Raw genomic sequence first — 55,632 nt, forward strand, 5'->3', positions numbered from 1 at the left:
ATCTGCAGGCCCACGCCGAGCTGGTGGACGCGATCGACATCACCGGGCTCGCCGAAGCGCAGGACATCGACACACCGGAGGACCTCACCGTCTGGGCCGACTCTCCGCCGACGGGCTGAGGAAAGAACCCGTCCGGCGCTGTCAGCTTGACGCCGCCTGCTCGGCGCTGCCTGCCGCGCTGGGTGCTCGGCGCTGCCTGCCCCGCGTCGCCCGCCGGCCTCAGCGATCCAGTGCCAGGGAATCGGCCGGCGCGGCGTTCAGTGCCTGGGCGATCCGGTCCTTGCGGAACGGAGTGCGGGTCATCCGCAGCCCGGTGGCGTCCCGGATCGCGTTGCCCAGAGCCGGGGCGACCGGGTTGAACGGAGCTTCGGACATCGACTTCGCGCCCAGCGGGCCGATCGCATCGTGGGTCTTCGCGAAGTGCACCTCGGTCCGGGGCACATCGGCCATCTGCGGCACGTGGTAGTTGCGCAGGATATCCGTGGTGACGCGTCCGGCGTCGTCGATCTCGAGCTCCTCGAACATCGCCGCCCCCAGCGCCTGGGCGACCCCGCCTTCGATCTGACCCCGGCACTGGGCCTCATTGAGCACCACTCCGGCGTCGGCGGCGTGGACCGACTGCAGGATCGCCAGAGTGCCGCTGCGGCGGTCCACCGCGATCCGAAACCCCTGGACGTTGAAGGAGACCGAGCGGGGCGTCCCGGCCCAGCTGCCCTCCCCGGTCACCCCGACCGGGTCCGCCTCCGGGTCGGCGGAGAGCTTCTGCAGGAGATCCTGCGCCGCGGCGTGGGCGGCCTTCACCCCAACGGTGATGCCGGTGGATCCGAAGGCCCCGGTGTCATAGCGCACCGCGTCGGTGTCTGCCTGCATCAGCTGGATCTTCTCCGCGGTGGTGCCCAGCACCTCGGCCACCACCTGGCGGTGCACCGTGGAGGTGCCATTGCCGAACTCTGCGGTGCCGACCTTGAGCAGATACCGCCCCTCACCCTGGGCGGTGACCGTGACATGGGAGTGGTGTCCATTGGGCGGCACGGTGTCGATCATGGCCACCGCGCTGCCGGTGCCCACCACCCAGTCGCCACGAGGCAGACCCCAGGAGGAGGCCTCGTGGGCAGGAGTCCCGCCGTGGCGCTCCTCGCTGAGCAGCCGTTCGCACTGGGCGAGCTCGGCAGCGGTGAGCTCCCCGGTGCGCAGCTGCTCGCCGATGATCTGCAGACACTGCTGCAGCCCGCCGACGTCGGCGGTCACATCATCATGTTCCGCGCCGAAGAGCGCCTCCCCTTCGCCGACGATGTTCGCGGCCTTGAAGCGCAGCGGGTCCTCGCCGAGCCGGCAGGCGAGCTCGTCCATGGCGGAGTCCACCGCGAAGGTGGTCTGGCTCAGCCCGTAGCCGCGGAACGCCCCGGCGGGCGGATTGTTCGTGTAGACCACCTCGGCGTGGACCTGCTTATGCGGAGCCGAATAGAGCTGCATGGACTCGGTGATGCTGTGGAACATCACTCCGGGCCCGTGATTGCCATAGGCCCCGGTGTCGGAGAGCACGTTCAGCTGCATCGCCTGGAGTCTGCCCTCGGCCGAGGCGCCCAGTGCGACCTCCATCTGGAACGGGTGGCGGGTGGTGGTCGCCGCCAGCGCCTCGGAGCGGGTGAGCTCCAGCTGCACCGGCCGGCTGATGCCGCGAGACTTCAGCACTTGCAGCGCCAGCAGCACCAGGTCCTCGGTGAGCACCTCCTGCTTGGAGCCGAATCCGCCGCCCACGCGCGGGGCGAAGACCCGCACCGCCTCCGGCGCCAGTCCGAAGACCCGACAGAGCGTGCGCCGGACCAGGAACGGCACCTGGGTGGAGGAGCGCACGGTATACCGGCCCAGCTCATCGATCCAGCCCAGGGCGCCGTGGGTCTCCAGCGCCACATGGGAGGTGCGGTGGCTCTGGAAGCTCGCCGAGTAGGTGGCCCCGGAGTCTGAGCTGCTGAGATGCGCCCTTGGGGCTTGCGAGCCGGCTGGCTCCTGGGCCTGGTGCAGGCGAGTGAGCTCCTGGGCGGGCTGCCCCTGTGAGCTGGAGGCCACCGCGATCAGGTTCTTCTGCGGGAGGAGGATCCGGTGCGTGGCGGTGTCCTTGTCCCCGTGGATCGCCGGCGCCGAGTCCTCCTGCGCCCGGCGTGGATCCAGCACCGCCGGGAGCAGCTCATAGTCGATCTGCACCAGCTTCGCGGCGCGCTCCGCCTGCCGCCGGGACTCCGCGACGACGACGGCGACCCGCTGTCCCACGTGCCGGAGCACCTGATCCAGGACCCGGGTGTCGGCCGGATCGTCCTCCACGAGCTCGTGCTGCGCGGAGGAATAGTGCTCCGTGGGGGCGTCCTGATGGGTGAGCACGGTGACCACGCCCTCCGCCGCCAGCGCCGCGGCGGCATCGATGCCCCGGATCCGCGCGTGGGCATGCGGGGAGCGGATCACCACCAGGTGCAGCGGTGACTCCTCAGGGCGCTCGCCGGCCTCATCGAAGGTATAGGCCGCGGTCCCGGTGACCACGCCGGGGCCGGCGGGAGGCATCGGGCTCTTCCCGGGAGACGACTCGGCACTGACCCGCGGGGTCTGGCTGAGGGCGTCCTTGATCGAGCAGTAGCCGCTGCACCGGCAGAGGTTCCCCTTGAACCGGCGCAGCGTGGCGGGATCCTCCGGGTCGGTGCTGGTTCCGGCCGCGGGGGAGTAGGGGCTCTGCGCCGTGGCGGTCATCAGGAAGCCCGGCGTGCAGTAGCCGCATTGGAAGCCGTGCGCGTCCAGGAAGTCCCGTTGGGTGGGGTGCAGCGCGGCTCGCAGCGACTCGGGGTCCTGGCTGTTCTGGGTTTCTTGGCTGGTCGTCGCGCGGGCCGTGGCCTCAGGACTCAAACCGCTTACGGTCGTGACCTCCGCTCCGGCCACACGTTCTGCCGGGACGATGCAGCTGTGCACGGCGGTGGGCGTCTCGCCGGGTCGGCCCAGGTGTACGGTGCAGGCCCCGCAGTCCCCGGCGTCGCAGCCGCGCTTGACTCCTGCCGATCCGGCGTCGCGCAAGAAGGTGCGCAGGCACTGGCCTGGAGCTGGGTTCAGGGCGAGCTGCCTGCCGTCCACGGAGACCTGGCGTGGGCTGGTGTCAGTAGTGTCAGTGGTTTCAGCAGTGTCGGCGGCGGAGCCGGCGTGCCGAGTCCAGGTGGGCTCGGGCAGTCTCGCGGTGCCGGACCCGCCGAACGCGGGGGAGCTGCCCGCGCCGGGGAGGTCGCGCAGCCCCTCGCGCAGCTCTTCGGCCAGCCGGATGGTGGACTCGATCCGCCAGTCGCGATCACCGTGGACATCGTCGTTCCACAGCGACTCGTCGATCTGCGTGCGGATCACCTCGGCCACGTCATCGCTAGGGCGCAGGAGCAGGATCACCGGACGCACTGTGCTGGCAGTGACGGTCAGCCGGACGCTGCCGGGTTCAGAGTCGTCGGGATCGGCCGGCACCGGGGAGGCCAGCAGCAGCGTCGCGGAACGCCCGTATCGGGTGAGCGACTCGCGCACCATCAGCGTGGGTCGGGCCAGGGTGTGCGCCGGGATGAAGAACGCCCGGATCAGCTCGCCCGGGGCCAGGAAGGTGTGCCCGGTGCTGCGCAGCAGATCGGAGACCTCCGCGGTGCGCCGGGTGCCGCCGGGGCAGAGGATCAGCGCAGTGGCCTCCATTCCGCTCAGCCACGAGGTCATCGGGCCCGCGGGCAGGGCGGTGGCCACATTGCCTCCAACCGTGGAGGTGTTCCAGACCTTCCAGGACGCCACGAAGCACTCCGCGGCCGGAGCCATCAGCTGCACCCCGGGCAGCTCCGCGAGCTGGACCCCTCCCGCGGTGCTGGAGGGATGCGCGGCCAGCTCCGCGGCTGCGGCATGGAACTCAGCGATCGTGCAGGTCGCGGCGATCTCCAGCCCGGTCCACCCGGTTGTCCCGTCGTGCCAGGTCAGCGGGGCCCACCCGGCCTGGGTGATGTCCAGCAGCCTCCTCGGTGCCGGGTTGGAGAAGTCATAGCCGTAGGAGTAGAGCACGGTGCCCCCGGCCAGCCAGGAGTCCCCCGGTGCGAAGGCGTCCGGGCCCGTGGTGTGCAGGGTCTGCTCGACGCTGGTGATGTCCACGGGTCACACTGCCATTTCTTCGATGAGGCTCAGGCTGCGTGGCCGTGAGGTGTTGATCGGGCCGCTGGTCTGGTTCAGGGGCGTTCCGCCGGCGTGGGTGTTCTTCGCCGCGATGAGCTGGGCCATCATGGACACCGCTGCCTCCGCGGGGGTCTGCGCGCCCAGGTCCAGCCCCAGCGGGGAGACCACCCGGTCTCGGGCGGCCTGGCTGTGGCCCAGCTCGTTCAGTGCGGCGTCCCGGCGTGCGGCTGAGCTGCGCGAGCCCATCGCTCCGAGGAAGCAGCGGGCGGCGTCGTCGTCGGAGCCCAGGCTCTGCCAGCGCAGGGCCGCGTCCAGCACCGGCACGTCGAGGTCGGGGTGATGGGTCATCACGCAGATCCCGGTCCAGGTGCTCTGTTGCGGGTCGTGGTCCTGACCCAGCAGCTCGGTGATCACACTGGCGGGGTGGCCCACGTGCAGTAGGGCCCCGGCGGGCACGCGCTCCTGGGTGGCGAAGACGGGGCGGAGGTCCACCAGTTCCACGCGCCAGCCGGCCTGGACGCCCAGCTGGGCCAGGTGGAAGGAGAAGTCATGGACCCCGCTGAGGATCATTCGAGGCGCCGCAGGCCGGTGCTCGGTCACGGTGAACCGTGCGCCGTCCTGGTCCTGGAGCTCCCGGGTGAGTGCGGCGCGGGTGCGGGGGTCCTGCCGGGCCAGCTCCCGCAGCGCGTCGAGATCTGCGCTGATCAGCGGCTGGATCAGCACCTCGATCTCCCCGCCGCAGGTCAGTGCGACGCCGAGGCCCGCCGCGCCGAACGGGGTGCCGTCGGGACCATAGGACTCGCGCCGGATGCCGCCCGCGGCGATCGCGTCCTGGGCCGAGGCCGCCACTGAGGACTCCACGCAGCCCCCGGAGAGTGACCCGATGATCCGCAGGTCCGCGGAGACCGCCATGGAGGTGCCCACCGGGCTCGGCGCGGAGCCGCGGACCGAAACAATCGTTGCCACCGCCCAGTTCTCGGGCTCGTCGAAGCAGTCCAGATAGGAGCCGATGCGATCCAGCACGGGGCCTCCTCCTCTAGCGGTCAGGGTGCAGGGAAATGCGGTGATTCGGCCTCCAGCATAGGCAGGCGCGGGTTACGGCGCCGTTACAGGATCGGCATTTACATGTCTGTAACCGGGCGGGATGAATGAAGAAACATCCGTTTCATAGGTTGGGGTCAATCTACTTTCAGGAGGACCGATGCCCCCCGCCCAGACCCGCGTCGACACGCTGATCCGCAACGCCTACCTCGTGCTGGAGGCCTCCGGGACAGGTGCCCAGGCCCAGCAGCAGGCGCTGGAAGCGGGCCGGGAGATCGACGGCGGCTGGATCGCGCTGCACGCCGGGCGGGTGCACAGCACCGGGTCCTCCACACAGCCAGCGCCCCCGGCCGAGCGGGTCATCGAGGCAGGAGGCCGACTGGTGACCCCGGGCCTGGTGAACACGCACCACCACATGTACCAGAACCTGACCCGAGCCTTCGCGCCGGCGATCAACGGCACGCTCTTCCAGTGGCTGACCACGCTCTACCCCCGCTGGGCAGCCCTGGATGAGGAGTCCACCTACCTCTCCACCTATGTGGCCTGCGCCGAGCTGCTGCTCAGCGGCTGCACCACCTCCTCGGACCACATGTACGTCCACCCCAAGCCGAACCTCATCGACGCCCAGATCAAGGCCACCACCGAGATCGGGTTCCGGTTCATGGCCAACCGCGGCTCGATGACCCGTTCAGTCAAGGACGGCGGGCTGCCACCGGCATCGGTGGTCCAGGACGAGGACACCATCCTGAGCGACTCGGAACGGCTGATCCGCACCTTCCACGACCCGACGCCGGGGGCGATGACCCGCGTGGCGCTGGCGCCGTGTTCGATGTTCTCGGTCAGCGAGTCGATCATGCGCGCCACCGCCGAGCTCGCCGAGCAGCACGATGTGCGCCTGCACACCCACCTGGCCGAGGACAAGGACGAGGACAGCTACGCGCTTGAGGTCTACGGACGGCGCCCGGTGGAGTACTTCGAGGACGTCGGCTGGGCCACCCCGCGCTCTTGGGTGGCGCACTACGTCTACGGCAGCCCGGAGGAGAATCAGCGGCTCGTCGCGGCCGGGGTCAGCGCGACCCAGTGCCCCAGCTCCAACATGATCCTCGCCGGAGACACCGCGGACGCCCAGGCGCTGCGCTCCATGGGCATGCCGGTGGGGATCGGCTGTGACGGCTCGGACTCCGCCAACCTCTGGATGGAGACCCGGGGGGCGATGCTGTTGGCCCGCTACCGCAGCGGCCCCTCGGCGATGTCCGCCCGGGAGGCGCTGTCCATGGCCACGGCAGGATCCGCCGCGAACCTCGGTTGGTCCGATGAGATCGGACACCTGAACCCCGGCGCCTGCGCCGACCTGGTCATCTGGGAGTCCTCCCAGCTGTCCCAGACCGGGGCGCTCACCGACCCGGTGGAGGGCTGGCTGCGCTCCGGACCTGCCAGCGGCTGGTACGTCCTGGTGGCCGGGAACCCGCTCGTCGAGGCCGGGGAGCTCAGGCTCGGCGAGCTCGACGAGGTGCTCCCGCGGCACGCCGCCGCGGCCGCCTCGATGCAGGGCCTGAACTGACCACCCGCACCCACAACCCGCACCCACCACTTGCTGCACCCAGCAGACGTATCCAGCAATCGCACCGACTGCCCACCGCACCCCTTGATGAAGGAGACCCCCATGAAGAATCCCGTCCACAGCCGCGGGTTGAAGCTGACCACCTTCTCCGCCGTCGCCCTGCTGGCCCTGACCTCCTGCGGCGGCGATGACAGCGCCTCCGCCGACTCGGGCGAGGACGCCAGCTACGGCGATATCAACATCGCGCTGTCCTGGGTCGAGAACGCCGAGTTCGCCGGGGAGTTCTTCGCGCAGGAGAACGGCTACTACGAGGAGGCCGGCTTCGAGACGGTGGAGTTCATCCCCGGCCCCGGCCCCATCGAGAACATGGTGGCCTCAGGTGAGGCCACCTTCGGGACCTCCAACGCGGTGGCCACCGGGGAGATCATCGCCGAAGAGGACGCCCCGCTGAAGATCGTGGGCGCGAAGTACCAGCGCAACCCGTTCACCATCCTCTCGCTCGCCGACGAGGGCAACATCGCCTCCCCGGAAGACCTCGAGGGCAAGACCATCGGGGTGCAGGCAGGCGGGAATGAGGCGCTCTTCGAGGCGCTGCTGGAGGTCAACGACATCGACCCGGACTCCGTGGAGATGGTCCCGGTGGAATATGACCCGGCACCGCTGCTCGACGGCGAAGTGGACGGCTTCTTCGCCTATGTGATCAACGAATCGATCACTGTGGAGCTGATGGGTCACGAGGTCACCGACCTGATGCTCAGCGAGAACGGACTCCCGTTCGTGGCGGAGGCCCTCATCACCTCCGAGGAGATGATCGAGGAAGAGCCAGAGCTGATCAAGTCCTTCCTGGAAGCCGAGCTGCAGGGCTGGCAGGACGCGGTGAGCGACCCCGAGGAGGGCGCCCGCCTGGCCGTGGAGGAATACGGGGCACACCTGGATCTGGAGATGGACAAGGAGCTGCGCCAGGCAGAGGTCCAGGTGGACCTGGTGGTGACCGACGAGGTGCGGGAGAACGGGCTGCTGACCATCTCCGAGGATCTCCAGGCCGAGAGCGTGGACAGCCTGGAACGGGCCGGGGTGGATGTCACCGCCGAGGAGCTCTTCGACCTCTCGCTGCTCAGCGAGCTGCTCGAGGAGAAGCCTGAGCTCGCCGAGATCCCCGACGGAGTGTGAGCGCAGACCATGATGACGGCACCGCAGCGGCAGGCCGCTCTGGCCGACCAGTCCAGCCCTGACCAGACACGCACCGAACACTCCGGCGTCGAACACTCCGGCACTCGCCAGACCAGCGCCGCGCCTTCAGGCTCCGGCCTGCGGATCGAGGGGCTGAGCAAGTCCTTCAAGCTCCGCGGCGGGGAGACGCTGACCGCGTTGGATGACGTGTCCCTGCACACCGACCGTGGCAGCTTCCTGTCCCTGCTGGGACCCTCCGGCTGCGGGAAGTCCACGGTGCTGCGGGTGCTCGCCGGCCTGGAGGAGCCCACCTCCGGGACCGCGCTGGTGGACGGGAAGACCCCGGCCCAGCTGCGCAGCGAGTCCGAACTGGGCATCGCGTTCCAGGACGCCGCGCTGCTGCCCTGGCGCAGCGTGGCCGCGAACATCCGGCTGCCCTTCGAAGTCTCCGGGCAGAAGCCCGACGATGCCCTGGTCTCGGAGCTGATCGATCTGGTCGGGCTGAAGGGGTTCGAGAAGGCCAAACCGGGCCAGCTCTCCGGGGGCATGCGTCAACGGGTCTCGATCGCCCGGGCCCTGGTCGTCCAACCCTCGGTGCTGCTGCTCGATGAGCCATTCGGCGCTTTGGATGACATGACTCGGCAGCGGCTGAACGATGAGCTGCTGCGGATCTGGACCGAGAAGCCGGCCACCACCTTGATGGTCACCCACGGCATCGCCGAGGCGATCTACCTCTCGGACAAGGTGGCCGTGATGAGCGCCCGTCCGGGACGGATCGCGGAGGTGATCGACGTGGATCTGCCGCGTCCGCGCACGCCGTCGATGATGCGCACCGCGGAGTTCCACGCCTTGCATGACCGGGCCTCCGAACTGCTCTTCGGTTCCCAGGAGACCGGGACCGGGGGAGAGGACGGATGAACACCGCGATCGACAGGCGCCGTTCCGCGCTCTACAGCGCCGCCGGTCTGGGTGCGGTGATCCTGCTGTGGTGGGTGGGGTCGGTGACGGTGCTCGCCGAGGCGCGCATCCCCACACCCGGTGGGGTCATCGGGGCGCTTCTCCGGGATGGGTTCGGGTTCTACTGGCAGCACTTCTCGGTGACCATCCAGGAGGCCGCGATCGGCTTCTTCTGGGGGAACCTGATCGCGATCCTGCTGGCCTCGGTGGTGCTGGTGCTGCCCTGGACCGAGCGGCTGATCACCCAGATCGCGGTGATCAGCTACTGCATCCCCATCGTGGCGGTCGCTCCGGTGCTCTACATCGTGATCGGTGCCCCCTCCACGGGGGAGCCCTCGGGCACAGCGGTGGCGCTGGCGGTGCTCGCGGTGTTCTTCACCACCGTGGTGGGCACGCTGCTGGGCCTGAAATCTGCGGATCCGGCGAGTCTTGACGCGGTCAGCGTCTACGGCGGGTCCCGGCTCACCCAGCTGCGCAAGGTGCGGCTGATCGCCGCGCTGCCGGCGATCCTCAACGCGCTGCAGATCGCCGCCCCGGCGGCCCTGCTCGGGGCGATCCTCGGCGAGTACGTGGGCGGTGTCCGCCAAGGGGTGGGGCTGGCGCTGATCATCGCCCAGCAGAACCTCGATGTGGAGCGCGCCTGGGCCATCGGTCTGCTGTGTGCGGCCGTGGCGGGAGGCGCCTACGCGCTCTTCGGCCTGATCGGGAAGGTGGCAGCACCGTGGTCGAAGGGAGTCGCGTGATGAGTGCAGCACCAGTGATGGAGGTCAGCCGTGGCGACCGCGCCGGAACCTTCACCCGCACCGCCCTGAGCACGCTGGGCAACACCGCGATAATGCTCACCGTGATCCTGGTGCTCTGGGTGGGCCTGCTGCGCGCCTTCGACGTCTCGGACTTCGTCGGGAAGGGCCCTCTGGACGTCTACGAGCACCTCTTCCTCGACGACGACGCCGCCGCGATCCGCGCAGAGATGTGGGGGCTCACGGCGGTGACCCTCCGCGACGCCGCGATCGGCTTCACCGCCGGGATGATCGCCGCCGTGGTGATCGCGGTGGGGATCGTGATGAGCCGGGTGGTGGAGTCCGCGGTGATGCCGCTGGCGATGATCGTGCGCTCGGTGCCGCTGGTGGCGCTGGCTCCACTGATCATCCTCGCGCTGGGCCGCGGCACCGCCGTGGTCGCGGCGATGGGCGGGATCGTGGTGCTCTTCCCGGCGCTGGTCACGCTGGTCTTCGGCCTGCGCTCGGTGACCCCGCAGATCCGCGACGTCGTCACGGTCTACGGCGGGTCCACCTGGGACATCCTGCGCAAGGTCGCGGCGCCCTCGGCGCTGCCGGCGTTCTTCTCCGCGGTGCGGATCTCGGTGCCCGGCGCCTTCACCGGCGCGCTGCTGGCGCAGTGGCTGGCCACCGGGGAGGGCATCGGCTACGCCGTCGTCTCCGCGGTCAGCCGCTCCCAGAACACCCGGGTCTGGGCGCTGGTGGTGGTGATCACGCTGGTCTCCCTGGTGCTCTACATGCTCGCCCAGCTGGTGGAGAACCTGGTCCTGCAGCACTACGACATGGCCAAGAAGGCCTGAGTCGCGGCGCCCGAATCCCGGAACCGGGGGGTGGGCACTGTGACCGCCGATCTCAGCCGTCCAGCCGGCGGGGCTCAGCTCAGTCGGCTCAGCCCCGCCGCTCAGCTCAGCGAGGCGGGCTGCGGCAGTGCGGCGCGGACCGGCAGGTCCTGTCCCTCCAGGATGACCTGGGCGCCCTGGGAGCTGGCCACGTCCAGCAGGACCGGGGCCAGCAGGTTCACGTGCGGGACGCCGTCGGAGGTGTTCACGATGACCAGCACGCGCACATCCGCGGGCTCCGGGTCCCCGAGCGCATGCAGCTGCCCCGAGGTGCGCGGCGCGTAGTCGGGCAGGTGGACCGCCGGGTCCAGCAGGAACAGCCGCACTTCGGCGAGCTCCACGGAGTCCAGCGAGTAGAGCCCGGTGGAGCCCGACACCTCGGTCAGCACGAAGTCTTTCAGGGGCTCAAGCCCGGGGAGCGAGGCGGGGAACCGCAGCGCGCTCATCGCAGGTAGTCCATCAGGGAGGGCTGGATGACCTTCGCCGAGGCGGCCAGCGCGGCGCGGTAGGCGAGCTCCTGGGTCTGCAGCTCCAGGGCGACGGTGGCCAGATCGGCGTCCTCCAGCCCGCTGCGTGCGGCCTCCAGGTTCACCCGCTGATCTGCCAGGGCATCGGCGGCCTTGAGCACCGTGGCGTGGGTGGCGCCGATGCTGGCCTGGGCGGCGAGGATGCTGCCCAGCCGCTGGTCCACCTCGGCGAGCCGGGGCCCGACCAGCTCACCGGCCCGCAGATCCTCCGCCAGGCTCGCCACCAGCGCGAAGACGCTTGTGGCGCCCGAGCCGAAGGCGGCCTCGCCGTCGGCGTCGACACGGACCGTGGAGTTCTCCCCGACCCGCCGGTGCACCGCCGCGTCGGGGACCCCGGTGAAGCTGCCCTCGGCGGTGAAGGCGGCGCCGGCGTCGGAGGTGCCGGCGAAGACGCTGCGTCCCAGGTAGCTGGCGTTGGCGGTCCTGAGCAGCTCGGCCTGCAGGTTCTCCAGCTGCAGGGCCAACGCGTCCCGGCTGGACTGCGGGAGGGCTCCCTGGCTGGCTCCGGTGAGCACCAGGTCACGGACCTGGTGCAGCAGGTTCGTGGCTGTGCTCAGTGCGGTATCCGCAGTGCTGAGCCATCCCTGAGCATTGTCCACATTGCGCCCGTGCTGATCGGCGGCGCGCTGGGCGGCACGGATCTGCAGTGCCTCGGCGATGGCGGCCGGGTTGTCGCTGGGCCGGGAGATCTCCTTCAGTGAGGAGGCCTTGTCCTGGGCGGAGGCGAGCCGGTGCATCGCCGATTGCAGGTTGCGCTGCGCGGCGGCGACCGTGGAGCCCTGGGTCACGCGGGTGATTGACATCGATTCAGCCTCTCTAGCGTCCGACCACGCCGGTGCGGTTGATCAGGGTGTCGAGCATCTGGTCCACGGCGGTGAGCACTCGGGCCGCTCCTTGGTAGGCGTGCTGGTGAGTCAGCAGCGCGATGTTCTCCTCATCCAGCGAGACCCCGGCCTGGGCCTGCTGCTGCTCCAGGGCTGCGACATGGGCCAGAGAGGTGTTCACCGCAGACTGCGCGGCGTGCCGCACAGCAGTGCCGGTGGTGACGACCAGACCCGCCCAGATCGCATCGGGGCCAGCGGCAAGCTCGCCCAGCTGCGCCAGCCGAGCCGCGTTGGAGCCGTCCAGAGCGCCCTGGCCCGGGGTAGCCGCGGCGAGGTCCTCGGCGCCGCGCGCACGCACCGTCAGGCTCGCGGCCGCCCGGGCCGGGTCGAGGCTGAAGAAGGGCCCACCAGGGGTGCCCGCGGTGCTCACACCTGCGGCCTGCACGGCGTTGACCTGGGTGGCCAGTTCCACGGCGATGGCATCCAAGGTGCTGCTGGCCTGAGCCAGCGCCCCTCCGGTGCCGTCCGGCTCGGCCGGGGCCAGCAGCGCCAGCCGGGCGCCCAGGGCGCCGGATTCCAGACTGAGCGTGCTCCCGGCGTCGTCTGCTGCCCGGTGACTCCAGCGCAGCTGAGGTGCCGCTGCGTCCTGCAGTCGGGAGCCACCGGCGAGCTCGAGGGTGCGCGCGCTCGTCCCCGCCACCAGCGGGGTGCCGGAGAGCAGGACGTCGGTGGTGCCGTCGGGCTGCGCGCGCACGGTGGCGCCGGTGAGCTCCGCGAGCCGAGCGGTGAGCTGGGTGCGCTGATCCAGCATGGCACCGGAGTCGGCGCCGCTGGCGGTGGCGGAGCGGATCTGGGCGTTCAGGGTGCCCACGCGTTCTGCGAGTGCGTTGACCTCCGCGACCTCTGCGCGCAGCCCCTGATGCTGGGTGTCCCACTGCTGGGTGAACTCACCGTGCAGCGCCCCCAGCTGCTGGGCCAGGGCCGTGCCGCGAGCGATGACCACAGCCGCGGGCGCGGGCTCACCGGGCTGATTCGCCACATCCTGCCAGCCTGCCCAGAAGTCGTTCAGCGCAGCGGACAGGCCCGCGGAGCCGGGTTCGCGCAGACTGGACTCCAGGGTGGAGAGCCCCGCGGAGATCGCGCCGGTCTGCGCGCTGATCGCCGCCGTGCCGCGGGCCCGCTCATCGAGCTGGGCATCGGCGAGCCGGGCGATTCCGGTGACGCTCACTCCGTGCCCGGCGCTGCTGGGACCCGAGAGGCGTCCGATCGTGGAGACCCCGGCGGCCGAGGCCGTCTCCACCCGTTGCCGGGTGTAGCCCTCGACTCCGACGTTGGCGATGTTCTGCCCTGCCGTCTCCAATGAGCGGCGGGCGGCGCTCATGCCGGTCCATGCGGTGTTCAGTCCGCTGAAGGTGCTCACGGGGTGTCCTTTTCTCGGGTCAGAGGTCGGTGTCGATCAGCCGCGGCCCGGTGTCTGTCGAAGACGCAGAGCCGGCAGGGTCCAACGCCGCCAGTGATTCCTGGGCTGCCCGCTGGGCGGCGCGCAGGTAGCTGGAGTTCGTATCACGCAGCGCGGTGATGGTGCTCGCCGAATCACGCAGCGCTCGCAGATGCTGCTCGAGGACCTCGCGCCACGCCGGGTCTTCCACAGCGGCCGCGAGCTGGGTGAGCGTGACATCTCCGGCCAGGCCGAGGGAGGAAGCCAGGTGAGCTGACTCCACGGCCCGGGACAGGGAGGCGCCCTGGAGCTTGTCCACCACGGATTCGATCTCGCGAGTGGCGTGATCGATCCACTGTGACTTTCCGGAGAGCAGCAGCAGCTGCTGTTCCTCGAGCTTGAACTGGAGCAGGTCGAGAAGCTCACGTTCCCGCCATAGCCGTGTGGACAGCGCATTGGCTGACATGTCTGACCCCCGATTCAAGTTCATGACGGGTGACCGGCGGTGCACCGGGCCGGGTGCTCGGCTGCCCGTCAGGGAAGTCTATCGGCGGGATCCTGCGGGAAGTTAGGGCGCAGAGGGATTCTCCGCACATCCTTCGGCGAAGTATTAATCCTCAGGACATGTTCAACGTATAGACCGGTCATCAACCTTCCGCTACTATCTCTTTTCAGGTGACACTAAGGTTCTGTTTACGGGGCGTCCAGGCGGCGGTCTTGAGGCATTCCTTATACCGCGCCGGGCCGCGGTTTAGCGAGATCTTGAGGACTGTCTGTGAAGCAAAGTGCACGCAACGCGTTGGTGGTGGAGAACCTGCCCCTGGTGGGGTACCTGGTGTCCGAGATGTGCGCCAAGGCCACTCATCTCTCCCGCGAGGATCTGACCTCTGTGGGATCAATCGCCCTGGTCACGGCGGCAGACGCCTTCGATCCGAACTTGGGCGTCCCCTTCGGCGCCTATGCCCGACGCCGGATCGTGGGAGCCTTCGCCGATGACATGCGCTCCGCGGACTGGGCCGGTCGCGGATCACGCCGCAGGATCCGGGAGCTGAAGTCGGTGGAGGAGACGCTCACCGCTGCGCTCGGGCGCGCCCCAGACGTGAAAGAACTCGCCGAGGCCCTGGGAATGGATGAGAAATCCGTCTCCGCAGCCCGGCAGGACGCCGCCCGGAGTGTGGTCGCCCTGGACGCGGACATGTCCGACTACCTGATCACCGAAGGTCGCAATCCTGAACAGGAGCTGCTCGAGGTTGAACAGACCACGATGCTGCGCACCGCCGTGGAGGCCCTGCCGGAACGGATGCGGATGATCGTCTCGCGGCTCTTCTTCGACGGGGCCACGGTCAAGGAGATCGCAGCGGACCTGGGGATCACCCATTCCGCCGTCTCGCAGCAGCGCTCCGAGGCGATGAAGCTGCTGCGCGAGGGTATGCAGACCCACTACAGCTCGACGCCCACGGTCCCTGCCGCGGCGCAGGGGAGCAGCCGGCGTCGTGAGCTGTATCTGCAGGAACTCGGGGAGCGGACCATGGGAGGCGCGCTGCACCGGCCGCGGGGCCCTCGGCGCGCTCCGGCGACCGAACCGGGTCACTCACTAACGGCGTCCTCCTGACCTGCCGATAGAGGGGTGTGGAGTCCATGGATGGACCCGCAACAGATACACACCCACTTTCACGGAGGAAATCTCATGGGTATGCAGATCAACACCAACGTCGCGGCGCTCAACGCTCACCGCAACCTCTCCAACACTCAGAACGACCTCTCCAAGTCCCTGGAGAAGCTCTCCTCGGGCCTGCGGATCAACCGAGCAGCCGACGACGCCGCCGGCCTGGCCATCTCAGAGGGGCTTCGCTCCCAGGTCAACGGCATGGGCGTGGCAGCCCGGAACGCCCAGGACGGAATCTCGGTGATCCAGACCGCAGAAGGTGCCCTCACCGAGGTGCATTCCATCCTGCAGCGCGCACGTGACCTGACGGTCCAGTCGGGCAACGACTCGAACAACCCGGAGGCCCGCGCGGCGATCCAGACTGAGCTCACGGCGCTCGGCGAGGAACTTGGCCGCATCGCGGAAGTGACGAACTTCAACAAGATCTCACTGCTGAACGGGACGAACGAGTCGTTGACCTTCCAGATCGGCGCCGGCGCGACCAGCAACGATCAGCTCTCCGTCTCGCTGATGGATGTCAGCGCAGTAGCGACAGCCATTCAGGGGCTGACCATCACCGGCGAAGATGATGCCGCCGCTACTGCCCGTCTTGATGCCATCGGAACGATCGATGACCAGATCTCGGCTGTCTCCTCGGCACGTTCGGACCTGGGTGCTTCGCAGAACCGGTTCGAATCCGCGATCAACTCGCTCAACGTGTCGCGGGAGAACCTCTCCGCGGCAGAGTCCCGGATCCGCGACGTTGACATGGCCGCGGAGATGGCCAACTTCACCCGCTCGAACATCCTGTCCCAGGCCGGCACCGCCATGCTGGCGCAGGCCAACCAGGCCAACCAGGGCGTCCTGCAGCTGCTGGGCTGATCGACTCCTCCACCGTGAGGATGAAGTGATCGGCACATCGCCGATCTGATGTGGCCGGGTCGCCCGCGTCGGGGATAACGCCTCGGCGGCACCCCGGGACGGAACGCCCCGGCCACATCGACTCCCAGCCACACCGCCTCTTCCCAGCCTTGCCAGCCCTCACCGGCTGCCCCGCTGCCCCGCCACCTGCCCACCTTGATCTTCAGGAGTCCTCCCGTGTCTCTAGCGCTCCCCGGTCTGGCCAGTGGGCTGGACTCTGCAGCCCTGATCGACAGCCTCATGCAGGTCGAGGCCATCCCGCAGCAGCTTCTGCAGCGGCAGGCCACCAAGACCAACAGCGTGGTCTCGGCCCTGCAGGGACTGAACACCCGCATCGCCGCCACGGCGGAACGCTCCGCGGAGCTGGCCAAGCCGGCGGCGCTCCGGGCCTTCAGCGCCCAGTCCAGCGATCCCTCGGTCTCCGCAACAGTCAGCTCTGCCGGCTCCGCCGGAACCTTGAGCTTCACCGTGGAGAACACCGCCGTGCGCCACACCGTGGTCACCGCACCGATCCAGGCGTGGGACAGCCCAGAATTCAGCATCCTGGCCGCGGACGGAACCAGCACCGCCATCACCGCGGACTCCTCGAGCCTCGATGACATCGTCCGAGCGATCAACAGCGCAGGTGCCGGAGTGAGCGCCGTGAAGGTCCCCGCCGGCGACGGCGCACACCGGCTTCAGCTCTCCGCGGCCTCCACCGGTGCCGCCGGGGTGTTCAGCCTCCAAGGAACCACGCTTGAGAGCACGGTGACCTGCACGGGAGAAGACGCCAGGATCACGCTCTGGAAGGGCACCGGAGCCGAGCAGCAGGTGCGCTCCGCGACCAACTCCTTCCAGGACCTGATGCCCGGTGTCCAGGTGCGCGTCACCGCAGCCACCACCGCCGAGGTCACGCTCAGCGTGGAACGCGACGCGGCCAGCGCGGCGGCGGCCGCCGAGTCCCTGATCGGCTCGGTCAACGCGGTGCTGGGTCATATTCGCACCACCACCCGGGTGACCAGCGCCAATGACGGCAGCACCACTTCCAGCGTGCTCACCGGAGACAGCGCGGTGCGCAGCGCCGGGCAGCGCATGACCGACGCGGTGATCCGTCCGATCGATGGACGTTCCCCCTCCGAGATCGGTATCTCGCTGAGTCGGGCCGGGGAGCTCAGTCTCGACCAGGAGAAGTTCGCAGCCGCTCTGGCCGCAGACCCTGCGGCGGTGGAGCGCATGCTCGGTGAGCTCGCCGGACGGATCAACAGCGTGGCCGATAACCTCTCCAACCGTTTCGACGGGCAGATCACGGCGCGCATCACCGGACAACAGGGACTGGCGACCCGACTCACCGACCAGGTGGGGGAGTGGACCGGACGCCTGGCCGCCCGACGCGCCACCCTGGAGCGCACCTACGCCGCACTGGAGGTCCAGATGCAGAGCCTGAACTCTCAGATGGACTACCTCTCCTCGCAGCTGGCCGCGCTGCCGCAGGCCTCTTCCGCCCGAAACAACCGCTGAACAGAACGGTGAGCCGCAGACATGTATGACCACGCGAACCGCGCCCGCACCCAGTACAACCGCGAGGCGATCCTCTCTGCCTCCCCGGCCAGACTGCTCACCATGCTCTACGACCGGCTGCTGCTGGACCTGAACCGGGCCCTCAACGCCCAGGAGCAGCAGCGCTGGCAGGACGCCTCCCAGGAGCTGGTCCATGCGCAGTCGATCATCGCCGAATTGACCAGCTCGTTGAACACCGAGGTCTGGTCCGGAGCCCGGGACCTGCAGGCGCTCTACAGCTTCAGCACCGGACTGCTGATCACCGCGAACACCCGGCGAGATCCGGAGAAGACCCGGCAGGCCATCGAGCTGCTGGAACCGCTCCGGGTCACCTGGCACGAGGCGGCCCAGATCACCGGCGCAGCACAGTCCACCGGCGCCCCCCAGTTCAGCGGCCCTGCCCAGTTCACCGGCGCATCCCAGATCAACAGTCCCGCTCAGCAGCTCCGCAGCGCACCGGGCACCGGAGCGGGCGCCCGGCCGCTCGGGGTCCTCGGTGTCGGATAGCCCGAGAACCCCAGACGAGGCGGCTCCGGTGGGTGCCGGTGCGGAGACCCTGCGCTGGGAGCTCTACCTGACCCGGTTGCAGGCCTGGGCCCAGCAGCTCCCCGAGCCCTCCGTGGGGCCTCCCCAGATGGTTTTCAGTGGAGCGCTGCCGGTGGAACTGCGCGAGCGCGCCGCAGAAGTGCTCGACCTCCTGGCCCAGGCGAGCGAGCGGACCCGGGCAAGCCAGGCCGACGTCGGCCGCCAGCTCAGCGCCCTGCGGCAGGTTCCGCCGCTGGACGGCGGGGAAGCGCGATACCTGGACACCAGCGGATAGAAAATTTTCTCCCGGGAGGCTAACGCGAGGACCCGGGCTGCCGAGAGTGCCCGATGAGCATGGATTGCTCGACCCCTGAGGCCATGGACCGGCCGCTGTCGATTCAAGGTGCCCTGAGGGGGAGCATTGTTCGATTCCGTGACCTCACGCGCGTTCTCCAGCGCCCTGGACTCCCTGGCCATGCGCCAGCGCGCCATCGCTGACAACATCGCCAATGCGAACACCCCGGGCTACCAGGCACGCCGGATCTCCTTCGAAGGTGCGCTGGCCGCCTCGGTGCGCAGCGGCGACGGAGCGATCCAGGCCGAGGAAGCCCGTTCCCTGGAGCCCACCCGGCTCAATGGCAGCAACGTCAACCTCGACACCGAGACCCTCGCCAACATCGACACCGTGCTGCGCTTCCAGTTCGCCGCCCAAGCCGCCGGTGGCCAGTTCAACAGCATGCGCACCGCGCTGAGGACCACCTGATGTCCATGGATGCGATCGGGATCGCCGGCACCGCATTGACGGTGCACCGGAAGTGGCTGGACTCCGTCTCGGACAACATCGCCAACGTGAACACCGTGCGATCCACCGAGGACGCCGCCTTCCAGGCCCGCTACGTCACCGCCCAGGCCGACGCCTCGGGTCAGGGGGTCCATGTGGCCGGAGTCAGCTTCGGCGACGCCGAGGGACGGCTGGCGCATGAACCGGACCACCCGCTCGCCGACGAGGACGGATATGTCCGCTACCCCGACATCGACATGGCGGAGCAGATGGGAAGCCTGATCATGGCGCAGCGCGGATATCAGATGAACGCGGCCGTGGTGGATCGGGCCAAAGAGACCTACCAGGCAGCCCTGCAGATCGGACAGAACAGATGATCGAGGCCATCATGCCCCCAGCAGGGGTCAGCGGCGTCGCCGGCGCCGGCTACGTCACCGGAGCACAGGGCGCAGGGACCCCCGGACTGGGGCTGCGCCCGGCGCAGGCCCCCGAGGGTGCCTTCGCCGCGACCCTGGGCTCGGCGATGGATGAGGTGCAGTCGCTGCAGTCCACCTCCCGGGAGCTCGGAGTCCAGGCGCTCACCGGTGACCTGACCGATATGCATGAAGCCACCCTGGCTTCCTCCCGAGCCTCTGTGGCCCTGGAGATGGTCTCCACGGTGCGCAACCGCGGTGTCGAGGCGTTCAACGAGATCATGAGGATGCAGGCCTGATGGCGCAGGTTCCAGCTCCGCTCGCCCGACTGGGCCAGCGGATCCGAGAGTTCACTCTGGCGCAGCGGACCATCGCGATCATCGGCATCGCGGTGCTGGTGCTCGGTGGCTTCGCGCTGAGCACCGCCATGTCCCAACCCCGGATGGCGCCGCTCTACAGCGGCCTCGACCCGGCCGACGCCTCGGCGATCGTGGAGCAGCTGCGCGCCGAAGGCGTGCCCTATGAACTTACCGCCGGTGGGACCTCGGTGATGGTCCCCGAGGCTCAGGTCTACGACGCCCGGCTCAACGCCGCCGCCGACGGACTGCCCAACGCCACCCGCGGCGGCTACTCGCTGCTTGATGACATGGGGGTGACCTCCAGCGAGTTCCAACAATCGATCACCTATAAGCGCGCCCTGGAGGGTGAGCTGGCGGGCACCATCGAAGCCATCGACGCCGTGGAGCAGGCCTCGGTGACCTTGGCGATCCCGGAGGAGACCGTCTTCGTGGACTCCCAACAAGACCCGACCGCCTCGATCTTCGTGCAGCAGGCCCCCGGAGCGAGCTTCGGTGAGGACCAGATCCAGTCCGTGGTGCACCTGGTGGCCTCGGCGGTGGACGGTCTGAAGCCCGAGAACGTCTCACTGGTCGACGCGGAGGGCCAGCTGCTCTCCGCCGTCGGGGTCGGGGCCGTGGGCGGAGGCAGCCAGCAGGCCAGCGACTACGAGGAACGTGTGGGCACCGCGGTGCAGACCATGTTGGACCGCGTGGTGGGACGCGGCAACGCCACCGTCGCGGTCGCCGCGGAACTCTCCATGGAATCCGCAGAACGCCTGGAAGAGGTCTTCGAGGAGCCCGACGAGGCGCCGGCGCTGAGCGAATCCACCAGCACCGAGGAATACACCGGCACCGGAGGCGGCAACGCCGGGGTGCTGGGCCCGGACAACATCGCCGTCCCTGAGGGCCAGGGCGGGGAAGGCACCTACAGCGCGGAACAGACCGACCGCAGCAATGCGGTGAACAAGGTCACCGAGAATCGCTCGATCCCCGCCGGAGAGCTGACCACCCAGTCCGTCTCCGTCGCCGTCGACCAGGCTGCCGCGGCCGGGCTCAACGTGGCGGATCTGACCACCATGGTCAGCGACGCCGCCGGGATCGACGAAGACCGCGGTGACCAGGTCAGCGTCGCGGTGGTGCCGTTCAGCACCGCCGAGGCCGACGCCGCCGCCGAGGCGCTGGCAGAGGCTGCCGCGGCCGAGGAGGCCGAACGGCGAGCCGCCTGGCTGCAGACCATGGCCATCGGCGGCGCCGCGGTGCTGCTGCTGCTCGTGGCACTGACCATCATCTTGTTCCTGCGGCGCGGCCGCCGATCCAGGGAGCTCGTCGACCTCGGCGAACCGTTCCCGGCCGGGGAGCTCACCGCCGGTGGCATGGCCGCCCTGGAAGCCACCGACGACGCCGGCGAGCGGGTGCTCGAATCCGTCGGCGACTACGCCACCGCCACCATCCCGCGGGTGCGCGCGACCGCGCCGGCCTCGGCCGCCACTCCGGCCTCCGCCTTGGACGGCTGGGACCCGAATGAGCAGGCGCGCAGCAAGCGCGCCGAACTCAACGCCCTGGCCTCCCAGGATCCGCAGCGCGTGGCCGAGCACCTGCGTTCCCTGATGGAGGAGGGGAGCCGGGTATGAGTGGGACACCAAGTGATGAGCTGGCGCTCACCGGCACCCAGAAGGTCGCGCTGGTGCTGATGCAGATGGACCGCTCACAGGCCTCAGAGGTGCTGCGCCACTTCTCCGAGTTCGAGGCCGATGAGGTGATCGCCGAGATCGTGAGACTCCGAAGAGTCGATCGCAGCGTGGCCGAAGACGTGGTCTCTGATGTGTTCGCCGCGATCTCCAGCGGGGCGCCGCTGCCGCGCGGTGGACGCGACTTCGCCGCCGGCCTGCTCCACGACACCTTCGGCAGCGAACAGGCCGAGGTGGTCATGAACCGGCTGGCCTCCAGCATGGCGGGGAAGTCCTTCGAGTTCCTCGAGTCGGTGGATCCGCAGCAGATCGCGGTGCTGCTCGATGACGAGCTGGCCCAGACCGTGGCCCTGGTGCTGGCGCACCTGCGCCCGGACATCGCCTCGGCCGTGCTGGCCGGGGTGGAACCCGCCCGCCGCACCGACGTCGCCACGAGTCTGGCCACCATGGGGCCGGCCTCCCCGGAGGCGGTGCGCACCGTGGCCGATGTGCTCAAGACCCGGATGGGGGCCTCGGTCACCCCGAGCGCACCTCTTGCCGCGGTGGGCGGGATCGAACCGCTGGTGGAGATCATCAACCGATCCAGCGTGGCCGTGGAGAAGGAGCTGCTGGCCTCGCTGAGCAGCCGGAACCACGAGCTCGCCGAGGAGGTGAAGTCCCGGATGCTGACCTTCGCCGATCTGGTGCGCTTCGATCGCCGGGACGTCCAGCGGGTGCTGCGCGGGATCGACGCCACACGGTTGGCCCTGGCGCTGAAGGGTGCCGCGGAGAACGTGGAGCGCACCATCAAGGAGAACATCACCGAGCGCACCCGCGAGGTCCTGGACCAGGAGATGCGCTCCCTGGGCCCGGTGCGGGTCTCCCAGGTGGATGAGGCTCGGGCCGACATCGTTCGTGCGATCCGCGAGCTGGAGGCCCAGGGCGAGATCAGCATCCAACGCGTCGAGGAGGAGGAGACCCTTGTCGTCTGAGATCGCCTGCGAGGCCGCCGAGGTGCACCTGGTCGGCTTCGGTGCCTACGCGTCCGTGAGCGCAGCGAGCACCTCCTCCCCGACCCCTGAGGCGATCCGCGCCGCAGCCTCGACCCAGGGCTACGCAGCAGGCTTCGCCGCCGGCATGCGCGCCGCCTCCGAGCAGTCCCGGTCCCAACGCGAGGAGCTGCATCGACGCCTGGACCACTCCCGGAGCCAGGACGCAGAACTGGTCCACGCCATGACGCAGCAGCTCAGCGCGGCGGCGCAGGCCCTTGCCGACCGTGCGGCGGCTCTGCGTCAGGACGCCGAAGCGACCCTGCTGCACTCCAGCCTCGAGCTCGCCGAGGCGATCCTGGGCAGCGAGCTGCGCGACGGTCCCCATGCGGCGCGGGCCGCGCTGACCCGCGCGCTGGAGGGGTGGGAGCCCCAGGAGGTTCGGGCCGTGCGGATGCACCCGAGCTCAGCGGCGCTGCTGCCGGCAGAGACCACGGCGGCCGCCGGAGTGCGCGTGATCCCGGACCCCGGGCTGGCCCCCGGCGACGCCGTGGCGGATCTGCCCGAGGGATTCCTGGACGCGCGGATCACGCATGCACTGAGCCGATGCCGCGCCGTGCTGGCTGAAGCTGCGGGCGCCTCATGAGCCGCAGCACGCTGGCCCAGAGACACCCTTCGCTGATCCGGGCGGGCCGCCCGGAGCTGCTGGGCCAGGTGAGCCGGATCCTCGGACTGGGCATCGATGTCACCGGCCTGCAGCCCCGAAACCAGGCCCAGGGCGCAGGCACCGCCGTCCCGGTGGGCGCGCTGCTGGAGATCGGAGCCGCACGTGTCCCGGCCGAGGTCGTGGCCGCCGAGGGGACCACGCTGCGCTGCATGCCGCTGGCCCCCCTCGATGGGGTGGCGCTGGGCGACGAGGTCCGCCGCAGACCGGGACCCGTGCGGGTTCCGGTGGGCGAGGGGCTGATCGGTCGGGTGCTGGACGGGCTGGGACGCCCCCTCGACGGGAAGGGACCGCTGGGTCCGCACCTGATGGTGGCCTCGGACCAGGCGCCGCCGAACCCGTTGGACCGTCGTCGGATCACCGAACACCTCCAGCTCGGCATCCGCTCGGTCGATGCGCTGGCCTCGGTCGGACGGGGCCAGCGGATGGGCCTCTTCGCCGGATCCGGGGTCGGCAAGTCCTCGCTGCTCTCGATGGTGGCGCGCGGCACCGATGCCGCGGTCAACGTGATCGTCCTGGTCGGGGAGCGCGGCCGAGAGGTGCGCGAGTTCCTGGAGGATGATCTCGGCGCCGAGGGCCTCTCCCGTTCGGTGGTGGTGGTCGCCACCTCGGATGAGCCCGCTCAGATGCGGCTGCGCGCCGCGGCCACCGGGACCCGGATCGCGGAGCACTTCCGCGCAGGGGGTCTCGATGTGCTGCTGATGATGGACTCGCTGACCCGGGTGGCGATGGCGCAGCGCGAGATCGGGCTCTCCGCCGGAGAGCCCCCGGCGACGCGGGGATACCCGCCGTCGACGTTCTCGCTGCTGGCTCGGCTGCTGGAGCGCGCCGGCACCGACGCGGTGGGAAGCATCACCGGGATCTACACCGTGCTGGTCGACGGCGATGACCACAACGAACCCGTGGCCGACGCGGCACGCTCGATCCTCGACGGGCATGTGGTGCTCGATCGTGCCCTCGCCACCGCCGGGCACTACCCGCCGGTGGAGGTGCTCCAGTCGATCTCCCGTGTGGCCAGCCGGGTCATCACCGCGGAACAGGCCGCAGCGGCGACCTCGCTGCGCCGGGTGCTGGCCGCGCGCCGCGCGGCTCAGGACCTGCTCGACGTCGGGGCCTACCAGCGCGGCGTGGACCCCGCGGTGGACGCCGCCGTCGAGCACCAGGGCGCCATCGAGGCGTTCCTGCGCCAGGGGGTCACAGACCATGCCACGCTCGCCCAGACCTGGAGTGAGCTCTTTACCCTGGTGAACCGCTGGGCGGTGCGGCCATGACCCGCGGATTCCCGCTCGCCGGGCTCAAACGGCTGCGCGATCTCACCGAGGCCGGGGCCGCCGGGAGACTCGCCGTCGCCAATGCGGACCTGGCCCGCTCCCGCTCGCAGTCCGCGTCGATCCGGCAGGACGCCACGGCTGCGCGGGAGGACCTGGCCACGGGGGCGGACCTGCTGGCGATCGCCGCCTCTCGCGCCTCCAACCGCGGCCTGCTCCTGGAGCTGCAGGCGCATCAGGCGCACCTGCAGCGCGAAGTGGACCGGGCTGAGCAGGAGCATCGGCAGGCCCGACGCGAGGCGGCCATGGTGGAGAAGCTGGAGCTCCGGCACACGGCTGCCGCGGCACGCACCGAACTCGCCGCCGAGCAGTCGCGTCTGGACGAAGCCGCCCAGCGCAGCCATCAGGGAGGTCGAAGCGCATGAGCTTCACCGATGTCATCGGTCGGGTCAGCCAGATCGAAGCCACCATCGCGCGGGTCAGCGGTGCGCCCCGGCAAGCCGCCGCGCAGTCCCCGGCGGGGGCGCAGAGCGTGGCCGCGAGCCAGCTGGCCACGGCGCCGCAGACCACCGACTTCAACACCTTGCTGCGTGATCTCACAGGCCCGAGCGCCCCAGGTGCTGGGGGGAGCGCGCCGGCCGCCCCGGTCACGGCCACCGGTCCCGACCGCAGCCCAGCCACCCGCAGCGCCCCGGCAGAGCCCAGCGCCGCACCGGCCGCAGGAACGCAGCGTGGATCGGGAAGCGAAGGCACGGGCTCCACTGGGCGTACCCGGAGCGGCGGCGGCGTGGACGGGCAGGATGTGGTGACCCAGGCGAAGAAGTACCTGGGGATTCCCTATGTGTGGGGCGGCACCGATCCGCGGGTGGGGCTCGACTGCTCGGGGCTGGTCCAGCTGGTCTTCAAGGACCTCGGCATCAGCGTGCCACGAGTGACCTATGACCAGCTCAAGGTCGGCCGAGAGATCCCCACCCTGGCCGACGCCAGACCGGGCGATCTCATCGTGACCCGCAACGGAGACCACATCGGCATCTACGCCGGGGACAACAAGCTGCTGCACGCGCCGCGGCCCGGTAAGCAGGTGGAGATCCGGGAGATGTTCGAGACCGACGCCGACATCCTCACCATCCGCCGGGTCGTGGAATCGACGCCGAGCCGGTCTGGATCAGGCTCGGACGCGGAACTTGCCGCCCTGCAGCGGACCCAGTTCGAGACCTCCCGAGGTTCCGCGTCGAGCACCGGACGTTCTGGAGCCGGCGGATGATCGGGCAGGCCCTGTCCCAGCCTGCCCGGGCATGGGACCCCGCCTCGGCGGAGAAGCCAGGTCCCCGGATGCGGCCGGAACGCTCGCGCCCGGATCACCAGGCAGCCTCTGTGGGCGCCGAGCACAGCTTCGCGCAGCTGCTCGGTGACGCCATGAACCGCCCGTCGGGTCCGGAGACGGCTGCGGAGACCCCCGGCACCATCCAGGACCCTGCCCAGCAGCAGGGTCACCTCGAGCGCGCGCAGCAGGGTGAGACCCCAGCAGACCTCCGCGCGGTGGAGGGTGGGGTGGAAGGGGCCGCGCATGATGCCGGGGATGCGGCAGCAGGCCCTGGCCGGGACACCGGGGCAGACCACGGCGGAGACCAAGCTGCAGACCACGCAGCGGAGGAGGAGTCCCTCGCGCAGAACGCGCCGGCCTCGACGCTCCGCGCCGAGGCGGGTGCTGCGCGGACCCCGGAGGACTCTGCTGCGCCTCCTGTGGCCGGGACGGTGCTCAGACCAGAGCCCAGCTCCGACGTCGACCTGCTGCCCACGCTGCTTCCAGGACGCTCCGCCGGAGCCGAGACAGGAGTCGAGACCGGATTGGAGCCAGCCTCCGAGCCAGCCCGCGCGCAAGTCCGCGAACAAGTCGCCGAGCCAGTCCGCGAGACGAGACTCCAGAAGATGCCCCAGTTGACACCCCAGAGCAGTCCCGCGACGGGGGTCTCGGCGGTGACCGCCGGGGCGTCGCACCCGGCCGTGGAACGGGCCGAGGCCGCACCGGCCGCACCGGCTGCAGCATCAGCTCCAGCCGCACCGGCTGCACCAGCAGCTCCAGCTACACCGACCTCACCAGCTGCGCCGACCGCCGCGACCGCTGCGATCGTCCCCATCCCAGCGGCGACACCACCCATGATCACACCGGCCGGCGGGCTCGCCGCGCCCGCGCAGCGCCCCGCGGCCCCACTGCACCTCCAGCTCACCGGCCCGGTCGCGCAGCTGAGCAGCGGACCCCAGGGTGAACGGGTGCTCACCGTGCACGTCGCCCCCGAGGCGCTGGGACCTGTCACCGTGCGAGCGAACATCAGCGGAGAACAGATCCGGATCGAGCTCGCTGCCGGTGCGGAACCCGGGCGTGAGGCGCTGCGAGCCATGCTCACCGATCTTCGTCGCGATCTCGCTGGTCAGGGTCTCAGCTCTGCCCAGGTGAGCATCGGTGACGGTGATCCCGCGCAGGGACGACCACAGGACCCGCCGGGATCCCGATCCAGAGAATCCCCCGTGCCCGAGCACGAAGCGCCCCAGCCGTCCGCGGGCGACCCCGCTTCGCCCGCGACGGTAGGGGATCCACCTCTGCCGGGCGGGCGCACCGTGTACCTGGACCGACTCGACGTCATCGCATGAGCTCGACGACGAGATACCCGTGCACCAGCCACCCACCCACCCGTCACCTATTCGCCGAGGCACTGCAGGAGAAGAACCGATGCCGATCACCCCGATAGGCCCCAGCACGCAGGGCCAGCCCCTCGGAATCGACGCTGCCCTGATCGACGGGGCGCGCCGGGCCGGCGTCGATCCCACCGCCGGGCAGCGAGAGCTGAAACAGACCATGGACGGTGAGGTGTTCCTGAAGCTTCTGGTGACCCAGCTGACCAACCAGGACCCGAGCTCGCCGATGGACACCAATGACATGATCGCCCAGACCACCCAGCTGGCCTCCATGGAGCAGCTCACCGCCTTGGCCCAGTCCCAGCAGTCCGCCCTGATGATCGGGCAGCGCACCGCAGCTGCGGAGCTCATCGGTCGGGAGGTCACCACCGCGGCCACGCCCTCGGCTGGTGCGATCACCGGGACGGTCACCTCGGTGACCTTCGGTGAGGGAGAGCCCGCGCTGATGATCGACGGCGTCGCCCACCCCTACTCATCGATCGCCGCGGTGACCGCTGCGAGCCTCGACGACCGAGCCTCGACGAATGATCCCAGCGACTGACCCCCGCCCTATGAACCGCCCCGACGGACCCGCCCGAGGCCCGCGACCCGACTCCACCCACCCCTGAAAGGCACCCCATGCTTCGCTCACTGAACTCCGGAATCTCCGGTCTGCGTTCGCACCAGACCATGCTCGACACCACCGGCAACAACATCGCCAATGTGAACACCGCTGGATTCAAGGGCCAGACCACCCAGTTCCAGGACACGCTCTCCCAGATGCGCCAGGGAGCCACCGGCGCCGCTGACACGACGGGCGGCGGGAACCCGGCCCAGGTCGGACTGGGAGTCCAGGTGGCTGGCACCTCGACGAACTTCACCCAGGGATCCGCCCAGTCCACCGGCCGCGCCACGGACATGATGATCTCCGGGGACGGCTTCTTCGTCCTGCAGAAGGGCGGCGAGCAGATCCTCAGCCGCGCCGGGAACTTCGACTTCGACGCCCGGGGACGACTGGTCAGCCCGGACGGAGGGATCGTCCAGGGACGCATGGCGGTCAACGGGCAGCTTCCCGCAGGAGGCGGGCTGCAGGACATCGTGCTGCCCCTGGGGCTGACCGCACCGGGTGCGGCCACCACCACGGCCGGCGTGCAGGGCAACCTCCCGCGAGGTGCGGCAGTCGGGGAGACCCGAACCCTGGACCGGGAGATCTTCCGCGCCGACGGCTCCAGCGACACCTTGCAGCTGACCTTCACCCGCACCGCCAGCGGCTGGGGCGTGAACGGTTCCAGCGCGGGCGGCACCGGCAACGCGACGCTGACCCAGAACGCCGCCGGCGCGCTCAATGGGGGCACGCTGAACGTGGGCGGGGTCGCCGTGGACCTCTCCGGGCTCACCGGCTACGCAGGACTGGACACCGCGTCCATCGGCGAGCAGAACGGCACCGCCGCCGGGGTGCTGCAGACTTACACGCTGGGCGCCGACGGCGCGCTGACCGGTCGCTTCAGCAACGGGGCGCAGCAGGTGATCGGTCAGATCATGCTGGGTCAGGTCGCCAACCCGGCCGGGCTGGAGAAGGTCGGCAGCTCCGGCTACGCGCTGACCGCGAACTCCGGCGCCATGGGCCTGCTCACCCCGGGAACCGCCGGGGTCGGCACGCTGGCCGGGGGCATGCTGGAGATGTCCAACGTGGACCTCTCCCAGGAGTTCACCAACCTGATCGTGGCCCAGCGCGGCTTCCAGGCGAACGCCCGGATCATCACCACCAGCGATGAGGTGCTCCAGGAGCTGACGAACCTCAAGCGCTGATGCTCTGCGGGCTGCGGCTAACGGATCCCGGCGGACCGTCGACAGTAGAAGCTGAAAGGACGTGTCGATGATCGCCGTGACCAGGCTCAACGGGACCCGCTTCGCGGTGAACCCCGACTTGATCGAACGTATCCAGGAGCACCCTGACACGGTGCTGCTGATGGTCAACGGGGCCCGCTATGTGGTGCTCGAGCCCATGGAGCAGGTCATCGAACTGATCGCTGGTTTCCGGGCTCGGGTGGTCGCCGGGGCCTCACGGGTGGAACCCGCCGCGACGGCGTCCACAGAACCTGCCGCGCCGCCACCGAGGAGCATCTGATGGATCCCGCAACTCTGCTCGGGCTGCTGCTGGCCTTCGCGGCCATGTTCGCCATGCTCTTCCTCGAAGGCGCGCACGTCAGCTCGATCATGCTGCCGGCGCCGATGATCCTGGTCTTCTTCGGCACCATCGCGGTGGCGGTGGCCGGCGGGACGCTGCGCGATGCGCTGTTCTCCGCGAAGGCGCTGCCCAAGGCGTTCAAGGGCAGGATCCCCACCGCCGCGGAACGCATCGAGGAGCTGGTCTCCCTGGCCGAGGTGGCGCGCAGCGACGGCCTGCTGGCGCTGGAGGCACGGGCGCAGACCAACGAGGACCCGTTCCTGGCCCGCGGGCTGCAGTCCATGGCCGACGGTGTGGACGGGGACTCGCTGCGAGGGCAGCTCGAGGATGACATCGCCACCGCCGATGCCTCGGCGCAGGTCGCCTCGAAGTTCTACACCTCCATGGGCGGCTATGCCCCGACAGTGGGGATCATCGGCACCGTGGTCTCACTGACCCACGTGCTGGAGAACCTCTCCCAGCCCGACGAGCTCGGGCACATGATCGCGGCCGCGTTCGTGGCGACCCTCTGGGGCCTGGTCTCGGCGAACTTCATCTGGCTTCCCATCGGCGCCCGGCTGGCACGCCTGGCTCGCATCGAGCAGGACTATATGGAGCTGACCATGGAGGGCCTGCTGGCCATCCAGGAAGGCAGCCAGCCGATCCTCCTCGGGGAGCGGCTGCGCTCCATGGTGCCCGCCCATGAGCTGCGCGGGACCGACGCCGGGAAGGCCAGCCCCGGGCAGCCGGCAGGGTCAGCCGGGGCAGGCGACCCGCGAGACGTCCACGAGGCACTGTGAGCGGCCGGTCAGCCCGGTCCGCGGGCGGGGCCTCCGCCGCAGGCACGCGAACCCGGCGGCGCCGCGGCGCTCATGGCGGCGGATCGGGGGAGGGTCACGGCGGCGGGGACGAACGCTGGATGGCCTCCTATATGGACATGGTCACCGTGCTGATGTGTCTGTTCATCGTGCTCTACGCGATGTCCACGGTTGATCAGGACAAATACGAGGAGCTGCGCAGCTCGCTGGCCACCGGCTTCGGGGTCGCCTCCAGCGAGACCGTGGACACCGCCTCCGGCATCGTGGTGCCCCCGGGCAACGTCGGGGAGCAGGGCGAGTTCACCGAGGTCACCACGGGGCCGCAGGGATCGCAGGGGCAGCCTGAGGAGGCGGTCCAGACGGATCAGCTCGCGGCCGCCCAGCATGAGATCGAGGACCTGCGTGAGCTCCAGCGGCAGCTCGAGGGCCGGCTGCGCGAGACCGGCCATGAGGGAAGCGCCCAGTTCGTCCTGGACGAGCGCGGGCTCACCGTCAGACTCATCGGCGCGGAGACCTTCTTCGAGCCCAACAGCGCCCGGCTCACCGGTGACGGCCAGGAGGTGATCGAGGCCATCGCCCCGGTCCTGGCGCCCACGGACCGGTTCCTGGAGATCGGCGGTCACGCCGATGTGCGCCGTCCGGTGGAGCCCTACCCCACCAACTGGGAGCTTTCCGCCAGCCGGGCCACCGGGGTGCTGCGTGAACTGGTGGAGGTCGGGGGAGTGGAGGGCACCCGGATCATCTCGGTGGGCTACGGAGACGCCCACCCGGTCGATGACAAGCTCTGGCTGAACCGCCGGGTCGATGTCACCGTGCTCTCGGATGAGCCCGAGGCGATCCGGGAGCTGCTCCCGCAGCTCTCGGGGTCCGGCGCCGAGGTGTAGCCGCAGAACCGGGTGCACCGGCGGCGCCGAAGATTCTTCATCGCGACGCTAACGCCTGGCTGACAGGGTCCGATAGTGCCCGGCGTGCCCCCTATGCTCACCCCCGCCGCAGGTTCAGTGGTGCCTGCGCGCGCCCTGGAGCCAGGTCGCGAACCGGCGCTCTATGACTTTCGGCGTCCCACCACGCTCTCCCGGGAGTATTCGCGCACCCTGGAGCTGGCGTTCGAGACCTTCGCGAGGCAGTGGGGCACCCAGCTGACCGCACGAGTCCGCATCATGTCCCAAGTGGGCCTGGAATCCGTGACCATGCAGACCTACGACGACTACGTGGCCAGCCTGCCTGCGACCACCACCATGGTGCTGTGCACCCTCGAGGGGATGCAGGCCCGGGCGGTCTTCCAGTTCCCCGCGGCGGGCGCCCTGAACTGGGTCTCCCACATCCTGGGCAGCCCACACCCGGTGGACGTCCCGGAACGCAAGCTCACCCGGATCGAACAGACGCTGGTGCGAAACCTGATCACCGAGACGCTGGAGGATCTGCACTACTCGCTCGGCGGGATGCTGCCCACCTCGATCGCCGTCGACGCGATCCACTACAACGCGCAGTTCGCCCAGGCCGCCGCGAAGTCTGACCTGATGCTCACCGCCGTATTCTCCATCCGTGTCGGGGAGCGGACGGTGCGGGCCACCGTGGCGCTGCCTGGGGAGGCGGTGCTCCCGCAGCTGGGCGAGGGGAGCCCGGTGCAGGTGGAGGACCATGCGGCCGATCTGCTGCGCGAGCACCTGCCCCAGGTCTCGCTGCAGCTGGCGCTGGGCATCACCGATGCGCAGGTCACCCCGGCGCAGATCCTGAACCTGGCGGTCGGCGATGTGCTGCGCCTGCCGCATCCCGCACATCGTCCGCTGCACCTCAGCGTCGATGGTCAGCGCCTCGGCACCGCGGCCGCGGGAACCCACTCGGGGCGGATCGCCGCCGTCGTCGTCTCCACCGAAGAGAGCCAGTCATGACCTCCACTCAGTCCCCGCTCCCCGCCCAGCAGTTCGCTACGGCACAGGACTCCTCCGCCGGGCAGCATCCGGCGCTGCAGGATGCCGCCGCCGAGGCGCTCAGCGCGGCCCTGCCGGTGAGCCTGCCGGTCAGCGCCCGCCGGTTCCCGGATGCCCGCGGGGAGGCCGCGGCGGGCTCTGGCTCCACCGGGCGGCCCGAGGCCACGACGCTCACCGGCGCCGGGGATCTCGCCGTGGTCAGCTTCGTGGGCGGGCTCTCCGCCGAGGCCGCAGTGCATGTGGACCCGGACGTGCTCGGAGACGCCGCCGCCCTGGACCCGGCCCTGGTCTCCCTCGACGATGTGCTGCGCCCAGCCTTCGAGGCCGCCACCGGGGTGCTGGGCACCGGGGTGCTCTCCACGGCCCCGACCTCTGCTGCGGAGCCGCTGCTTCGCGACCCGCAGACCGGACTCTTCCAGCTGGTCGCCGCCGACCGGGTGATCGGCTGGTTCGCGCTGCGACTGCGCGCGGAGGGCCCCGGGGATCACGGAACGGATTCGGTGCGCCCGGCCGGTCTCGGATCCACAGGGCCGCTGGATCCCTCCCGCCGCCCGGGACACGGCCCGGGTGCGACGACGCCGCGGCAGCACTCCGAGGAGGACGTCACCTCCCGGCTGAGCCGGCTCAACAACGTCCAGATGGCGCTGACCGTGGAGATCGGGCGCACCCGCGTCTCGGTCCGGGAGGTCCTGGGTCTGGAGCCCGGAGCCGTGATCGAACTGGACCGCAACGCCGGGGCCCCCGCTGATGTGCGCCTGAACGGCCGGCTCATCGCCCAGGGTGAAGTGGTGGTGATGGACCAGGACTATGGGGTGCGCATCACCAGGATCCTGGACTCCGCGGAAGGCCTGACCTGAGTGGACAGCTTCTTCCTCCTGCTGCGGGTCGCGGTCTCCCTCGCCGCGGTGCTGGGCCTGATCTGGTATCTCAACCGACGCTTCGCCGGTCGGGGCCGTTCCGCGAGCCCGCAGGCCGTGTCACTGATCGGGCGCCAGGCGCTGGGGCAGAAGTCCTCCGTGGCCGTGGTGGAGATCGATGACCGACGCTATGTCCTGGGCGTGGCCGAGCAGGCGGTGACCCTGCTCGAGACCTACCCGGCTCCCGAGAAGCCAGCGCTGCCCGAGGTCCACGGGGCGCCGCCGGAGGCCGGACCGGGACGAGGGTTTGAACAGAAGCTGCGCTCCGCCATCGCCCTGGCACAGGGCAAGCCGATCCAGGACCAGAACCGGTGACCGCACTCGTGTCGGGTCGGCCCAGGCTGCACCTGAGCCGACCGGGCCGATCCGCAGGGATCCTGCTGCTGGTGCTCACCGCAGTGCTGCTGGGACTCATGCTCACCGCGGGCCCCGTCGCAGCCAGCACTGTGGACCCGCCTGAGCCGCCCGTCCCGGGGGAGCCCGCACCAGCCCCCGGTCGGGATGAGGACGAAGCCTCGGACGGGGAACCGGCCGAGGACGGCGGCGGCCTCTCCGTGGAGATCAACGGACCCGACGGCACGCCCAGCTCCGCTGTGGTCACGCTGATCGCGCTCACCCTGCTCTCGGTGGCGCCGGCGCTGCTGCTGATGATGAGCTCCTTCACGAAGATCTTCGTGGTGCTCGCGCTGACCCGCAATGCGCTCTCGCTGCCCTCGATCCCCCCGAACCAGGTGCTCGCCGGCCTGGCGCTGTTCCTCTCGCTGTTCATCATGTCCCCGGTGCTCACCGAGATCAACGAGGTCGCCGTCCAGCCCTACACCGACGGCGGTCTGACCTTCACCGAGGCGCTGGAGGCCGGCTCGGAGCCGCTGCGCCAGTTCATGCTCGCCCACACCCGGGAAGAGGACATCGCGCTGATGACCCGGGCCGCGGATCTGGCGAACCCGGCGACCCCCGAAGACGTGCCGCTGACCACCCTGATCCCTGCGTTCATGATCTCGGAGCTGCGCGCCGCCTTCATCATCGGCTTCGTGATCTTCGTGCCCTTCCTGGTCATCGACCTGGTCGTGGCCTCGGCGCTGATGTCCATGGGCATGATGATGCTGCCGCCGGTGATGATCTCGCTGCCGTTCAAGATCCTGCTCTTCATCCTGGTCGACGGCTGGGGACTGATCATCACGGCTCTGGTCGGCAGCTACACGGGAGGCGGATAGCCGTGGATACCAATGCGGTGCTCGACATCGGTCTCGCCGGGCTGGTGGTCGCCGCGAAGCTGGCGGCCCCGGTGCTCATCACCTCCCTGGTGGTCGGGTTCGCGATCTCGCTGTTCCAGTCGATGACCCAGATCCAGGAGATCACGCTGTCCTTCGTGCCCAAGGCGCTCGCCGTGGGCATCGCTCTGGTGGTCTGCGGGCATTGGATGATCGCTGAGATCGTGACCTTCACCCACACCCTCTTCGAGCGGATACCCGCGCTGCTCGGGGGCGGTTGAGGTGGAGTTCTCGCTGCCGCTGACCTGGCTGGAGGCCACCGCGCTGGCGGCTGTGCGGGTCACCGCGTTCATCGTCATCGCCCCTCCCTTCTCCCACGGGTCGGTGCCGATGCGGATCCGTGCCGCCATGGGGGCCGCGCTGGCGCTGGTGGTGGCCCCGCGCGCCGTCGCCGACTATGTTCCCCTGGACACCGGGGGCTTCATCGCGGCGCTGCTGCTGGAGATCCTCGCCGGCGCCGCGCTGGGTTTCCTGGTGATGCTGCTCTTCGCCGCCGTGCAGTCCGCCGGCGGGCTGATCGATCTCTTCGGCGGGTTCCAGCTGGCCATGGCCTTCGACCCCGGGTCCCAGATCAACGGGGCGCAGTTCACCCGGCTCTTCCACTTCGCGGCGATCGCGCTGCTGGTGGCCTCGGACGGGTATCAGCTGATCCTGGCCGGGCTCTTCCGCTCCTTCGACGCGCTGCCGCTGGGAGCCGAGATCAGCCTCAGCGGGGTCGCGGCGAACGCGGTCGATGGGATCACCGAGATGTTCATGGCCGCCGTGCAGATCGCCGGCCCGCTGCTGGTGGTGCTGTTCCTCGCCGACGCCGGACTGGGACTGCTCACCCGGGTGGCCCCGGCGCTGAACGCCTTCTCACTGGGCTTCCCGCTGAAGATCTTCCTCACGCTGACTCTTGCCGGCGCCGTGTTCGTGGTGCTCCCGGCCGCGGTGTCCACGCTGGTCCAGTCCGCCCTGAGCTCCTTCACGGGGGTGTTCTGATGTCGGAGCCCACAGGGGAACGGACAGAGCAGGCCACCGCGCAGCGGATGAAGGAGGTGCGCGAGAAGGGCAAGCTCTCGCGCTCGCAGGATCTGACCGCGTGGCTGGGGATCGGGGCTGCCGCGGCGACCATGCCCTGGGTGCTCGAGATCGGCCGGGAGGCCGGTGCACAGCAGCTGGGCTCGGTGCGGGCCGTGATCGCGGCCCCCGACCCGGTCCTGGCGGTGACCACGCTCGGGGAGGCCTTCACCTCGATGCTGCTCACCCTGGGGCCGATGCTGGCAGCCGTCGTGGTGGCCGTGATGGCAGGCGCGGTGCTCCAGGGCGGGGTCCGGTTCCGCAAGTTCGCGCTGAAGGCCGAGCACCTGGACCCGGTGAAGGGACTCAAGCGCACCTTCGGCCTGCAGGCGCTATGGCAGGGGCTCAAGGCGCTGCTGAAGACCGTGGTGGTCGGGGTGATGCTGTGGTTCGTGATCAACTCGCTGATGCCGCTGCTGCTCAGCACGGGGCTGCTGCCGCTCTCATCCCTGCTCAGCGCCGCCGGCTCCGGGACCGTCTCGCTGCTGCAGGCCTCCATCCTGGCCGGGGTCGGTCTCGCCGTGGTGGACCTGCTGGTGGTCGCCCGGCGCAACCGCAAGCACACCAGGATGACCAAGCAAGAGGTCAAGGATGAGCACAAGAAGACCGACGGCGACCCGCTGGTCCGGCAGCAGCGTCGCAGCCGGCAGCTGGAGATGAGCCGGAACCGGATGATCGCCGCCGTGGGCGACGCCGACGTCATGATCGTGAACCCGACCCACGTCGCGGTGGCCCTGTCCTACCAGCCGGGGTTCGCCGCACCGAAGGTGGTGGCCCTGGGCACGGACAACATCGCGCTGCGACTGCGCGAAGAGGCCGCCACGCATCGGGTGCCGATGGTGCGCGACATCAGCCTGGCGCGTGCCCTGCACGCGGAATGCTCCCTCGGTTCGGAGGTCCCGGTGGAGCTCTTCACCCAGGTCGCGCAGGTGCTCGCCTTCGTCATGCAGCTCAAGGAACGCGGGGGCGCCTCCGGGGTGCACACCGTGCCCGCCGCCCGCCGTCAGCCCCCCGCCGGGACCAAGGAGAATCACCCGTGAAACTGAACAGCCTCTCCAAGGTCGCCGTCCCGCTGGGGGTCGTCGCGATCGTGATGCTCCTGGTCATCCCGATCCCCGCCGGGCTGCTGGACGCGCTGATCGCAGTCAACATCCTGCTGGCGATCCTGGTGCTGATGACCACCATGTTCGTGAAGAAGCCGCTGGACTTTTCGGTCTTCCCCTCGCTGCTGCTGGTCATGACGCTGCTGCGGCTGGGACTCAATGTCGCCTCGACCCGGCTGGTGCTGGGCAACGGCTACGCCGGGGAGGTGATCGGAGCCTTCGGCACCATCGCGGTGGGCGGCAGCCTGATCATCGGCTGCGTGGTGTTCCTGATCCTGGTCGTGATTCAGTTCGTGGTGGTCACCAAGGGCGCCGAGCGGGTCGCGGAGGTCGGTGCGCGGTTCACCCTGGACGCGATGCCGGGCAAGCAGATGGCGATCGACGCCGACCTCAACGCCGGTCAGCTCACCGACGCCCAGGCCCGGGAGCGCCGCGCGGAGGTCGCCGCGGAGGCCGACTTCTACGGCGCCATGGACGGGGCCTCGAAGTTCGTCAAGGGGGACGCGATCGCCGGTGTGGTGATCACGCTGATCAACCTGGTCGGTGGCATCGTCATCGGGATGCTCTCGCACCAGATGGCGGCCGGGGAAGCCGTGAACACCTATTCCCTGCTGACCATCGGCGACGGCCTGGCGACCATGATCCCCTCGCTGCTGATGGCAGTGTCCACCGGCATGATCGTGACCCGGTCCAACGCCGAGTCCGATATGGGGTCTTCGGCCTCCTCGCAGCTGGTGCAGTCACAGACCGCCCTGTTCGTCGCCGGGGCGGCGGCGATCTGCCTGGGGCTGATCGCCGGGATGCCGAAGCTGCCGTTCATGGGTGTCGGCGTCGTGCTGATCCTGCTCGGCTACCGGATGCGCACCACCGCGCAGGCTGAGGCGCGGCGCGACGCCGAGCAGGAGGCGGAGCAGGCCACGCGTCCCGCCGAGACCACCGAGGACCTGATCGAGCACATGCGGGTCCACACGCTGGAGATCCAGCTCGCTCCCGATGTGGTGGACATCGTGGGCGGGGGAGGCGACGATCTGCTGGCCCGGGTCAAGGCGCTGCGCAAACGGATCGCCCTGGAGCTGGGCATCCTGGTCCCGCCGGTGCGCACCCGTGACAGCGTGGAGCTGCCGCCGGCGAGTTATGCGATCCGGGTCGCGGGGGTCGAGATCGGCCGGGGTCAGATCCCTCGCGGGAAGATCCTGGCACTGGGGGACCAGCTCGGCACGCTTCCCGGGCCCACCGTGGAGGAGCCGGTGTTCGGACTCTCCGGGAAGTGGGTGCCCGCGGAGCTTCGGCACAGTGCCGAGATGAGCGGGGCGATGACCATCGACCGGGTCTCGGTGGTGGTCACCCATCTCTCCACGGTGATCCAGAACAACGCCGCGCGGCTGCTCACCCGGGAGGACGTGCGGGTGCTCACCGACGCGGTGAAGGAGCTCAACCCCGCAGCGGTCGAGGAGCTGGTCCCCTCGGTGCTGACCCTGGCGGAGGTGCAGCGGGTGCTGCAGGGGCTCTTGGAGGAACAGGTGCCGATCAATGATCTGCAGCGGATCTACGAGGCGCTCGCGCTGCGCGGGAAGGTCTCCACCGAACCCGAGGGACTCATCGAGGCCGCCCGGTCCGCGCTGGGGCCGGCCATCGCCGCGAAGCATCTCCAAGAGGGCCGGCTGCGCGTGGTCATGATCGACCCAGAGCTGGAGCAGTCCATGCTGGAGGGGCTTCGTCCCGCTGAGGGGGGCGCGCAGATCCTGCTCGAAGCCAGTCGCATCCAGGCCATCCACACCTCGGTGCGGGACTCCGTGGCCGAGGCGGAATCGCGCGGGCAGCACCCGGTGCTGGTCTGCGCCCCCGCGCTGCGCCCGGCAGTGCGACGCCTGGTCGCGCCGCAGGCCGGTGGACTGCCGGTGCTGTCATATCAGGAGGCCTCCTCCGGGGGCGCCGAGATCGAGACCGTAGGAGTGGTGCGTGGAACCGAACAGATACGTCCTTAAGGGCAGGTCCCTGGCGCGGCTCGGAGCCCAGGCGCTCGCCGAGTACGGTCCGCAGGCCCGGATCGTCTCCGCGGAGAGGATTCTGCAGGGCGGCATCGGTGGCTTCTTGGCGCGGGAACACTTCGAGGCTGTCGTGGAGGTCCCGTGCGACCCGCGGGACACGGTGATCTCGGCATCGGGTGTCATCGAGGCGGGGCCGGGTCAGGAGAGGCCGGCGAGCACCGGTGCGAGGTCGGCGAGCCCCGAGGGCGGGGTCCCCGCGGTGGACTCGCGGCGGCGTCGTCGAGCCCTGGAACAGCATCGACGACAGGAAGTGCAGGGGTCCCACGCTCAGGAAGAGGACCTGGAGGAAGATTTCGCCCGGATGATGGATGAGCTGTGGCTCGCCTCCCGGCAGCCCAGCGGCACCAGCGCACCGCCGCCGTTATCCCCGTCGCCGCGCAGTGCGGGGTCGCTGCAGACCCACGCCGCGATCCCGGCTCCTCCGGGAGCGCCAACACCCGCAGCAACACTCGGAGCGCCGGCCGTGGCGTCTGCGGGGTCCGGGGAACCGGCCCAGGCCCCGTCGCCGCTGCGGGCCCCCGGGTCGCTGATCGTGATCGCCTGTCTGGGGGTGGATCCTGCGGAGGCGCTGGCCGCGTTCACGGCAGCGGCGGACCTCGGGACCTTGGGGGACCCGCTGCTCGTGGACGGCAACGATCTGGCTGGCCGATCGCTGCGAGACGCCCGGCAGGCGGTGCTGGCAGCCCGTGCCCAGGCGGTGGCGACCCAGGTGCCGGTGCTGGCCACCACCGCGCTGCGGTTCCCCAGCAGCACCGAGCAGCGGGCGGTGGCACCACCTCTGGTGAGTGAATCCGATCAGCTCTGGGCGGCGGTGGACCTGCGCCGGAAACCCGAGGACCTCCGGCACTGGCTGGACCTCGTGGACCGCAGCCGCCCGATCGACGCTCTGCTGCTGACCGGGGCCGAGGAGACGCTGAGCCCGGAGACCGGACACCAGCTGGGCTGGCCGGTCTCGGTTAGGATGAAGCCGTGTTAGTGCTCACCCGGAAGGTCGGCGAACAGCTCCTCATCGGTGATGAGGTGGTGGTCACCGTGCTCGAGGTGCGCGGCGATGGCATCAAGATCGGCATCGACGCCCCGCGGGACGTCAAGGTCCAGCGCCGGGAAGTGCTGCTCACGGTCTCCGAGACCAACCTGCAGGCAGCCCGGGCCGCGAGCCCAGAGGCCGAGACCGCGCTGAAGGCGCTCTTCGGCGCGTCCAACGGCGAGTCTGCGCCCAACGACGACGCCGCTTCCGCTGCGGACCCCGAGGCCGGCCGCGAGCCCAGTCCCGGTGCTCCCGCCGGCGACGATCAGCGTTCCGGCCCCGCCGGCCCGGACCACACGAACCCCGCGCCCCGGAGCTGAGCTCAGGCGTCGATCGTGCCGCCGCCCGGCGGCATGGACCCGCCGAAGAGCGGCTCGAAGTTGGGCCGCTTCGCGTGGATCCCGTCCCCGGAGGAGCGGCCACGCAGCCTGCGCACCACCCAGGGGAACAGGTGATGACGGGCCCACACGGCGTCGTCCACCCGGGCCGCGCGCCAGGTCCGCTGCGGCACCGGCCGCGGCTCCAGGGGCTGCAGGTCATGCTTGACGTTCATCGTCTCCAGGACCATCCGGGCGATCGTGTGATGACCCAGGGCGGAGAAGTGCAGCCGGTCCTCATCCCACATCTCGGGGCGGGTGAGCTCGCGCAGCGACCACATGTCAGCCACCAGGGCGTCATGCCGGGCCGCGATGGTGCGCACGTTCTCGTTGAAGATCGCGACCTTGCCGCGGATCGATCCGACCACGGGGGTCTCCCGGACGTCGGGGCCGTTGAAGAGCACGATGGTGGCGCCGGTGGTGCTCAGGATCTGCACCATGGTGTCCAGGACCCGGGCCGTCTCATCGGGGTCGCCGCCGGGCCGGATGACGTCGTTGCCGCCGGCGCACAGCGTGATCAGATCTGGGCGCAGCTGAAGGGCCGGCGCGATCTGCTCGTCCCGGATCTGGCCGATGAGCTTCCCGCGCACCGCCAGGTTGGCGTAGGAGAACTTCGGTGCCCCTGCCACGGTGGCCGCGCCGATCGCGAGCTCCTCAGCCACCCGGTCGGCCCACCCGCGGTGGTACCCCGGCCGGGTCTCATCTGGGTCCCCGATGCCCTCGGTGAAGGAGTCCCCCAGCGCCACATAGCGGGTCCAGGGGTGCCGCGGGGTGTCCGGTCCCTCTTCTGCGGGCCGGTCGGGGGTCTCGAGGAGGTCTTCGGCATTGTGGAGGTCTTCGGTGTCGTTCACCTCTCCATTCTCGCCGACGACCCCCTCCGGGCGCATCCGCCCAGGGGCTGATACCTGGGGCTGATCTGTGAGGCTGATCATCGGCGGCGCTGCGCCGGTCGATGCGGTCCACATGCTGCGCTGATTAGAGTGGAGCCGGTACCCTTCCCGTCACGCAAAGGTCTCTTCATGTCTGCAACCCCGCACGTCGCCTGGTCCCGCGAGCCCGAGGACCGCGCCGGCACCCCCTTGGTCGTGCTGCTGCACGGCTACGGCTCCCACGAACAGGATCTGATCGGGCTTGTCCCTGGGTTGCCGGCAGACTTCACCTATGCCTCCGTGCGCGCCCCCGTGGAGATGGAGTTCGGCGGCTACACCTGGTTCGACCTCGACGTGGAGCGGCTCGCCTATTCCTCCTCGGCAGCTCGCGCCGCAGTGGAGGATCTCTGGGAGTGGATCGCCTCGGTCAAGGACCAGCACAGCTCGGTGACCCTGCTCGGCTTCTCCATGGGCATGGCGATGGCCACCTCGCTGCTGCGCAGCCGCCCGGAGGCCTTCGCCGCCGTCGTCGGACTCTCTGGCTTTGCCGTGGACCCGACCCGTGGTGAGGGGCTTGAGGACTATTTCGACGACGAGGCGCTGGCCGCCGCGAAGGTCCCGTTCTTCTGGGGCCGCGACCAGGAGGACCCGATCATCCCGTCCGAGCATGTGGAGTACACCCACAGCTGGGCCACCAAGACCGTGAAGCTGACCAAGGTGCTCTACGCCGGGGCGGGACACGGCGTGGTGCCTCAGGAGATCAGCCATGTGGGGGAGTTCCTGACCCATATCGTGCTCAACCCTCGCTGAGCACTCTGGCGTAGATCTCCGCATGGGCGGCGGCGATCGCTCGCCGCTGCTCTTCGCGCCAACCCTGACGGGCCGGGGCCGCCGGTGCGCGCCAGGGCGTGTGGTCGTCGGGGTAGGAGCCTGACTGTGCGCTGCGCGACTGCACGCCGGCAGCCTGGGTGCTGGCGGCCTGCACCGCGCGGGTCAGGCTCGCCGCGTCGAGTCGCCCGTCCTGCCAGCGGTAGAGGAAGTCGGCTCCCTGGCTCCGGTAGCAGCCCACGTCCGGGGCGATCACCGTGGTGCCCAGATCGTGGGCAGCCTCCATCCAGCCCGAATGCGTGCCGAAGCGATAGGGCAGCAACGAGGCGTGCAGGCTCGAGAGGTAGTCGAAGAGCTCGGCGTCGGTGAAGAAGTCGTGCACCCGCAGGTCCAGGAGCTCAGGGTCCTGACGCTTCAGCCAGCGGACCAGCCGCGCGTCGTGGCGTGTCCCGGAGGAGTCGAAGACGTCGTGGTGCAGGTCCACCTGCAGCACTGCCCGGGGAATCTCACGCAGCGCCGCGAGCGCGGCCTCGAGGACCTCGATGCCGACCATATTGGCGCGCAGGCTCTTCAGATGCACGCCGAGTCGGAACTCCTCGGTCCGGCGCCGCGGCGACTCGGCGTACCTGTGGATCAGCTCCAGGTCCACCACGTGGGGATGCGGGATCACCTCTGCGCTCACACCCCAGCGGGTGAAGATCTCCTCGGCGGCCTGGTCGCTGAGCGTGATCACTGCCCGTGCCCGGGCGAAGAGCACCTGAAGCTGGGCCTCATGCAGCGCCGGATCCGCCTGGTGCGGGTTCCACAGATCATGCGCGGTGTAGATCAGGGGTCGGCCGTGGGCGTCGAGCGCGTCGAAGACCTCGTGGAGCTGCTCGGGGGTCTGCGCGTCGAAGCCGAAATGGACGTGCATCAGATCGAAGTCGTGCGCGGCGATCCAGTCCGGGTCCAGCATCGCCGGCGGCCACCACGGCGCCCCGGTGGGGGTGTCCTTCCGCGGAGAGGGCGGATCCGGCAGCCGGCGCACCACGAGGTGTTCCGATTCTCTCGGTTCCGGCTGCTCCGGCGCTTCCGTCCTGCGGGCTGCGTCGTCCGGGTGTTGGAGATGGCGGATGTAGACATGGGATGCGGGCACCGAGGCCACGGTGATGCTCATGCCGAGCTCCCGCTGGGGGTTTCCGCCGCGGGGGCCGCCGCGACCCAGTGCTCGCCGACCCGGCGGATCAGCCCCAGCCGTTTGAACTCCTCCAGCCAACCCTGCATCGGCCAGTGCCCCCACCGATCCGCGAAGATCCGGCCGTTGCGCAGGATGTCGGGGAGGTGCTCCACCGGCGGTCGGGACACCGGGTGATGCTGGTGGTAGGCACGGGCACCTCCCACCCATGTCAGCTCGACCCCGCGCGCCCTGGCGCGCCAGGAGAAGTCGGTGTCCTCGGCCCCGTAGCCGGTGTAGGCCTCGTCGAACCCGCCGATGCGCTCCCAGACGTCCCGGCGCACCGCGAAGGACAGCGACCAGAACAGCGCGTGCTCTCCGCCGGTGATGATCTCTCCGGGCTCCGGTGCTGGCCGGGCCGGATGCGGGGCGGCCCAGCTCGCAAGCTGCTGTGCAGAGGCGGCGTCGAGCTTCTCCGCCGAAAGCTCGGGAAGATACGCGACCGGGCCGCACAGCAGGTCCTCCGGTCGCTGCTTCGCCGCCTGGAGGTAGGCGCGGATCAGCTCGGGGTCCGGGATGCAGTCCACGTCCAGGAAGATCAGCAGGTCCTCGGCTTCGGTGAGGTCCTTGAGCGCCTGGGCCGCGCCCATATTGCGGGCCGCGGCCAGCGGAAGCCGGCCCGAGCTGCGCGCGATGCTCAGCACCTGGGTGTCCGGCGCGACGTCGTCATCTGGTCCTGCTGCGTCGAGCTGCGCGCTGACCTGGGGGTCCGCCATGGCGACCACCACGTGGCGCAGCGGAGGGTGGGTGCTGGTGCGCAGCGCGGCGCGCTGCCGCTGAAGATGCGCGTGGCGACCATGGACCGCAGTCACGACGACGGCGCGCGGTTCGGCTCGGTGGGGAAGGGTCATCGGAGCACCTCGCTGCTGTCTTCTGCATGGCTGATCGCTGCGGTCGGTGGCGCGGGGGTGGGGAGCAGGGCGTCTAACAGCTCGGCGAACCGCAGCGCGGCCGCGCCGTCGCACCAGCTCTCCCAGTCTGCACCGGGCAGCTGGAGGACCTGCGCCACGGCCCGGTCCCAGCCTGCGGAGTCGCCGGCCTCGGGGGCGCGGACCGCGGGCCAGGGGCCGCACTCCAGGGCGGCGAGCATGTGCTGCTGTTCCTGGTGCGGGCGATCCAGAGCGGTGACCAGGGCGGGGGTGCGACTGGCGGCGACCTCAGCGATGGAGTTCTGCCCGGCCGCGGTGAGCACCAGATCAGCGCGTTGCAGCAGCGGCCAGGGGTCGTCCTCCCAGCCGGACTCGCCGCCGAGCACCCGCAGCCGTGCCTTCGGGAGGGTCCGGCGCAGCTGCGCGACCGCAGCCGGGGGCACCGCTCCTCCGCCGGCGCCGCTGAGCACCAGGACCTCCAGGGATGGATCTTCTGCGCGCGCGCTGGGGTGGCCGGTGCTTGGGCGGCCCGTGTCGTGGTGGCCGGTGCTGGGGGAGGCCGGCCGCGCATCGCGTGGCGCGGGGGTGAAGCGGGAGAGTCCGCCCAGGGCCTGGACTGCCGGGGCGCCGGTGAGGATCCCGGTGGCCTGGGCGGGCCACATTCCCACCACCGCGGTGGAGACCGAATAGCCCAGCCGGTGCGCCGGGTCGCTGCGGTCCCCGGGCAGCGCTACGGTGATCACCGGGATCCCGTGCAGCCGGGCCAGCAGCGCGATCTCCACCGAGACATCGGCGACGAGCAGCTGCGGGGCGGCGTGATCGATCCAGGCCGAGAGCTGCGCGCTGCGCCGGCGCAGCCCGGGGTGGTGCAGCGGAGCCCAGTGCAGCGTCCCCGCCGCGGTGGGCGCGCGGAACCCGCCCTGCACCGGCCCGCCGTCGTCCGGCCGGTCAAGATCCGGCCCGGCAAGATCCGGCCCGCCGTCGCCTGTCCCGCCGCGAGGCTGCCCGGTGCTCTGCGGCATCGGGCTGTCCTCCATCGGGGTGTCATCGCGGGCGAGCTGGACCCAGCCGGCCGCGCTGGGCCAGTCTGCCGGCTCTGCCAGGGAGGAGATCCCGGTGATCTGGGTTCCCCGGGCGGCAGCGGCATGGGCCACGGCGGTGGCGCGGTGCAGATGTCCACGGCCCTGGTGGTGGATGTACCAGCCGATCATCGGGTGGAGGCGCTGGGCTGGGTGGAGGGCTCCATCGCCATCTCGGCGTAGAGCAGCTCGTAGTCGTCGACCATCCGCTCCAGGGACAGGTCCCCTTCAGCGCGCTGGCGGACCTCGCGGCGGTCGCGGCGCGCGGCACGGGTGATCGCCGCGGCCAGCGCGGCCACGGAACTCTCCGCGGCGAGCGCGCCGGAGGCCTCCGTGACGATCTCGACCAGACCCCCGCGTGGGAACGCCGCGACCGGGGTCCCACAGGACATCGCCTCTGCTGCGACCAGGCCGTAGGGTTCGTCCCACTGCGAGCTGACCACGGCGACCGCGGAGGAGCCGACGAGCTCGACCAGCTCGCGGTGGCGCAGGTGGCCCACATAGACCGCGTCGTCACCGAGCCGCGGCTGGACCTGCTGCTCGAAGTAGCTGCGGTCCATGATGGGGCCGGCCAGGGTGATGCTGCGGCCGGCGGCGCGCGCGGCGTCGATCGCGAGGTGAGGAGCCTTCTCCGGCACCACCCGTCCGGTCCAGACGCATTCGTTGCCTCCCGGCCCGGGGTGCCAGACATCGGTGTCGATCCCGTTGGGGATCACGCTGGCAGTCACGGAGTCCGCCCAGGCCCGCGCCGTGGCGGAGCTCACCGCGGTGAACACCGAGGACGGAGCGGCGTAGGTCATCGCCGATTCCAGCCAGGGGGTCGGGGGAGTGTGCAGCGTGGTGAGCATCGGCACCGGCAGCAGCGCCGAGAGCGCCAGCGGAAGGTGGTGCAGCGAGTTGTTGTGGATCACGTCGAAGTCCCGGGACTCCGCCAGGCGCAGCATCAGACCCAGGTAGGCGTGGTGCTGCTGCATCCAGTCCACCGGCATCGCGCCGACGTCGGAGCGGGCAGTCTCACTGAGCTCGAGGCGCTCCGGCAGGAGCATCTGCGCGCCCAGCTCCGGATCGCTGCCGCCCGCAGCGAAAAGCGTGACCGAGTGGCCTCTGCTGATGAGCTTCCTTGCCACCGTGTGTGTAAAAGCTTCGAGCCCCCCGGCGAAGGGTTCCCTGATGGGGAACTGGCTCGAGGCGATGATGCATATGCGCAACCGCACCCCTAGTTCACAGGGCGAGGCACAGCCCCCCGGCGCCGGTCATCGGAGACCGGCAGGCACCTCGCAGAAGAATGTCTTTGAGGGCCCGGCACACCTGCGTGCACCCGCCCCTAGAGGCACTGTACACGCGGTTTCAGGGAGCGAGGATCAGTTCCGTCAGCCTTCGACGGGCATGAGTCGGGCGCTCGGCAGTCCGAAGGGCTCGCCGTCGAACTCCACGAGCTGGCCGCGCTTGATCTGGGCGCCGCGCCGAGTCTCCACCTCACCGTCCACGCGCACGCCAGAGGAGTCGATCACCTCACGGGCGATCGCGCCGTTCTCCACCACTCCGGCCAGCTTCAGCAGCTGCCCCAGACGGATGGACTCATCGCGGATCGGGACCTCAGACACCTCGTGATTCATGGTCCAAGTCTGTCATGCCCTCCCAGCGTGCCCACCCAGCCTTTTACCGGGGGTTCCGTGTTTCACCGGCTAGACGGTACGCCCCGTCAACTGCGCAACCCCCGGTAAAACGCTGGGCTGGGGCTGGCTACAGTGAGTCTCATGAGTTCTGCTGTGCCCGCCGCGGCGCCCCGTTCCCCGCTGGTCTGGGTCTTCCTGTTGCTGCTGATGCTCGCCTCCGGGGCGGCGATCCCCGCCCAGGGAAGGGTCAATGCCGCGCTGACCGCTGAGATCGGTGACCCGGTTCTGGCGGCGACGATCAGCTTCTCCGTGGGCAGCGTGATCCTGCTGCTGGTGACCTTCGGCACACCCCGTGGTCGGCGGGCGATGGCCCGAGTGGCACCGGCGGTCCGCGACGGCCGGATCCGATGGTGGTACTTCCTGGCAGGGTGCGTGGGCGCGTATTTCGTGCTCACCCAGACCCTGACAATCGGGTTGATCGGCGTGGCCGTGTTCACCGTGGCCGTGGTCACCGGTCAGACCCTGGGCGGTCTGCTCTGGGACCGGATCGGACTCGGCCCGGCCGGGCGGATGCGCCTGAACCCGTTCCGTGTGGGTGGCGCCGTGCTGACCGTGCTGGCGGTGCTCTGGGCGGTCTCCCCGCAGCTGGGCGCACCGGGACAGGGGCTGGCCTGGCTGGCCCTGGTGCTGCTGCCGCTCTCCGGAGGGTTCCTCCAAGCCGCTCAGCAGGCGATCAACGGCCGACACTCCGCGGCCTATGCCTCGCCGGCGCCGGGCACGCTGTTCAACTTCCTGGCCGGCACGCTGTTCCTGCTCCTGGTCTGGGCCGGCAAGGCCCTGCTCACCGGGGCAGAGCCCGCGCTGTCGCTGACCTGGTGGCACTACCTGGGCGGACCGCTGGGCATCATCTTCATCGCCCTGGGCGCGCTGCTGGTCACCCGGGTGGGGGTGCTGATCGCCGCGATGGGCATGATCGCGGGCCAGCTCCTGGGCTCGCTGCTGCTCGACGTGCTGCTCCCGACGCCGGGCTCCTTGGTCACCACTGCCACGGTGCTGGGCACCGGGCTGACCCTGATCGCGGTGATCCTGGCCTCGCTGCCGGATATCCTGCGCGGGCGCCCCGGTCCCCGGTCCGCTGCTTGAGCCGCTGAGCCGCTGGACTGCTGAGCCGTTGACCTGCCGACCCGCTTCGAGGGGCGCAGCGTAAGGCCAGGCGTCGTCCAGAGGAACCCGGGGAGTCCAGTTCCGCGCGTCCCGGGTCAAGCGGGCGCCCCTCATCGCCAGGAGCGGCCTTCTGGGTGTTCAGTCCGAAGACTCTGCCGATGGATCTATGTGCACAGGGACGGGGAGTCTGATCTGCCGAGCTGGTGCGGCGGGGGACTCGATGCTCTCCGCGAGCTGATCCACCGTGACTCGTCCAAGCGCTTCACCGTCGACGTCGACCACGGGGGTCTGTGCTTGTCCCAGGGCTCGGGCGACAGGCGTCTCGGAGGTCACGACGGGGAGTTTCCCGACTCCCTCGGAGAGCAGGGCGAACTGGATCCCTAGTCCGATTGCTGTGGCGTAGGGGATGACAGCGGTGGCTCCGCAATCGCGAATCGCGCCGGAGACGGCAAGGCCCGATTCAAAGGTCGCAGGGAATGGCCCCAGGGCGGTGACCTGCGCTCCGCCACGTTCCGCGGCTTCGCGCACGGCGGCAAGCCGAAGCGGATCCTGCCAGGAGCGCTCCGGCCCGCCCACGTAACACACGTGACGATGCCCCTGTGTGAGCAGGTGGGAGGCCAGCTCCTGGAATGCAGATGCGGTGTCTGCGATGACCGACGTCATGCCTTCGGTCTCACGGTCGACCAGGACCAGCGGTTTGAACATCCCCGCCATTCGCAGAATGTCATCGGTTCCCCAGGGTGCGGCGACGATGAACCCGTCAACCTGTCGGGAGAGCCGCTCAAAGGCTGCCAGCTCTTCCGTCCCTGAGAGTGGGTGCACCGCCACGGTCAGCTGCAGGTCAAGTTCATGAGCTCGCTCCTGCGCGCCGGAGATGATCGGGGTGAAGAAGCTGTTGTTCAGCGTCGGCACCACGAGCGCGATGATGCCCGTGCGACCCCGAGCCAGCTGTCGGGCAGCCGAGTTGGGGACGAAACCGAGCTTGCGGGAGGCGTCGAAGACGCGCTGGGTGGTCGCAGGAGCGACCGTGTCCGGACGGGTGAATGCGCGGGACACGGTGGCTTTGGAGACCCCGGCAAGAGCCGCGACATCCGAGATGGTGGTCATGCGTCCACGATACGCCGTTCCATGAAACCGCATCCAACTGATCGTTTACACGGATTTAACTGCTAACTCTGGAGGTTCCTGTCGTCTTCGTCGTAGTCTGAATGAAACCGGTTACATCGACGAAGGGAACAGGATGAATCGACGCGGATCCGCCGCTCTCCTGCTGCTTCCGGGACTCGCCTTCCTGGTCTTTGGCTTCCTGGCACCGGCGATGGGCATCCTGTTCGCGGCACCGGGCACTGACGCTGGGGAGATCTTCACCCGACTCGGGGCGATGCTCACGGACCCTTATGACCTGCGCATCATCGGACGCACGGTCGGACTCGGACTCATCGTCACTCTGGTGTGCCTGACGCTGGGCTTCCCCATCGCGTACATCCTCGCTCGGTCGACCTCGCGCTGGGCCGGGGTGCTGCTGGCGCTGGCGATCTTCCCGCTGCTGCTGAGCAATGTGGTGCGAACCTTCGGCTGGTTGGTCATTCTGGGCTCCAACGGTGCCCTTGCCCAGCTGCTGGTGAGTCTCGGGGTCACCGACACGCCACCGCAGCTGCTCTACACCCCGTTCGCGATCGTGATGGGGCTGACCCAGTTGTTCCTTCCGCTGGCCATCATCGCGTGCTATTCAGCAGTCTCCCAGGTCGATGCCGGGCTCGATGATGCCGCTCGTGGCCTCGGGGCCAGCCGACGGCGAACCTTCTGGGACATCGTGGTTCCGCTGTCGCTTCCCGGGCTCGTGGTCGCCGCGACGCTGGTCTTCGCCGGGTCCGTCACCGCCTACACCACGCCCTACCTGCTCGGCGGTTCCCGTCAGCGGATGCTCTCCACAGAGCTCTACTCCTATTCCAGCGTCACCGTCGACTGGGCGAGCGCGTCGGCCACTGCCATCGTGATGACCATCCTGGTGGTCCTTGTCTCCGGCATCTCAGCCCGCCTAGGTCGCAGAGGAGCCACCGCGTGAACACCAGAAAACCTATCGCGGCCGCACTGGCCCTCGCCGGCTACATCATCATGCTGGTCCCGATCCTTTTTGTGGTCGCGACCGCCTTCACCTCCGGTTCCACCCTGAGATTCCCGCCGGAGGGTTTCTCACTGGGATGGTTCGACGCCGCACTGAACTACGCGCCGTTCACCAGCGCCCTGCTGACGAGTCTGCAGCTGGCTGTGGCTTCGACCTTTCTTGCCCTGGCGGTCGGAGTTCCTGCCACCCTTGCCATCTACAGGGGAGCACTGCCGGGCAAGGGCCTGGTCGAGGGCCTGTTCCTCTCCCCGCTGATCATCCCGGAACTCGTCGTCGGCCTGGCGCTGTACCAGCAGCTCATCGTCACCTTCCGCATCGAGAACTGGCCGGTGCTGCTGCTCGGGCACACCGCGCTGCTGCTGCCCTACGCGGTGCGAGTCACCGGAGCAGCGCTGGCTAGCTCGGACGTGTCTCTGGAGGAGGCCGCCCGGGGTCTGGGAGCCTCCCCGCTGCGGGCCTTCTTCACGATCACGCTTCCGATCCTGCGGCCGGGGATCTTCTCCGCGGCGCTGCTCGGCTTCGTGACTTCGTTCAACAACGTTCCGCTCTCGCTGCTGCTCCAGAGCCGGGAGTCCAGAACCCTTCCCATCACGATGCTGGACTACGTGCAGCAGAGCTATGACCCGATGATCGCGGCCACATCGACGCTCATCCTCGCCGCCACGGTGGTCATCGCTGTCATCGCCGAGCGGACCGTCGGATTCGCCAAGATCTTCGGAGGTATCAACCGATGAACCCCATCACTTCACACAGCGGAACCACGGGACCAGGTAACGGCGCTGCCGCGCCGACACGCTCCGCGGCGAGCTTCCACAACGTCACTCAGGTCTTCGGCGATTTCACCGCCGTGGACGGCATCTCCCTTGAGATCCCCGCAGGGCGGCTCACCACCTTGTTGGGGCCTTCGGGATGTGGGAAGACGACCTCGCTGCGCATGCTGGCCGGATATACCCAGCCCAGCAGCGGGACGATCTACATCGATGGGGAGGACGCGACCCGGCTTCCCCCGGAGAGGCGCGGGCTGGGCATGGTCTTTCAGTCATACGCGCTATTTCCCCATATGACCGTGGCGGAGAACGTCGCCTACGGGTTGAAGCTGCGTCGACTTCCCCGCGCCGAGCAGACTCGTCGAGCCGCGGAGAGTCTCGACCTTGTGGGCCTGGGACACCTTGCCAGGAGCAGGCCGCGGCAGCTCTCCGGCGGTCAGCAGCAGCGCGTCGCGCTGGCCCGCGCGATCGCCGTGCGCCCCAAGCTGCTACTGCTCGACGAGCCGCTGTCCAACCTCGACGCTCGGTTGCGGGTCCAGATGCGCGCCGAGATCCGCCGCATCCAATCGGAGACCGGACTCTCGGTCGTTCTGGTCACCCACGATCAGGACGAGGCGCTGGAGATGAGCGACGAGATGGTGGTCATGCGCGCAGGCAGGATCATGCAGCAGGGCGCACCAGCCTCGGTCTTCGGCGCCCCCGCGAACCGATTCGTCGCCGAGTTCATGGGGTATGAGAATTTCCTCTCCGCACCCGACGGCACCACCCTCACGGTCCGCCCCGAGCATCTTCACGTGCTGCCCTCAAGCGCCGCAGAGGGGCACCACGCGGATCTTCGGCTGTCCGGTGAGGTGCTGGATCTGGCCTACCGCGGGGTCGACGTGCTCGTCACGGTCGCGGCCCGCGAGGCCGATGGTCGTGACGTGCGCCTGATCTGCGATGTCCGCGCCGGCGCCGCCGCCGATCTGCATCGAGGGGACCCCGTCGACGTCGTGGCCCCGGCCTCCCACGTGATTGCCCTGCGCCCCTGACCACTCTGCCGCTCACCACACATGAGACATGCCAGCTCTACCGAAAGGAACGATCATGCCCGAACATCGCACTTCCAGAAGCCCTCTCAAGGGGCGCCGTCCAGGCGCTCTCACGGCAGGGCTGCTCGTCAGCCTCCTCGCCCTGAACGCCTGTGGCTCCGCCGGGGATGCTGAGAGCGGCGAGGAGACCTTGGTCGTGAGCACCTTCCCCTTCGGGGTCGAAGAGTTCCAGGAGGCCGTGGTGGATCCGTTCACCGAAGAGACCGGGATCGAGGTCGAGCTCGACACCGGGTCCAACGCGGACAGGCTCTCCCAGCTGCAGCTTGCCGGGGGAGAGGACCCCGGTGTCGACGTAGTGCTGATCAGCGACTACTACGCGGCGCTTGGCCAGGAGGAAGAGCTCTTCGCCGAGCTCGATCTGGACCAGGTGCCATCAGTCCAGGAGGTCGCAGACTTCGCGACCGAGGAAGCATACATGGGACCGGCTTACAGCTACCAGCTCTACGGCACCCTGTACTCCACAGATGAGCTGGAGGCCGAAGAGGCCGCAAGCTGGGACACCTGGGGAGAGGACGCGCTCTCCGGGCGGGTGGCGCTGCCGGACATCTCGGTGACTGCCGGACAGCTGATGGTCAGCGGCGTCGCCGGGCACTATGGCAACGGGCCCTACGATGTGGACGTTGCGTTCGAGCAGCTCGGCGAATGGTCGCCGGGAGTGCTCCAGTACTACAGCTCCTCGACCGAGGTGACCAATCTGCTCACCCAGGGTGAGATCGCGGCGGCGGGCAGTCTCAACGGTTTCGCCACCAACCTGATGGCCTCCGGTGAACCCGTGGCCTGGGTGGCTCCCGAGGACAACCGCTTCATGGCCACGAACCGTGCGATGCTCGCCGAGGGCGCGGGGAACCCGGAGGCCGCGCACCGTTTCATCGATCATCTGCTCAGCGTCGAAGGGCAGACCAGCTCGGCGGAGATCGTCGGAGACCTCCCGGTGAACCTTGACGCGGAGATTCCCGTCGAACTCACCGAGGTCGTAGGCGAGATCGCTGATGACCCGGTGCAGGCCGGCTACGCGACCCTGGATCCCTCCGAGCTGGTGGCCACCCGCGACGACTGGGTCGCCCGCTTCGCACGGGAAGTCTCCGGTCAGTGAGCCAGAGTTATCCCCAGGCGCAGCAGCTCACCGTCCCCGAGGGGTGGATCCAGGAGCTTCCCAAGGTCGACCTGCACTGCCACCTGATCGGCACGGTGCGCGCCGCAACGTTCGCTGAACTTGCGCGCCGCGCCGGCCTCGAGCTGCCCGAGGACCCAGAGGTCATCTACCGGGACATCAACTCGCGCCCGCCGGACCCCGCTCTGTACGAGAACACCCGGATCCCGGTGCCGCAGTCGCCCGCGCCAGGCGAGCCGACGACGTCGTACTCGCTGTTTCAGGCCTGTGACTGGGTGACCCAGGCGCTGCAGACCGCGGAGGACCTGACCCGGATCGTCTATGAGGCGTTCGAAGATGCCCACGTGCTCTCAAACGTCCGCCATCTGGAGTTGTTCTTTGACCAGCTCCCGGAGCACCTGAGCCACCTGGGGTACCTCGGCTACGTGGAGTCCTTCGCCCGAGGCATCGAGCAGGCCGAGCAGGCATTCGGCATGACCGGTCGCCTGATCGCGGGCATCGACCGGTCGAAGACTGCTCAGGAGGCACTCGCCTGGGTGCGCACCGTGGTCGAGAACCCGCACCCGTATGTGGCGGGGGTGGGACTGGACAACCTCGAGACCGTCGGCCCACCCGAGCGATTCATCGAGGCCTATCAGCTGGCCGGAGACGCGGGACTGGGCAGGACGGCCCACTCCTCGGAGCATCAGCCCAGCGCCCAGAACACGCTGACCTGCCTGGACGATCTGGGCTGCGACCGGATCGATCATGGCTACTACGTGCTCGAGGACGACGACGTCGTCGCTCGTCTTCGAGCGGAGAAGGTGGTTTTCACAGTGGGGTGTGTGACCTCGCGCCGGTCCTGGCGGCCGTGGCGGCGTGCGTCTATCCGCGCCATGCTCGACGCCGGGCTACACGTGATCCCGTGCTCGGATGACCCGGGCATGTTTCCGAACTCGCTGACCAACGAATACACGATCCTCGCCTCCGAGGTCAGGGCCACCCATGAGCAACTGCGGGACATGGCGGTGCGGGCCGTGGATGCGTGCTGGCTTCCCGCCCAGCAGAAGGAGGCGCTGCGCCGGGAGGTCATCGCCGAGATTGCCCGGCTGGACCATGAGCACGGGCTGAGCCTCGACGCGCCGTGACCGCACCGGACGCCCGCGCCCGATCGAATCCGCACCTGCCGCGCCAGCGCGATAAGCTGACGCAATCTGTGTTCATCCCCGTTCTACCTGAGGTGTATCTGCCACATGGCCAAAGAGACCGCACTCGACAAAGTCATCTCCCTGGCGAAGCGTCGCGGCTTCGTGTTCCAGTCCGGTGAGATCTACGGCGGCACTCGCTCTGCCTGGGACTACGGGCCGCTGGGCACCGAGCTGAAGGAGAACATCAAGGCCGAATGGTGGCAGACCTTCATCCGCGGCCGCGGCGACATGGTCGGGCTGGACTCCGCGATCATCCTGCCCCAGGCGGTCTGGCACGCCTCGGGCCACGTCAAAACGTTCTCCGACCCGCTGGTGGAATCGCTGCACACGCACCGCCGCTACCGCGCCGATCACCTGATCGAGGCCTATGAGGCCAAGCACGGGCACCCGCCGGAGAACGGCCTGGCTGACATCCGCGACCCGGAGACCGGCCAGCCCGGGAAGTGGACCGAACCGCAGCAGTTCTCCGGGCTGATGAAGACCTTCCTGGGACCGGTGGATGATCAGGAGGGGCTGCACTACATGCGCCCCGAGACCGCCCAGGGCATCTTCGTGAACTTCAACAACGTGGTGACCTCGGCGCGGAAGAAGCCGCCCTTCGGCATCGGCCAGATCGGCAAGGCCTTCCGCAACGAGATCACCCCCGGCAACTTCATCTTCCGGACCCGCGAGTTCGAACAGATGGAGATCGAGTACTTCACCCACCCGGATGAGGCCGACGAGTGGTTCAAGCACTGGGTGGACGCCTGCTACAACTGGTTCGTCGACCTGGGTCTGAACCCGGAGAACCTGCGCAAGTTCGACGTGCCCGAGGACGACCGGGCGCACTACTCCGCGGGCACCATCGACCTGGAATACCGCTTCGACTTCGCCGGCTCGGCCTGGGGCGAGCTCATGGGCATCGCCAACCGCACCGACTATGACCTGAATTCGCACACCGAGGCCTCCGGTGCGAAGCTGCAGTACTTCGACCAGGCCAGCGGCACCCGCTACACCCCGTACGTGATCGAGCCCTCCTTCGGCCTGACCCGCGCGATGATGGCCTTCCTGGTGGATTCATACACCGAGGACGAGGCACCGAACACCAAGGGCGGGGTGGACACCCGGACCGTGCTGAAGCTGCACCCCAAGCTGGCTCCGGTGAAGGCCGCGGTGCTGCCCCTGTCGAAGAAGCCCGAGCTCGCCGGGGTCTCCCAGGACCTGGCCCAGTCGCTGCGCCAGCACTGGAACATCGACTTCGACGACTCCGGCGCCATCGGTCGCCGCTACCGTCGCCAGGACGAGATCGGCACCCCGTTCTGCATCACCGTGGACTTCGACACCCTCGAGGACCAGGCGGTCACCATCCGGGACCGCGACGAGATGACCCAGGAGCGGGTCTCGCTGGACAAGGTGCAGTCCTACCTGGCGGTGAAGCTGCTCGGCTGAGCCGGGCATCACAGCCGGGGAGCCGGGCATCACAGCAGGGAGGGCAAGCTTTGTGTGCCCGCGCGTGCGGGACTACCATTGCGTGGTTGGTCTGAATGACACCTTCTGCCCTTGTCTAAGGAAATGTGATGAGTACTGAGCACGACGCCGAGGCTCGCCCCGCGAACCCGGCCCGGCTGACCCTGGAATCCGGTCTCACGGTGCGCCCCTGGGCCGACGGTGATGACCTGAAGCTGCTCCAGGTCTGGGGAGACCCGGAGAACTCGATGCACCATCAGGACCGCAGCCTGCTGCGGCCCTCCTCCAACGAGCCCTGGTCCCGGTGCATCGTGGCCGAGGCGGATGGCCTGCCGGTGGCCGCAGCCACGATCTTCCGCTCCTCGCTGCACCCGGACCGGCTCTCCTTCTACGCGGAGGTCGCCCCGGAGCACCGCCGCCGCGGAGTCGCCGCGCAGATGCTGCAGATCCTCGAGGCCGAGGTGCCCAACTGTGCGGTGCAGTCGCTGAAGGCGCGCGTGGCCAAGCGCTCCGCCGCCCAGTGCTTCCTCAAGGACAACGGCTTCACTAAGATCCAGGCCTCCCGCCAGGTGATCGTCCAGCCCGGCGCCATCTCGCTGCCGGACCTGGACAGCGCCGGACTGGACCTCGAGGACCTCGCCACAGGCTCGGTGGAGCTGACCCAGATGGTCGCGGACTTCTACAACACCGTGCACACCTGGGACCGCGCCGAGATGACCATCGGCAAGGCCCAGCAGATGCTGCTCGGCCCGGAGACCGGAGCCTCCGGCGC

At 69.5% G+C, this 55,632-nt stretch carries 58 protein-coding genes (2 of these 58 only partly in view); 45 read left to right on the forward strand and 13 right to left on the reverse strand.

The features are described 5' to 3' along the window. Positions 1-119: the final stretch of a nucleotidyltransferase family protein gene (locus tag HNR11_RS07100; RefSeq protein WP_179441713.1), read on the forward strand. It extends 490 nt beyond the left edge of the window; the window shows 119 of its 609 coding nt (coding positions 491-609); its start codon lies beyond the left edge, outside the window; it ends in the stop codon at positions 117-119. Positions 120-219: 100 nt separating this feature from the next. On the opposite strand, the gene HNR11_RS07105 is transcribed toward HNR11_RS07100, so the two are convergent. Together HNR11_RS07105 and HNR11_RS07110 are read right to left on the reverse strand one after the other, a co-directional pair. After that, positions 220-4,140, reverse strand: a complete 3,921-nt coding sequence (locus tag HNR11_RS07105; protein WP_179441714.1) for a molybdopterin cofactor-binding domain-containing protein — start codon at positions 4,138-4,140, stop codon at positions 220-222. A gap of 3 nt (positions 4,141-4,143) precedes the next feature. Beyond that, on the reverse strand, positions 4,144-5,184 hold the full coding sequence (locus HNR11_RS07110; RefSeq protein ID WP_179441715.1) for an XdhC family protein: 1,041 nt from the start codon (positions 5,182-5,184) through the stop codon (positions 4,144-4,146). A gap of 178 nt (positions 5,185-5,362) precedes the next feature. Between HNR11_RS07110 and HNR11_RS07115 the strand changes: the two genes are divergently transcribed. The 5 genes from HNR11_RS07115 to HNR11_RS07135 all read left to right on the forward strand — a co-directional run bounded on the left by HNR11_RS07115 (position 5,363) and on the right by HNR11_RS07135 (position 10,469). Beyond that, the gene (locus HNR11_RS07115; RefSeq protein WP_179441716.1) at positions 5,363-6,763 is read left to right on the forward strand and encodes an amidohydrolase family protein; all 1,401 of its coding nucleotides are present in this window, start codon (positions 5,363-5,365) and stop codon (positions 6,761-6,763) included. 102 nt (positions 6,764-6,865) lie between these two features. Then, positions 6,866-7,933 carry an ABC transporter substrate-binding protein gene (locus tag HNR11_RS07120; RefSeq protein WP_179441717.1) on the forward strand — a complete coding sequence of 356 codons (1,068 nt, stop codon included), beginning with the start codon at positions 6,866-6,868 and terminating at the stop codon, positions 7,931-7,933. Between the two features lie 9 nt (positions 7,934-7,942). Beyond that, the gene (locus tag HNR11_RS07125) at positions 7,943-8,851 is read left to right on the forward strand and encodes an ABC transporter ATP-binding protein (RefSeq protein ID WP_246310349.1); all 909 of its coding nucleotides are present in this window, start codon (positions 7,943-7,945) and stop codon (positions 8,849-8,851) included. Continuing rightward, on the forward strand, positions 8,848-9,633 hold the full coding sequence (locus tag HNR11_RS07130) for an ABC transporter permease (protein WP_179441718.1): 786 nt from the start codon (positions 8,848-8,850) through the stop codon (positions 9,631-9,633). Before HNR11_RS07125 ends, HNR11_RS07130 begins: the two co-directional genes overlap by 4 nt. Beyond that, positions 9,633-10,469, forward strand: a complete 837-nt coding sequence (locus tag HNR11_RS07135) for an ABC transporter permease (protein ID WP_179441719.1) — start codon at positions 9,633-9,635, stop codon at positions 10,467-10,469. The genes HNR11_RS07130 and HNR11_RS07135 overlap by 1 nt, the downstream gene beginning before the upstream one ends. A gap of 101 nt (positions 10,470-10,570) precedes the next feature. Here the strand turns inward: HNR11_RS07135 and fliW are convergent, their stop codons facing one another. The 4 genes from fliW to flgN are packed head-to-tail and all read right to left on the reverse strand — an operon-like array spanning position 10,571 to position 13,763. After that, entirely contained in the window at positions 10,571-10,954 is a 384-nt protein-coding gene (gene fliW, locus HNR11_RS07140) for a flagellar assembly protein FliW (protein ID WP_179441720.1), read from the reverse strand. After that, positions 10,951-11,838: a flagellin N-terminal helical domain-containing protein gene (locus HNR11_RS07145; protein WP_179441721.1), complete on the reverse strand. Its 888-nt coding sequence runs from the start codon at positions 11,836-11,838 to the stop codon at positions 10,951-10,953. The genes fliW and HNR11_RS07145 overlap by 4 nt, the downstream gene beginning before the upstream one ends. A gap of 13 nt (positions 11,839-11,851) precedes the next feature. Next, entirely contained in the window at positions 11,852-13,279 is a 1,428-nt protein-coding gene (gene flgK, locus HNR11_RS07150; RefSeq protein WP_179441722.1) for a flagellar hook-associated protein FlgK, read from the reverse strand. A gap of 19 nt (positions 13,280-13,298) precedes the next feature. Then, positions 13,299-13,763 carry a flagellar export chaperone FlgN gene (flgN, locus tag HNR11_RS07155; RefSeq protein WP_179441723.1) on the reverse strand — a complete coding sequence of 155 codons (465 nt, stop codon included), beginning with the start codon at positions 13,761-13,763 and terminating at the stop codon, positions 13,299-13,301. Positions 13,764-14,072: 309 nt separating this feature from the next. Between flgN and HNR11_RS07160 the strand changes: the two genes are divergently transcribed. From HNR11_RS07160 to csrA, 30 genes are all read left to right on the forward strand, one after another. Further along, positions 14,073-14,909 (forward strand): sigma-70 family RNA polymerase sigma factor, encoded by an 837-nt coding sequence (locus HNR11_RS07160; protein ID WP_179441724.1) that lies wholly within the window; start codon positions 14,073-14,075, stop codon positions 14,907-14,909. A gap of 75 nt (positions 14,910-14,984) precedes the next feature. Beyond that, positions 14,985-15,824, forward strand: coding sequence for a flagellin N-terminal helical domain-containing protein (locus tag HNR11_RS07165; protein WP_218849664.1), 840 nt, complete (start codon positions 14,985-14,987; stop codon positions 15,822-15,824). 216 nt (positions 15,825-16,040) lie between these two features. Then, positions 16,041-17,360 (forward strand): flagellar filament capping protein FliD, encoded by a 1,320-nt coding sequence (gene fliD / locus HNR11_RS07170; protein ID WP_179441725.1) that lies wholly within the window; start codon positions 16,041-16,043, stop codon positions 17,358-17,360. Positions 17,361-17,381: 21 nt separating this feature from the next. After that, positions 17,382-17,906 (forward strand): flagellar export chaperone FliS, encoded by a 525-nt coding sequence (fliS, locus tag HNR11_RS07175; protein ID WP_179441726.1) that lies wholly within the window; start codon positions 17,382-17,384, stop codon positions 17,904-17,906. Between the two features lie 28 nt (positions 17,907-17,934). Continuing rightward, positions 17,935-18,219 (forward strand): hypothetical protein, encoded by a 285-nt coding sequence (locus HNR11_RS07180; protein ID WP_179441727.1) that lies wholly within the window; start codon positions 17,935-17,937, stop codon positions 18,217-18,219. 126 nt (positions 18,220-18,345) lie between these two features. Continuing rightward, on the forward strand, positions 18,346-18,687 hold the full coding sequence (locus HNR11_RS07185) for a flagellar basal body rod protein FlgB (protein ID WP_179441728.1): 342 nt from the start codon (positions 18,346-18,348) through the stop codon (positions 18,685-18,687). Continuing rightward, entirely contained in the window at positions 18,687-19,082 is a 396-nt protein-coding gene (locus HNR11_RS07190; RefSeq protein WP_179441729.1) for a flagellar basal body rod protein FlgC, read from the forward strand. Before HNR11_RS07185 ends, HNR11_RS07190 begins: the two co-directional genes overlap by 1 nt. Continuing rightward, complete coding sequence (gene fliE, locus HNR11_RS07195; protein WP_246310351.1) at positions 19,079-19,417, forward strand: flagellar hook-basal body complex protein FliE; 339 nt, start codon at positions 19,079-19,081, stop codon at positions 19,415-19,417. Before HNR11_RS07190 ends, fliE begins: the two co-directional genes overlap by 4 nt. Then, positions 19,417-21,087: a flagellar basal-body MS-ring/collar protein FliF gene (gene fliF / locus HNR11_RS07200; RefSeq protein WP_179441730.1), complete on the forward strand. Its 1,671-nt coding sequence runs from the start codon at positions 19,417-19,419 to the stop codon at positions 21,085-21,087. Before fliE ends, fliF begins: the two co-directional genes overlap by 1 nt. Then, a complete protein-coding gene (gene fliG, locus HNR11_RS07205; RefSeq protein ID WP_179441731.1) occupies positions 21,084-22,115 on the forward strand; it encodes a flagellar motor switch protein FliG in 1,032 nt (343 codons plus the stop codon). Before fliF ends, fliG begins: the two co-directional genes overlap by 4 nt. Then, the gene (locus tag HNR11_RS07210; RefSeq protein ID WP_179441732.1) at positions 22,105-22,758 is read left to right on the forward strand and encodes a FliH/SctL family protein; all 654 of its coding nucleotides are present in this window, start codon (positions 22,105-22,107) and stop codon (positions 22,756-22,758) included. Before fliG ends, HNR11_RS07210 begins: the two co-directional genes overlap by 11 nt. Further along, positions 22,755-24,107 (forward strand): FliI/YscN family ATPase, encoded by a 1,353-nt coding sequence (locus HNR11_RS07215; RefSeq protein ID WP_179441733.1) that lies wholly within the window; start codon positions 22,755-22,757, stop codon positions 24,105-24,107. Before HNR11_RS07210 ends, HNR11_RS07215 begins: the two co-directional genes overlap by 4 nt. Next, positions 24,104-24,529: a flagellar export protein FliJ gene (locus tag HNR11_RS07220; protein ID WP_179441734.1), complete on the forward strand. Its 426-nt coding sequence runs from the start codon at positions 24,104-24,106 to the stop codon at positions 24,527-24,529. The genes HNR11_RS07215 and HNR11_RS07220 overlap by 4 nt, the downstream gene beginning before the upstream one ends. Next, positions 24,526-25,368, forward strand: a complete 843-nt coding sequence (locus HNR11_RS07225) for a C40 family peptidase (RefSeq protein ID WP_179441735.1) — start codon at positions 24,526-24,528, stop codon at positions 25,366-25,368. Before HNR11_RS07220 ends, HNR11_RS07225 begins: the two co-directional genes overlap by 4 nt. Continuing rightward, positions 25,365-26,753, forward strand: a complete 1,389-nt coding sequence (fliK, locus tag HNR11_RS07230) for a flagellar hook-length control protein FliK (RefSeq protein WP_179441736.1) — start codon at positions 25,365-25,367, stop codon at positions 26,751-26,753. The genes HNR11_RS07225 and fliK overlap by 4 nt, the downstream gene beginning before the upstream one ends. 79 nt (positions 26,754-26,832) lie before the next feature. Further along, positions 26,833-27,339 (forward strand): flagellar hook capping FlgD N-terminal domain-containing protein, encoded by a 507-nt coding sequence (locus HNR11_RS07235; protein WP_179441737.1) that lies wholly within the window; start codon positions 26,833-26,835, stop codon positions 27,337-27,339. 77 nt (positions 27,340-27,416) lie between these two features. Then, the gene (locus HNR11_RS07240; RefSeq protein WP_179441738.1) at positions 27,417-28,586 is read left to right on the forward strand and encodes a flagellar hook protein FlgE; all 1,170 of its coding nucleotides are present in this window, start codon (positions 27,417-27,419) and stop codon (positions 28,584-28,586) included. Between the two features lie 67 nt (positions 28,587-28,653). Then, positions 28,654-28,905, forward strand: a complete 252-nt coding sequence (locus tag HNR11_RS07245; protein ID WP_179441739.1) for a flagellar FlbD family protein — start codon at positions 28,654-28,656, stop codon at positions 28,903-28,905. Further along, positions 28,905-29,744 carry a motility protein A gene (locus HNR11_RS07250; protein WP_179441740.1) on the forward strand — a complete coding sequence of 280 codons (840 nt, stop codon included), beginning with the start codon at positions 28,905-28,907 and terminating at the stop codon, positions 29,742-29,744. The genes HNR11_RS07245 and HNR11_RS07250 overlap by 1 nt, the downstream gene beginning before the upstream one ends. After that, on the forward strand, positions 29,741-30,646 hold the full coding sequence (locus HNR11_RS07255) for an OmpA/MotB family protein (protein WP_343050610.1): 906 nt from the start codon (positions 29,741-29,743) through the stop codon (positions 30,644-30,646). The genes HNR11_RS07250 and HNR11_RS07255 overlap by 4 nt, the downstream gene beginning before the upstream one ends. A gap of 93 nt (positions 30,647-30,739) precedes the next feature. Then, positions 30,740-31,654, forward strand: a complete 915-nt coding sequence (locus HNR11_RS07260; RefSeq protein ID WP_179442912.1) for a flagellar motor switch protein FliM — start codon at positions 30,740-30,742, stop codon at positions 31,652-31,654. Next, positions 31,651-32,550, forward strand: a complete 900-nt coding sequence (fliN, locus tag HNR11_RS07265) for a flagellar motor switch protein FliN (protein ID WP_179441741.1) — start codon at positions 31,651-31,653, stop codon at positions 32,548-32,550. Before HNR11_RS07260 ends, fliN begins: the two co-directional genes overlap by 4 nt. Further along, complete coding sequence (fliO, locus tag HNR11_RS07270; RefSeq protein ID WP_179441742.1) at positions 32,551-32,925, forward strand: flagellar biosynthetic protein FliO; 375 nt, start codon at positions 32,551-32,553, stop codon at positions 32,923-32,925. 98 nt (positions 32,926-33,023) lie between these two features. Then, the gene (fliP, locus tag HNR11_RS07275) at positions 33,024-33,824 is read left to right on the forward strand and encodes a flagellar type III secretion system pore protein FliP (protein WP_179442913.1); all 801 of its coding nucleotides are present in this window, start codon (positions 33,024-33,026) and stop codon (positions 33,822-33,824) included. A gap of 2 nt (positions 33,825-33,826) precedes the next feature. Then, positions 33,827-34,102, forward strand: a complete 276-nt coding sequence (gene fliQ, locus HNR11_RS07280; protein WP_179441743.1) for a flagellar biosynthesis protein FliQ — start codon at positions 33,827-33,829, stop codon at positions 34,100-34,102. A gap of 1 nt (position 34,103) precedes the next feature. Then, positions 34,104-34,862: a flagellar biosynthetic protein FliR gene (locus HNR11_RS07285; protein WP_343050611.1), complete on the forward strand. Its 759-nt coding sequence runs from the start codon at positions 34,104-34,106 to the stop codon at positions 34,860-34,862. After that, positions 34,862-35,980 (forward strand): EscU/YscU/HrcU family type III secretion system export apparatus switch protein, encoded by a 1,119-nt coding sequence (locus HNR11_RS07290; protein ID WP_179441744.1) that lies wholly within the window; start codon positions 34,862-34,864, stop codon positions 35,978-35,980. The genes HNR11_RS07285 and HNR11_RS07290 overlap by 1 nt, the downstream gene beginning before the upstream one ends. A 53-nt stretch (positions 35,981-36,033) precedes the next feature. Then, complete coding sequence (locus HNR11_RS07295; protein ID WP_246310573.1) at positions 36,034-38,028, forward strand: flagellar biosynthesis protein FlhA; 1,995 nt, start codon at positions 36,034-36,036, stop codon at positions 38,026-38,028. Then, positions 38,003-39,067: a hypothetical protein gene (locus tag HNR11_RS07300; RefSeq protein ID WP_179441746.1), complete on the forward strand. Its 1,065-nt coding sequence runs from the start codon at positions 38,003-38,005 to the stop codon at positions 39,065-39,067. Before HNR11_RS07295 ends, HNR11_RS07300 begins: the two co-directional genes overlap by 26 nt. Beyond that, complete coding sequence (csrA, locus tag HNR11_RS14185) at positions 39,061-39,438, forward strand: carbon storage regulator CsrA (RefSeq protein WP_179441747.1); 378 nt, start codon at positions 39,061-39,063, stop codon at positions 39,436-39,438. Before HNR11_RS07300 ends, csrA begins: the two co-directional genes overlap by 7 nt. 2 nt (positions 39,439-39,440) lie before the next feature. On the opposite strand, the gene HNR11_RS07310 is transcribed toward csrA, so the two are convergent. Then, positions 39,441-40,346 carry an SGNH/GDSL hydrolase family protein gene (locus HNR11_RS07310; protein WP_343050612.1) on the reverse strand — a complete coding sequence of 302 codons (906 nt, stop codon included), beginning with the start codon at positions 40,344-40,346 and terminating at the stop codon, positions 39,441-39,443. A gap of 168 nt (positions 40,347-40,514) precedes the next feature. Between HNR11_RS07310 and HNR11_RS07315 the strand changes: the two genes are divergently transcribed. Continuing rightward, the gene (locus HNR11_RS07315; protein ID WP_179441748.1) at positions 40,515-41,174 is read left to right on the forward strand and encodes an alpha/beta hydrolase; all 660 of its coding nucleotides are present in this window, start codon (positions 40,515-40,517) and stop codon (positions 41,172-41,174) included. On the opposite strand, the gene HNR11_RS07320 is transcribed toward HNR11_RS07315, so the two are convergent. The 5 genes from HNR11_RS07320 to HNR11_RS07340 all read right to left on the reverse strand — a co-directional run bounded on the left by HNR11_RS07320 (position 41,161) and on the right by HNR11_RS07340 (position 45,969). Continuing rightward, positions 41,161-42,348 (reverse strand): glycosyltransferase, encoded by a 1,188-nt coding sequence (locus HNR11_RS07320; protein ID WP_179441749.1) that lies wholly within the window; start codon positions 42,346-42,348, stop codon positions 41,161-41,163. The two genes, HNR11_RS07315 and HNR11_RS07320, sit on opposite strands and share 14 nt — an antisense overlap. Next, positions 42,345-43,256, reverse strand: a complete 912-nt coding sequence (locus HNR11_RS07325; protein WP_179441750.1) for a glycosyltransferase family 2 protein — start codon at positions 43,254-43,256, stop codon at positions 42,345-42,347. The genes HNR11_RS07320 and HNR11_RS07325 overlap by 4 nt, the downstream gene beginning before the upstream one ends. Continuing rightward, the gene (locus HNR11_RS07330) at positions 43,253-44,485 is read right to left on the reverse strand and encodes a glycosyltransferase family protein (RefSeq protein ID WP_179441751.1); all 1,233 of its coding nucleotides are present in this window, start codon (positions 44,483-44,485) and stop codon (positions 43,253-43,255) included. The genes HNR11_RS07325 and HNR11_RS07330 overlap by 4 nt, the downstream gene beginning before the upstream one ends. Next, on the reverse strand, positions 44,482-45,567 hold the full coding sequence (locus HNR11_RS07335) for a glycosyltransferase (RefSeq protein WP_179441752.1): 1,086 nt from the start codon (positions 45,565-45,567) through the stop codon (positions 44,482-44,484). The genes HNR11_RS07330 and HNR11_RS07335 overlap by 4 nt, the downstream gene beginning before the upstream one ends. Positions 45,568-45,723: 156 nt before the next feature. Next, positions 45,724-45,969 carry an RNA-binding S4 domain-containing protein gene (locus tag HNR11_RS07340; RefSeq protein ID WP_179441753.1) on the reverse strand — a complete coding sequence of 82 codons (246 nt, stop codon included), beginning with the start codon at positions 45,967-45,969 and terminating at the stop codon, positions 45,724-45,726. Between the two features lie 141 nt (positions 45,970-46,110). Between HNR11_RS07340 and HNR11_RS07345 the strand changes: the two genes are divergently transcribed. Next, positions 46,111-47,112: a DMT family transporter gene (locus HNR11_RS07345; protein ID WP_179441754.1), complete on the forward strand. Its 1,002-nt coding sequence runs from the start codon at positions 46,111-46,113 to the stop codon at positions 47,110-47,112. A 159-nt stretch (positions 47,113-47,271) separates the two neighbouring features. Here HNR11_RS07345 and HNR11_RS07350 read toward each other — a convergent pair whose 3' ends face one another. Continuing rightward, complete coding sequence (locus HNR11_RS07350) at positions 47,272-48,240, reverse strand: LacI family DNA-binding transcriptional regulator (RefSeq protein WP_179441755.1); 969 nt, start codon at positions 48,238-48,240, stop codon at positions 47,272-47,274. Between the two features lie 133 nt (positions 48,241-48,373). Here HNR11_RS07350 and HNR11_RS07355 point away from each other — a divergent pair, with 133 nt between their 5' ends. From HNR11_RS07355 to HNR11_RS07385, 7 genes are all read left to right on the forward strand, one after another. Next, a complete protein-coding gene (locus HNR11_RS07355) occupies positions 48,374-49,198 on the forward strand; it encodes an ABC transporter permease (protein WP_179441756.1) in 825 nt (274 codons plus the stop codon). Beyond that, positions 49,195-49,992: an ABC transporter permease gene (locus HNR11_RS07360; protein ID WP_343050613.1), complete on the forward strand. Its 798-nt coding sequence runs from the start codon at positions 49,195-49,197 to the stop codon at positions 49,990-49,992. The genes HNR11_RS07355 and HNR11_RS07360 overlap by 4 nt, the downstream gene beginning before the upstream one ends. After that, complete coding sequence (locus HNR11_RS07365; RefSeq protein ID WP_179441757.1) at positions 49,989-51,056, forward strand: ABC transporter ATP-binding protein; 1,068 nt, start codon at positions 49,989-49,991, stop codon at positions 51,054-51,056. The genes HNR11_RS07360 and HNR11_RS07365 overlap by 4 nt, the downstream gene beginning before the upstream one ends. Before the next feature lie 196 nt (positions 51,057-51,252). Beyond that, the gene (locus tag HNR11_RS07370; protein WP_343050614.1) at positions 51,253-52,209 is read left to right on the forward strand and encodes an extracellular solute-binding protein; all 957 of its coding nucleotides are present in this window, start codon (positions 51,253-51,255) and stop codon (positions 52,207-52,209) included. After that, complete coding sequence (locus tag HNR11_RS07375) at positions 52,206-53,354, forward strand: hypothetical protein (protein WP_179441759.1); 1,149 nt, start codon at positions 52,206-52,208, stop codon at positions 53,352-53,354. The genes HNR11_RS07370 and HNR11_RS07375 overlap by 4 nt, the downstream gene beginning before the upstream one ends. A gap of 105 nt (positions 53,355-53,459) precedes the next feature. Beyond that, entirely contained in the window at positions 53,460-54,842 is a 1,383-nt protein-coding gene (locus HNR11_RS07380; protein ID WP_058888364.1) for a glycine--tRNA ligase, read from the forward strand. 128 nt (positions 54,843-54,970) lie between these two features. After that, positions 54,971-55,632: the 5' portion of a GNAT family N-acetyltransferase gene (locus HNR11_RS07385; RefSeq protein ID WP_179441760.1), read on the forward strand. 304 nt of this gene lie beyond the right edge of the window; only the first 662 of its 966 coding nucleotides appear in the window; the start codon lies at positions 54,971-54,973; its stop codon lies beyond the right edge, outside the window.

The organism is Nesterenkonia sandarakina, assembly GCF_013410215.1.
Lineage (GTDB): Bacteria > Actinomycetota > Actinomycetes > Actinomycetales > Micrococcaceae > Nesterenkonia > Nesterenkonia sandarakina.

What these genes read in the sequence shown, in the direction of transcription:
- HNR11_RS07115 (WP_179441716.1), top strand. Translation starts at nt 5,363, where the DNA reads ATGCCCCCCGCCCAGACCCGCGTCGACACGCTGATCCGCAACGCCTAC.
- HNR11_RS07120 (WP_179441717.1), top strand. Translation starts at nt 6,866, where the DNA reads ATGAAGAATCCCGTCCACAGCCGCGGGTTGAAGCTGACCACCTTCTCC.
- HNR11_RS07125 (WP_246310349.1), top strand. Translation starts at nt 7,943, where the DNA reads ATGATGACGGCACCGCAGCGGCAGGCCGCTCTGGCCGACCAGTCCAGC.
- HNR11_RS07130 (WP_179441718.1), top strand. Translation starts at nt 8,848, where the DNA reads ATGAACACCGCGATCGACAGGCGCCGTTCCGCGCTCTACAGCGCCGCC.
- HNR11_RS07135 (WP_179441719.1), top strand. Translation starts at nt 9,633, where the DNA reads ATGAGTGCAGCACCAGTGATGGAGGTCAGCCGTGGCGACCGCGCCGGA.
- fliW (WP_179441720.1), bottom strand. Translation starts at nt 10,954, where the DNA reads ATGAGCGCGCTGCGGTTCCCCGCCTCGCTCCCCGGGCTTGAGCCCCTG.
- HNR11_RS07145 (WP_179441721.1), bottom strand. Translation starts at nt 11,838, where the DNA reads ATGTCAATCACCCGCGTGACCCAGGGCTCCACGGTCGCCGCCGCGCAG.
- flgN (WP_179441723.1), bottom strand. Translation starts at nt 13,763, where the DNA reads ATGTCAGCCAATGCGCTGTCCACACGGCTATGGCGGGAACGTGAGCTT.
- HNR11_RS07165 (WP_218849664.1), top strand. Translation starts at nt 14,985, where the DNA reads ATGGGTATGCAGATCAACACCAACGTCGCGGCGCTCAACGCTCACCGC.
- fliS (WP_179441726.1), top strand. Translation starts at nt 17,382, where the DNA reads ATGTATGACCACGCGAACCGCGCCCGCACCCAGTACAACCGCGAGGCG.
- HNR11_RS07190 (WP_179441729.1), top strand. Translation starts at nt 18,687, where the DNA reads ATGTCCATGGATGCGATCGGGATCGCCGGCACCGCATTGACGGTGCAC.
- fliE (WP_246310351.1), top strand. Translation starts at nt 19,079, where the DNA reads ATGATCGAGGCCATCATGCCCCCAGCAGGGGTCAGCGGCGTCGCCGGC.
- fliF (WP_179441730.1), top strand. Translation starts at nt 19,417, where the DNA reads ATGGCGCAGGTTCCAGCTCCGCTCGCCCGACTGGGCCAGCGGATCCGA.
- fliG (WP_179441731.1), top strand. Translation starts at nt 21,084, where the DNA reads ATGAGTGGGACACCAAGTGATGAGCTGGCGCTCACCGGCACCCAGAAG.
- HNR11_RS07215 (WP_179441733.1), top strand. Translation starts at nt 22,755, where the DNA reads ATGAGCCGCAGCACGCTGGCCCAGAGACACCCTTCGCTGATCCGGGCG.
- HNR11_RS07220 (WP_179441734.1), top strand. Translation starts at nt 24,104, where the DNA reads ATGACCCGCGGATTCCCGCTCGCCGGGCTCAAACGGCTGCGCGATCTC.
- HNR11_RS07225 (WP_179441735.1), top strand. Translation starts at nt 24,526, where the DNA reads ATGAGCTTCACCGATGTCATCGGTCGGGTCAGCCAGATCGAAGCCACC.
- fliK (WP_179441736.1), top strand. Translation starts at nt 25,365, where the DNA reads ATGATCGGGCAGGCCCTGTCCCAGCCTGCCCGGGCATGGGACCCCGCC.
- HNR11_RS07235 (WP_179441737.1), top strand. Translation starts at nt 26,833, where the DNA reads ATGCCGATCACCCCGATAGGCCCCAGCACGCAGGGCCAGCCCCTCGGA.
- HNR11_RS07240 (WP_179441738.1), top strand. Translation starts at nt 27,417, where the DNA reads ATGCTTCGCTCACTGAACTCCGGAATCTCCGGTCTGCGTTCGCACCAG.
- HNR11_RS07245 (WP_179441739.1), top strand. Translation starts at nt 28,654, where the DNA reads ATGATCGCCGTGACCAGGCTCAACGGGACCCGCTTCGCGGTGAACCCC.
- HNR11_RS07250 (WP_179441740.1), top strand. Translation starts at nt 28,905, where the DNA reads ATGGATCCCGCAACTCTGCTCGGGCTGCTGCTGGCCTTCGCGGCCATG.
- HNR11_RS07260 (WP_179442912.1), top strand. Translation starts at nt 30,740, where the DNA reads ATGCTCACCCCCGCCGCAGGTTCAGTGGTGCCTGCGCGCGCCCTGGAG.
- fliN (WP_179441741.1), top strand. Translation starts at nt 31,651, where the DNA reads ATGACCTCCACTCAGTCCCCGCTCCCCGCCCAGCAGTTCGCTACGGCA.
- fliP (WP_179442913.1), top strand. Translation starts at nt 33,024, where the DNA reads ATGCTCACCGCGGGCCCCGTCGCAGCCAGCACTGTGGACCCGCCTGAG.
- HNR11_RS07290 (WP_179441744.1), top strand. Translation starts at nt 34,862, where the DNA reads ATGTCGGAGCCCACAGGGGAACGGACAGAGCAGGCCACCGCGCAGCGG.
- HNR11_RS07295 (WP_246310573.1), top strand. Translation starts at nt 36,034, where the DNA reads ATGCTCCTGGTCATCCCGATCCCCGCCGGGCTGCTGGACGCGCTGATC.
- HNR11_RS07315 (WP_179441748.1), top strand. Translation starts at nt 40,515, where the DNA reads ATGTCTGCAACCCCGCACGTCGCCTGGTCCCGCGAGCCCGAGGACCGC.
- HNR11_RS07320 (WP_179441749.1), bottom strand. Translation starts at nt 42,348, where the DNA reads ATGAGCATCACCGTGGCCTCGGTGCCCGCATCCCATGTCTACATCCGC.
- HNR11_RS07325 (WP_179441750.1), bottom strand. Translation starts at nt 43,256, where the DNA reads ATGACCCTTCCCCACCGAGCCGAACCGCGCGCCGTCGTCGTGACTGCG.
- HNR11_RS07330 (WP_179441751.1), bottom strand. Translation starts at nt 44,485, where the DNA reads ATGATCGGCTGGTACATCCACCACCAGGGCCGTGGACATCTGCACCGC.
- HNR11_RS07340 (WP_179441753.1), bottom strand. Translation starts at nt 45,969, where the DNA reads ATGAATCACGAGGTGTCTGAGGTCCCGATCCGCGATGAGTCCATCCGT.
- HNR11_RS07345 (WP_179441754.1), top strand. Translation starts at nt 46,111, where the DNA reads ATGAGTTCTGCTGTGCCCGCCGCGGCGCCCCGTTCCCCGCTGGTCTGG.
- HNR11_RS07350 (WP_179441755.1), bottom strand. Translation starts at nt 48,240, where the DNA reads ATGACCACCATCTCGGATGTCGCGGCTCTTGCCGGGGTCTCCAAAGCC.
- HNR11_RS07355 (WP_179441756.1), top strand. Translation starts at nt 48,374, where the DNA reads ATGAATCGACGCGGATCCGCCGCTCTCCTGCTGCTTCCGGGACTCGCC.
- HNR11_RS07365 (WP_179441757.1), top strand. Translation starts at nt 49,989, where the DNA reads ATGAACCCCATCACTTCACACAGCGGAACCACGGGACCAGGTAACGGC.
- HNR11_RS07380 (WP_058888364.1), top strand. Translation starts at nt 53,460, where the DNA reads ATGGCCAAAGAGACCGCACTCGACAAAGTCATCTCCCTGGCGAAGCGT.